36 protein-coding genes and 2 pseudogenes (2 of these 38 only partly in view) are annotated in these 57,671 nt (G+C 45.0%); 20 read left to right on the forward strand and 18 right to left on the reverse strand.

Annotated features, from left to right (window positions below):
- The 3 genes in view from AC0VYA_RS09035 to AC0VYA_RS09045 are tightly spaced (at most 57 nt apart) and all read left to right on the forward strand, a layout consistent with a single transcriptional unit that may run on beyond the window.
- On the forward strand, positions 1-454 hold the 3' portion of the coding sequence (locus tag AC0VYA_RS09035; RefSeq protein ID WP_473480095.1) for an acyl-CoA dehydrogenase family protein. 773 nt of this gene lie to the left of the window's left edge; 454 of the gene's 1,227 nt are visible here — the last part of the coding sequence; its start codon lies beyond the left edge, outside the window; it ends in the stop codon at positions 452-454.
- A gap of 14 nt (positions 455-468) precedes the next feature.
- Entirely contained in the window at positions 469-1,503 is a 1,035-nt protein-coding gene (locus AC0VYA_RS09040) for a phosphotransferase family protein (RefSeq protein ID WP_475490776.1), read from the forward strand.
- A 57-nt stretch (positions 1,504-1,560) separates the two neighbouring features.
- A complete protein-coding gene (locus tag AC0VYA_RS09045) occupies positions 1,561-2,535 on the forward strand; it encodes an NADPH:quinone oxidoreductase family protein (RefSeq protein ID WP_006993826.1) in 975 nt (324 codons plus the stop codon).
- Between the two features lie 203 nt (positions 2,536-2,738).
- Here the strand turns inward: AC0VYA_RS09045 and AC0VYA_RS09050 are convergent, their stop codons facing one another.
- Entirely contained in the window at positions 2,739-3,134 is a 396-nt protein-coding gene (locus AC0VYA_RS09050; protein WP_011574635.1) for a DUF3718 domain-containing protein, read from the reverse strand.
- Between the two features lie 290 nt (positions 3,135-3,424).
- Between AC0VYA_RS09050 and AC0VYA_RS09055 the strand changes: the two genes are divergently transcribed.
- Positions 3,425-3,595, forward strand: a complete 171-nt coding sequence (locus AC0VYA_RS09055; protein ID WP_473480100.1) for a hypothetical protein — start codon at positions 3,425-3,427, stop codon at positions 3,593-3,595.
- 113 nt (positions 3,596-3,708) lie between these two features.
- Here the strand turns inward: AC0VYA_RS09055 and AC0VYA_RS09060 are convergent, their stop codons facing one another.
- A complete protein-coding gene (locus AC0VYA_RS09060) occupies positions 3,709-4,875 on the reverse strand; it encodes an aspartyl/asparaginyl beta-hydroxylase domain-containing protein (RefSeq protein WP_475490777.1) in 1,167 nt (388 codons plus the stop codon).
- Between the two features lie 150 nt (positions 4,876-5,025).
- Here AC0VYA_RS09060 and AC0VYA_RS09065 point away from each other — a divergent pair, with 150 nt between their 5' ends.
- Positions 5,026-5,565, forward strand: a complete 540-nt coding sequence (locus AC0VYA_RS09065; RefSeq protein WP_475490778.1) for a DUF924 family protein — start codon at positions 5,026-5,028, stop codon at positions 5,563-5,565.
- A 117-nt stretch (positions 5,566-5,682) separates the two neighbouring features.
- On the opposite strand, the gene AC0VYA_RS09070 is transcribed toward AC0VYA_RS09065, so the two are convergent.
- Positions 5,683-7,761 (reverse strand): S9 family peptidase, encoded by a 2,079-nt coding sequence (locus tag AC0VYA_RS09070; protein WP_475490779.1) that lies wholly within the window; start codon positions 7,759-7,761, stop codon positions 5,683-5,685.
- A gap of 235 nt (positions 7,762-7,996) precedes the next feature.
- On the opposite strand from AC0VYA_RS09070, the gene AC0VYA_RS09075 reads away from it, so the two are divergent.
- Complete coding sequence (locus tag AC0VYA_RS09075) at positions 7,997-8,299, forward strand: YkgJ family cysteine cluster protein (RefSeq protein ID WP_473480107.1); 303 nt, start codon at positions 7,997-7,999, stop codon at positions 8,297-8,299.
- A 94-nt stretch (positions 8,300-8,393) separates the two neighbouring features.
- Here AC0VYA_RS09075 and AC0VYA_RS09080 read toward each other — a convergent pair whose 3' ends face one another.
- On the reverse strand, positions 8,394-9,701 hold the full coding sequence (locus AC0VYA_RS09080; protein ID WP_475490780.1) for a YHYH protein: 1,308 nt from the start codon (positions 9,699-9,701) through the stop codon (positions 8,394-8,396).
- A gap of 468 nt (positions 9,702-10,169) precedes the next feature.
- On the opposite strand from AC0VYA_RS09080, the gene AC0VYA_RS09085 reads away from it, so the two are divergent.
- Positions 10,170-10,469 (forward strand): hypothetical protein, encoded by a 300-nt coding sequence (locus AC0VYA_RS09085; RefSeq protein WP_475490781.1) that lies wholly within the window; start codon positions 10,170-10,172, stop codon positions 10,467-10,469.
- A 125-nt stretch (positions 10,470-10,594) separates the two neighbouring features.
- Here AC0VYA_RS09085 and AC0VYA_RS09090 read toward each other — a convergent pair whose 3' ends face one another.
- On the reverse strand, positions 10,595-12,865 hold the full coding sequence (locus AC0VYA_RS09090; protein ID WP_475490782.1) for a TonB-dependent receptor: 2,271 nt from the start codon (positions 12,863-12,865) through the stop codon (positions 10,595-10,597).
- A 424-nt stretch (positions 12,866-13,289) separates the two neighbouring features.
- Here AC0VYA_RS09090 and AC0VYA_RS09095 point away from each other — a divergent pair, with 424 nt between their 5' ends.
- From AC0VYA_RS09095 to treF, 3 genes are all read left to right on the forward strand, one after another.
- A complete protein-coding gene (locus AC0VYA_RS09095; RefSeq protein ID WP_475490783.1) occupies positions 13,290-14,315 on the forward strand; it encodes a LacI family DNA-binding transcriptional regulator in 1,026 nt (341 codons plus the stop codon).
- A gap of 101 nt (positions 14,316-14,416) precedes the next feature.
- Positions 14,417-15,664, forward strand: a complete 1,248-nt coding sequence (locus AC0VYA_RS09100; RefSeq protein WP_475490784.1) for an MFS transporter — start codon at positions 14,417-14,419, stop codon at positions 15,662-15,664.
- A 4-nt stretch (positions 15,665-15,668) separates the two neighbouring features.
- On the forward strand, positions 15,669-17,198 hold the full coding sequence (gene treF, locus AC0VYA_RS09105; protein ID WP_475490785.1) for an alpha,alpha-trehalase TreF: 1,530 nt from the start codon (positions 15,669-15,671) through the stop codon (positions 17,196-17,198).
- A 127-nt stretch (positions 17,199-17,325) separates the two neighbouring features.
- Here the strand turns inward: treF and AC0VYA_RS09110 are convergent, their stop codons facing one another.
- A complete protein-coding gene (locus AC0VYA_RS09110) occupies positions 17,326-20,211 on the reverse strand; it encodes a TonB-dependent receptor (protein ID WP_475490786.1) in 2,886 nt (961 codons plus the stop codon).
- A gap of 452 nt (positions 20,212-20,663) precedes the next feature.
- On the opposite strand from AC0VYA_RS09110, the gene AC0VYA_RS09115 reads away from it, so the two are divergent.
- The gene (locus tag AC0VYA_RS09115) at positions 20,664-23,399 is read left to right on the forward strand and encodes a M14 family metallopeptidase (protein ID WP_475490787.1); all 2,736 of its coding nucleotides are present in this window, start codon (positions 20,664-20,666) and stop codon (positions 23,397-23,399) included.
- A gap of 193 nt (positions 23,400-23,592) precedes the next feature.
- On the opposite strand, the gene fghA is transcribed toward AC0VYA_RS09115, so the two are convergent.
- From fghA to AC0VYA_RS09165, 10 genes are all read right to left on the reverse strand, one after another.
- Complete coding sequence (fghA, locus tag AC0VYA_RS09120) at positions 23,593-24,489, reverse strand: S-formylglutathione hydrolase (protein ID WP_475490788.1); 897 nt, start codon at positions 24,487-24,489, stop codon at positions 23,593-23,595.
- Positions 24,489-25,607, reverse strand: coding sequence for an S-(hydroxymethyl)glutathione dehydrogenase/class III alcohol dehydrogenase (locus tag AC0VYA_RS09125; protein WP_011574648.1), 1,119 nt, complete (start codon positions 25,605-25,607; stop codon positions 24,489-24,491). Before AC0VYA_RS09125 ends, fghA begins: the two co-directional genes overlap by 1 nt.
- Before the next feature lie 103 nt (positions 25,608-25,710).
- The gene (locus AC0VYA_RS09130; RefSeq protein WP_475490789.1) at positions 25,711-26,160 is read right to left on the reverse strand and encodes a hypothetical protein; all 450 of its coding nucleotides are present in this window, start codon (positions 26,158-26,160) and stop codon (positions 25,711-25,713) included.
- Between the two features lie 115 nt (positions 26,161-26,275).
- Positions 26,276-27,175 (reverse strand): amidohydrolase family protein, encoded by a 900-nt coding sequence (locus tag AC0VYA_RS09135; RefSeq protein WP_475490790.1) that lies wholly within the window; start codon positions 27,173-27,175, stop codon positions 26,276-26,278.
- Between the two features lie 57 nt (positions 27,176-27,232).
- Entirely contained in the window at positions 27,233-27,985 is a 753-nt protein-coding gene (locus tag AC0VYA_RS09140) for an SDR family NAD(P)-dependent oxidoreductase (RefSeq protein WP_475490791.1), read from the reverse strand.
- 75 nt (positions 27,986-28,060) lie between these two features.
- A complete protein-coding gene (locus AC0VYA_RS09145; protein WP_011574652.1) occupies positions 28,061-28,510 on the reverse strand; it encodes a DUF2721 domain-containing protein in 450 nt (149 codons plus the stop codon).
- 2 nt (positions 28,511-28,512) lie between these two features.
- A complete protein-coding gene (gene rimO / locus AC0VYA_RS09150) occupies positions 28,513-29,934 on the reverse strand; it encodes a 30S ribosomal protein S12 methylthiotransferase RimO (RefSeq protein WP_475490792.1) in 1,422 nt (473 codons plus the stop codon).
- 338 nt (positions 29,935-30,272) lie between these two features.
- A complete protein-coding gene (locus tag AC0VYA_RS09155; protein ID WP_475490793.1) occupies positions 30,273-35,810 on the reverse strand; it encodes an autotransporter outer membrane beta-barrel domain-containing protein in 5,538 nt (1,845 codons plus the stop codon).
- A 420-nt stretch (positions 35,811-36,230) separates the two neighbouring features.
- Positions 36,231-40,256, reverse strand: coding sequence for a hybrid sensor histidine kinase/response regulator transcription factor (locus tag AC0VYA_RS09160; protein ID WP_475490794.1), 4,026 nt, complete (start codon positions 40,254-40,256; stop codon positions 36,231-36,233).
- 418 nt (positions 40,257-40,674) lie between these two features.
- The gene (locus tag AC0VYA_RS09165) at positions 40,675-42,267 is read right to left on the reverse strand and encodes an L-lactate permease (RefSeq protein ID WP_475490795.1); all 1,593 of its coding nucleotides are present in this window, start codon (positions 42,265-42,267) and stop codon (positions 40,675-40,677) included.
- Between the two features lie 463 nt (positions 42,268-42,730).
- Between AC0VYA_RS09165 and AC0VYA_RS09170 the strand changes: the two genes are divergently transcribed.
- From AC0VYA_RS09170 to AC0VYA_RS09190, 5 genes are all read left to right on the forward strand, one after another.
- The gene (locus AC0VYA_RS09170) at positions 42,731-43,018 is read left to right on the forward strand and encodes a DUF6172 family protein (RefSeq protein ID WP_011574657.1); all 288 of its coding nucleotides are present in this window, start codon (positions 42,731-42,733) and stop codon (positions 43,016-43,018) included.
- 294 nt (positions 43,019-43,312) lie between these two features.
- Positions 43,313-45,748, forward strand: a complete 2,436-nt coding sequence (locus tag AC0VYA_RS09175) for an excinuclease ABC subunit UvrA (protein WP_475490796.1) — start codon at positions 43,313-43,315, stop codon at positions 45,746-45,748.
- Positions 45,749-46,316: 568 nt separating this feature from the next.
- Positions 46,317-48,959 carry a TonB-dependent receptor gene (locus AC0VYA_RS09180; RefSeq protein WP_475490797.1) on the forward strand — a complete coding sequence of 881 codons (2,643 nt, stop codon included), beginning with the start codon at positions 46,317-46,319 and terminating at the stop codon, positions 48,957-48,959.
- A 201-nt stretch (positions 48,960-49,160) separates the two neighbouring features.
- Positions 49,161-50,678, forward strand: coding sequence for a sulfatase family protein (locus AC0VYA_RS09185; RefSeq protein ID WP_475490798.1), 1,518 nt, complete (start codon positions 49,161-49,163; stop codon positions 50,676-50,678).
- A 78-nt stretch (positions 50,679-50,756) separates the two neighbouring features.
- Complete coding sequence (locus AC0VYA_RS09190) at positions 50,757-52,337, forward strand: sulfatase family protein (RefSeq protein ID WP_475490799.1); 1,581 nt, start codon at positions 50,757-50,759, stop codon at positions 52,335-52,337.
- Positions 52,338-52,520: 183 nt separating this feature from the next.
- On the opposite strand, the pseudogene AC0VYA_RS09195 reads toward AC0VYA_RS09190, so the two are convergent.
- A pseudogene (locus AC0VYA_RS09195) lies at positions 52,521-53,559 on the reverse strand (integron integrase).
- Positions 53,560-54,248: 689 nt separating this feature from the next.
- On the opposite strand from AC0VYA_RS09195, the gene AC0VYA_RS09200 reads away from it, so the two are divergent.
- The 3 genes from AC0VYA_RS09200 (at position 54,249) to AC0VYA_RS09210 (ending at position 56,198) form a co-directional block, all read left to right on the forward strand.
- Entirely contained in the window at positions 54,249-54,764 is a 516-nt protein-coding gene (locus AC0VYA_RS09200) for a hypothetical protein (RefSeq protein WP_475490800.1), read from the forward strand.
- Positions 54,765-55,373: 609 nt separating this feature from the next.
- Positions 55,374-55,661, forward strand: coding sequence for a hypothetical protein (locus AC0VYA_RS09205; RefSeq protein ID WP_475490801.1), 288 nt, complete (start codon positions 55,374-55,376; stop codon positions 55,659-55,661).
- A 96-nt stretch (positions 55,662-55,757) separates the two neighbouring features.
- Positions 55,758-56,198 (forward strand): hypothetical protein, encoded by a 441-nt coding sequence (locus tag AC0VYA_RS09210; protein WP_475490802.1) that lies wholly within the window; start codon positions 55,758-55,760, stop codon positions 56,196-56,198.
- Between the two features lie 446 nt (positions 56,199-56,644).
- Here AC0VYA_RS09210 and AC0VYA_RS09215 read toward each other — a convergent pair.
- A pseudogene (locus tag AC0VYA_RS09215) lies at positions 56,645-57,037 on the reverse strand (transposase); the annotation flags it as partial.
- Between the two features lie 234 nt (positions 57,038-57,271).
- Here AC0VYA_RS09215 and AC0VYA_RS09220 point away from each other — a divergent pair.
- Positions 57,272-57,671: the beginning of a 3-keto-disaccharide hydrolase gene (locus tag AC0VYA_RS09220; protein WP_475490803.1), read on the forward strand. Its footprint extends 515 nt past the window's final position; only the first 400 of its 915 coding nucleotides appear in the window; its start codon is at positions 57,272-57,274; its stop codon lies beyond the right edge, outside the window.

The following is a 57,671-nucleotide window of genomic DNA, read 5'->3' on the forward strand; positions in this document are numbered from 1 at the left end:
GCAAGGTCGTTTGGGACCGGGCCGAATTCATCATTGCATGCGCTTGATTGGGTGTGCACAGCGTGCGCTTGATTTGGCCTGCGAGCGAGTAGAGTCGAGGGTTGCCTTTGGTCAGCCATTGAGCAAGCAACAATCGGTACGTGAAAGCATTGCTAAAATGCATTGCGAGATTGAACAAGCGAGGTTGCTAACGCTAAAAGCGGCTGACAAGATGGATCGTTATGGCAACAAGGTCGCACGAGATATCATCGCGGCGATTAAAATAGTCGCCCCTTCTATGGCGTGTAATGTGATTGATCAGTCAATACAGATGCACGGTGCAGCGGGTACCAGCCAAGACTTTATCTTGTCAGCTAGCTACGCGTACGCGCGCACAATTCGCTTAGCTGATGGCCCAGATCAAGTGCACATGATGCAGCTAGGACGCAATTTAATTAAAGATCACAACGCATAATTGGAGTGTGACCCATGAGTAAGCAGAGCGCTGTAGAGCAATTAGATGAAGCAAAATTAGCCACCTATTTAGCGCAACATATTGCCGGTTTTAGTGGTTCAGTAAAGGCCACTAAATTTGCAGGTGGGCAGTCAAACCCTACTTTTAAATTGCAAACTGCGAACGCAACCTATGTGTTACGTCGCCAACCGCCGGGTAAGTTGTTGAAATCGGCCCATGCGGTTGACCGTGAATATCGTGTTATTAAAGCATTGGAAAACACTGATGTCCCAGTGGCCAAGGTTTATCATCTTTGTGAAGACGTTGATGTTATTGGCAGTATGTTTTATGTCATGGAGTTTATGGACGGCAACGTCTATTGGGACAGTTCGTTACCTGAAATGGCCGATAAACAAACCCGCAGCACCATGTACCAGAATATGGTCACGGTCATGGCGACCATGCACAGTGTTAATGTGGATGAGGTCGGCCTTGGGGACTATGGAAAGCCGGGTAATTACTTTGAGCGCCAAATAAGTCGCTGGACCAAGCAATACCGTTTATCTGAAACCCACGAAATTCCTGAAATGGATCAACTCATAAGCTGGTTAGAAACAAACATTCCAGCTGATGATGGCAAAGTCTCGTTAGTACACGGTGATTATCGTATGGACAATTTGATGTTCGCCAAAGATTCAACAGACATTATTGCTGTGCTGGATTGGGAGTTATCGACTTTAGGTCATCCCTATGCCGATTTAGCTTACCAGTGTATGCAATTACGCCTACCAGATAACGTAGGTAAAGCGACCGGGCTGGGTGATGTCGACAGAGCCGCACTGGGTATTCCAAGTGAAGAGGAATACGTTGCACAATACTGCAAACTGGTAGGTATTGATGGGATAGAGAACTGGAATTTTTATTTGGCATTCAGCTTTTTCAGACTAGGGGCTATCGCCCAAGGCGTGGCTAAGCGAGCGGTTGATGGCAATGCGTCGAATAAACAAGCGCTGCAAGTAGGCAAGCTTGTGCAACCTTTAGCGCAATACGCCTTAAAAATTCTTAAGTAAATAACAGCTACATACGCCGCCGATTAAGCGGCGTTTTAACAGATAACGGAGTCAAACATGAAAGCCATCGTATGTAATGCTTTTGGTCCAGTAGAGGACTTGGAATACAAAGACGTACCCGACCCAAAAGCGGGTAAAGGCCAAGTCGTCGTCGACATTAAAGCCTGTGGAGTTAACTTTCCTGATGGGTTAATCGTACAAGGGCTATATCAAATGAAGCCTGAAGTGCCGTTTATACCGGGTAACGAAGTAGCAGGCGTGATCAGCGAAATCGGTGAAGGCGTTCCACATCTTAAAGTTGGCCAACGCGTCATCGCTTTGTGTATGTTAGGCGGTTACGCTGAAAAAGTTGCCTGTGCTGCGACACATGTCATGCCGCTGCCTGACGAAATCTCCTTTGATGAAGCGGCAGGTCTAGTAACAGCCCACGCTACAGCTCATCATGGCCTTAAGCAGCGAGCTAATATTCAGCCGGGTGAAACCTTGCTAGTCACAGGTGCTGCTGGTGGCACTGGGCTTGCTGCCGTGCAAATTGGTAAACAAATGGGCGCAAAAGTCATAGCAGTGTGCTCGACTCAAGAAAAGCTCGATATGGCCAAAGCCAATGGTGCTGACATTCTCATCAATTACAGTGAAGTTGATTTAAAGAGCGCAATTAAAGACGTCACCAATGGCAAAGGCGTCGATGTGGTATACGAATGTGTTGGCGGTGATACATTCCACGCCTGCTCACGCTCTATGGCTTGGAACGGACGCCTACTGGTTGTTGGTTTTGCAGGTGGTACTATTCCTGAATTTCCAGTGAATTTATCATTGGTGAAAGGTTATTCCGTTGTGGGCGTGTTTTGGGGTTCGTTTACTCAGCATCAACCTCAAGACTTCGCACAAAATATGAAAGAGTTATTAACCTGGTATGTGCAAGGCAAAGTGAAAGTGGTGGTAGATGAAGCATTACCTTTAGCACAAGCCAAAGATGCATTGAATAAAGTAATGGGCCGAGAAGTAAAAGGCAAAATGTCACTTAACCCTTAGTTTTCTGACTCTTGTCTCAGCTCTCGCTCTGACTGGATTCTGAAAACACTTGTTAAACAAAAAACGGGCCTCAAATGAGGCCCGTTTCGTTTTTGATGCGTGTTGAACAACAAAATTAATCATTGTCTTTTTACTTGCGTCAGTTCCAACACGTTGAGTAAATTGGTCGCCAACACGCTAAACAGTATCGCGTTATACAATAACTAGATGCGGTCGTTTAGAACAGCAACAATAGGTGAGGCGGTTAGGCCATTTTCTGATGCCCAGGCCACAACCGTTTTGCCGTCTTTTTCAGGAGAGCTTAAATCACTTTTAGGCATTTTTTTAACCATTAGGGTGCCGGTTTCAACCGCATCATTTAGCATCGCGGTGCGGATAAGGCTATTGCCTCCACAGCTAATGCCAGAGTAGTAATCTTGTAACTTAAGGCGATAATCAGACTGCACGCGTTTCATTTTTTTGCGTAACTCGCCTTTATCATCGGCTTTTACGATAGTGCATATATTTTGTAATGCTTCGGCTACGTCCGCTTGTGCAGGGGCAGCAAAGATAATAGAGGTAGCAGCGATAGCGATAGAAGTTTTAACAATTTTCAACATGGTCAATTCCTCGGTTCCATTTAATGGATTTTAAATATTGTTTGTTTCGTTGAGTTTATTAAACGCCATATAGTGTGATTAAAAAATCTACAAGGTGATACTAAGGTATAAGGCTCTATACCTTAGGCTAATACAAAACCCGTGCTAGGCGGTTAAAGGGTAGTCACACTTTGTTGCAGTTATAAGCTAGTCCCGAGCACGTGCAGCTGCTTTACTTATGCTCAGACATAGCGTTATTTAGTGTGATAGCTAACCAGTTCAACTCAAAGAAACGAAACAAGGAGATGGTCATGAACGTGATGTACAGGGTGTTACTATCTATTGCCGTCATTCTTGCTGCGTTACTGTGTTATTCCGCAGGGAGTATGACAGGAGTGGTGGCTTTTTTCGTGTTAGGCATTGTGCTAGAAGGGGTATTTTGGCTCGGCATTGGCAAAATTTTCAGACGAAAAGCGAGCTAATCAATGCCGTTTAGCTTTGTGTCCCGCTTGATGTCGAGTTCACGTGATTAGGATGACCTGCCATATTATTCGTTAGGGCATGGATTGGTTGCTGGCAGGGTCACAGGTCAGGGTTATAAATCAGGGTACTCGTCAACAGCCACTAACATATCTGTGATCAAGCGCCGTTCATCTTCAGTCAATTCTGGTCGCCATATATCAAATAGCAACACCACACGCTCGTCGTTGCTATGATTCCATGCTTCGTGCTCTATGCTGTCATCAAAAATAAGGGCCTTACCTTCCTCCCATTCTCGGGTTTGGTTTCCAACCCGTAAACCACCACAATCTTTCGGTACAATAATGGGCAAATGACATATCAACCGAGTGTTCAATAACCCATGGTGGGGTGGTATTTTAACACCTGCTTTTAGTTTGGAAAACAGCGCCACCGGGGTTTGCCCCGCGATGAAAGGTAAGGGAGCAGAATTAAGCGCTTGCGTAGTTATTGGGCACTGGCGAGTGATTGATTCGTCTAACTTACCATAATGCCATAAGTAGGCCGCTGACCAGTTTAAACTATCGACAATATCAAGATGTTTAACAAAATTTGGCTCATTGCTGCCGCTATCTAGATAGGGGGAAAACAGCTCTTTTCCTCCTAACATTACTTCTAGCTCTGCTTTTATTTCGGGTGTTTTTGCTTCCAACTCACCGAGCCAAGGGAACTCATCACGTTCAAAGAATGCTCTTTGAGGTAAACCTGGAAAGTAAAACCGTGTGGGTTGTTGCAGGAATATTTCTTTTTTACCAAAACTAATATCTAGCGCCTCATCGAAGCGACGACTTGTTTTACCCCGTTGATACCCCTTTTTTTGCAGCGCTTCGAGCAAGTAATCAGAATATTGATTATCATGCTTTTCACGAAGTGCTAAACCTCGTTGCAAACCGCGAACAATTTCATCGGGTAAGTTTTGCTGACCTTCTGTTAACTGCAACGCTCCTTCATAGAATGCTAGGGCGCTTCGCTCTTGCTGGTTATACGCCAGTTGGTCCGCCTTGAAAATTAATGCCTTGACGTTTTTCGGCTCTTTTGCCAACACGTTTTCGATCGCTGAAATAGACGCTACAAAATCTTCCAACTGAGAGCAGGCAAAGGCCAACCCAAACCACGCATGAGTGAGATTTGGTGCTTGGTTGCATAAGTGCTGAAAGCTATGTCTAGCTTGTTGTAATTGACCTTGTTGTAAAAGTGCGATGGCAGACTGCAGTTGCAGCGCATTAGAAGATGTGTCGCTCATGAGGTGTTCCTTATTATTATCGTGTTAAGCTACTTTCTTAGCGGCTAAAAAACAAGTTCCTGTTTTTGTTTTTAGCACCATCTACTGCCTCTGAGTGCTTCAAATTTGCCCATGAAGTGTCCACTAATTAATTAACTGGAAAATAAAAAGATGGCTTACGAAGACATTATTGAATTTTGGTTTGATGAACTTACGCCATCCCAGTGGTGGCAAAAAAGTGCTGCTTTTGATGCCGAACTAAAGGAACGATTTTCCGACGTGCATCAGCAAGGGATACAATGCGAGCTGAATCATTGGCGTAGCACAGCGCTAGGGCGCTTGGCGGAAATCATCGTGATAGATCAGTTCTCGCGAAATATTTACCGCGATACGCCTCGGGCATTTATGTATGACCCGCTAGCACTTGCATTAGCACAAGAAGCACTAGCCGTGAAAGCGGATGATGAACTGGGTGAGTCTCAGCGTAATTTTATGTACATGCCGTTTATGCACAGTGAATCCTTAACGATTCACCAGCAAGCACAGCCTTTGTTTGAAAACAAAGCAAGTCAACATACCTGTGATTTTGAATTAAAGCACATGGCGATTATTCAGCGATTTGGTCGTTATCCCCATAGGAACGATATTTTGCAGCGCAATTCGACTGAAGAAGAGCGCAAGTTCTTAACCCAAGCCAATTCACGTTTTTGAACAATTGATACTTCTAAAATCGTGAGCGGCTGTATTACTAATAGAATAAAAAAAGCAGGCACGAACGTGATATTCAAGCCTGCTTGTATTGCATCAGAACCTAAGCTCAATCAGCTATTATTTGCTCTTAGATGTGTCTTTATCTGTGCGATGCTCATCAAACCACCAAAGGATATAGCCGACCTTTGCCATTAAGTTACTTGGCCTAGCGTAAATTCCGTGTGATGCGCCCGGTATACGCACCATTGCTGATTCAACGCCCTGTAATTTCAACGCTTGATAATACTGCTCTGTTTCCGAAATCGGCGTGCGGTGATCTGACTCACCAGTGAGTAACATAGTGGGGGTGGTGACGTTGCCTACGTAACTGATAGGCGAGTGCTCCATGTATAAGTCTTGCGCTTCCCAAGGCTTTTTACCAAACCAATTCTTATAGAAAAACGGGTAAAAATCAGACGTTAATACAAAGCTGTACCAGTTTATTACCGGTTTAGCGACAACGGCTGCGGTAAATCGTTCGGTGTGACCTACTATCCACGCAGTCAAGGTACCGCCACCTGAGCCACCTGTCACAAATAAGTTTTTCTCATCGATTGCGCCTTGAGCAATTACGGCATCTACCGTGGACATCAAATCATCGTAATCCTGGCTTGGGTAGTTTTTATCGATAGTTTGCGCGAAGTCTTTGCCGTAGCTATCACTGCCTCGTGGGTTTGCGTATACCACTACATAACCTTGCGCTGCCATTAGCTGAATTTCAGTGGAAAAATGCGGCCCGTAATTGGCGACCGGCCCCCCGTGTATCTCTAAGATAAGCGGGTAGCGTTTGCCTTCTTTTTTGCCTTGTTCAAATCCCGGCGGGTAAGCAACCCATGCCTGAATAGGTAATTCGTCAAAAGACGACTTAAGGCTTATCGGTTTGATGCTTGCTATGTCTTTGTGGGCGAGGGCATCTTCATTTAATTGCGTGAGTAACGTGGCCTTGTCACCTTTTTTGATAGCAATGTCAGCTGGGCGCTGTGGGTTTGAGTAAGTGAACGCCACGGTGCCATTATTGGCTACATCAAACTCACCGCCCGAGTAAGGGCGCCCAAACGCCAAGCCGCCAACTTTATCAGCAACAATCTTTCGGTCACCTTGTAAGGGCTGGTAAGCCACATAGGTTTCGCCGCTATCGTCATAACTTAGGTACACGCCTTTGCTATCGCTCGCCCATTGTATACTGCCTACCGAGCGGTCGAACTCAGAGGTAAGGGAGCGACTCACGCCGCCATTAGCATCCATGATGTAAAGCTGAGTATTCTCGTAGTTGGTGTACTTTTCATCGTATCCCAAATAAGCAATCAATTTGCCGTCAGGAGAGACCAATGGGCTGTTATCTGGACCAATACGATCGGTTAGCTGCAGCATCCCGCCACTGGCTACATCCACCTTATATACGTTGTCATCGGTGAGCTCTAAATCACTGTCGGGGTGCCGATTTGCCGAGAAAACAATGGCTTTGCTATCGCTGCTCCAACTGATACTGCCCCCGTGGTTAAACTCACCTTGGGTGAGTTGCCGAGGGGTGCCGCCATCCGCTGAGAGTACAAAAATTTGGTTATTTCCTGCCGGGATATAACCCGCACCGTCTGCCCGATAAAATAAATCATCAATAAAAATAGCCGAGTCCGCCCACTTGGCACCCTCCGGTTTGCCTGACAAATTCACGGGAGATTTAGGCGTGCCTTTCACAAACTGACTAAAGGCAAGCATTTTACCGTCGGGTGACCAGCTAAGATTAGACGGAGAGCCCGTTAGATGGGTCATTTGACCCGTTTGCCCGGTATTTAGCCATTTGATGTGGATTTGCGCTGAGCCGCTTGCGGTCGAGATATAAGCTAACTTGCTTTCATCAGGTGACAAGGTAGGGCTGAAATCAGCATGTAAGCCATTGGTCACTGGAGTCAATACGTTATTTTTATCGACCTTCCAAATGTTGCCACGTTTTTTATCGTTTTGAATGTCCATGTAGTTACGCACGAAATAAACGGTTTCACCATCCTTGGTAATATCCAGGCCTGAGGCATATTCTAAGGTGAATACATCTTGCAGTTTGAGGGTATTTTCTGTGGCCTGAGCCGAGGCGTTACTGGCCGTTATGGCCAATGGGCCAACCAGCATCGCCAGCGCGATCGATTTTTTGATTAATTTCACTTAAATGTTCCCTGTTGTTTTTGTTTTATTGGTTTTTATTTTTGAATAAGTTAGCACAGTCATTAGTTATCAAGAATACCCAATGAGACAGACTGCAAATGATGTCGTTCAGTTGCAGCACTCCAAGGCCAGATACAACAATGTTTAGACATGTTGTCGTCATTTTATGGCGCCTGAACTAAAGCAAATAGTGTAAAATTAGCTTTATCAGCAGCGGCATATTTATACTCAACAGATGAAATCAGAACAAAGTACGACAATAGATGTCACCAACATACCGGTCAACGAAGACATAACATGCAGTACGTGCCGAGCGAATTGCTGCCGCCTTGAGGTGATGTTGATAACTGAAACAGGCGTGCCGGAGAAATATATCGCGCAGGACAAGTGGGGCGGGGAAGTCATGCTTCGTTTAGAAGACGGCTGGTGCGCAGCGGTCGACCGAGAAACCATGCTGTGCACCATATATGAGAACCGCCCGCTTATTTGCCGTGAGTTCGAGATGGGTGGCTTTGAATGTCTCGACGAACGTACATGACAAAATATCAAAAGCGCAAAGGCCATGAACTGGCGTTTTAGAGCGCTCACAGGCTTTGACCCTATGGTTATGAGCGCATTTGAATATATAAGGGTTAGTGGTTTGGCCGCTCGGGTAGGGCGGCCTTTAATTTTGCCTCACTCACGTTCAGGGCTTTGGCTACTTTGGCCAAATCAGCTTGGGGGCCGCCTGCATCGTCCATGGCTTGCATCAACTGCGCTTGCGTCACGCCAAGTTTTTCCGCTGCTTTATCAAATCCCGGGGGTGCTATATTACCGTCTCTACCCATATTTTGAGGGCGACCGCCACCGGGGGGCTCGTTACGGGTGATTTTAGTCCCTGCTGGTGGATGGGCGCCAACGCCTGCTCGGGCGGTAGTTGAGAAATTGTTCTTAGCCACCACGCCTTTTAAGCATTTAGGTAAATTTGGAAATGTATTGGTTGAATGGTAATGATAAGTGCTGATACCACTGTCGCCAATCAAGCCTGTGTGGCCATTGCATTGGTCTAAGTCTGTCGGCATAACATTATCGGCATCGACACTGCCATAAATGGGCACGCCATCAAAGGCATAACCGAAAAGCGCAGCTGGATCTTGGGTTAAGTTAGTGCACTTAGCGTCCACATGCTCATGTGCGTACACACTATCAATATCGCTGGACGTGCCGTGATAATGATACCAACCTCCAGGGTCAACATGGCCTGCACAGGTATCTAACGCAGGTAAATGGCCTGTGCGCTGCACACTGGGGGCATCTGAGAAAATCGGCACGCCAGCCACAGCAATACCCACTTTAGATACGACGCCTAAACGAGATGCTGTTTCAGCCATGACGGGCGAGGTCGGTATCAATAAAGTGATTTTAACGTCTTGGTCTTCTGATACCTGAATACATGCGTGATCGACAGTGGGCTTGGCGGTGGCATTATCCACAATATGCACCGTGCCATCGTCATCATAAAAAGTGTAGCCTTGCTCGTTTAGCATGCTGAGAAAGTCTTTATCTAAGCGATATAAGCCTGCCTTTGAGCCGTCCCAGTCCCAAATGCCGCCTTTATCTTCGAGGGTCTTAGGGCAAAATGGGCCTATTTCCACTTCATCTGGCAGGTATTTCACCACCAATTTTGCACATTGGGCGTCATCGCCATTTTCTAATGTGCATGCCACGATTTCTGGCTGCTTGGCCAATGCATTAAGACTGAACAGATTGATATTCACTTGGGATGCATCGGCTGTTGCACTTCGCACCGCAATCGATTTTTGAGTCGATGGTGTTTCATCGCTGCAGGCGGTGATTGCAAGAGGGGCGGCGAGCGCAATAAGCGCTGCGCTAAGTGTATTAATCATTCTAGCGGATAATGAGCATATATTACTGCGTCTTAATGTATGACAGCGGGTCATAGGGCACCTTGTGTAATGTGGTTGTATTAAACTCGATTGATATGAGTAGAGGTTAACCATGTCTGAATAGAGCAAACGTCGCTTAAATCAAACGTCGTTTAGACTAAACACCTATATGCGTGAATCAATCGCATTGATTGCTTGTTTAAGTATTCAGAGGGTCGACATTCGGTACGCGTATAATAACGCATTTGCCAAGCAAGCCTTAGCGTATAACCCCTGAATAATGCCTTGAAGTGTGCAGAACTAGTGCAAATGTGTGACGGGATTTAAATAGGGAGGTATTACACTCTTTATGTTATTACGCGTTCATACGCAGACTGTCGTGATAATAGCGAGAGCTTGAGAACTGAGCCTCTGCTTCTACATACACGTCATACTGCTGAGTTCGTCCGCAAGTGTTTGGGTATTTATCTCAGGCAGTGTTAGCCACAGTATTAAGCCACCTCTTAAAATACGGTGTCTTGTATGTCGATGGGCATCGAAAACTCTCGTCGTTTTCGCGCATTTTCGATGTGGCTGCACCCTACAGATAAATATCAGCTATTAAAGCCCTGCGAATTAAATATTGTGCTGTTTAAACCAAACAATGACGTGGTTGGCATCACAAGTGGTGAATGCATGGCGAAATTGAATGCCTCAAGTCGGGTACTGTTAACCCGTGGGGCGTGGAAGGGCGAGCCTATTATTCGCGCTGCGTTAAGTAATTGGGCCACGACAGATGAGGATGTAGCGCAAGTTATTAGCGCTTTGGATGCAGTAACTTAAAACTGGCGCTTTATAATCCAGTACTTTATAAACCAGCATTTACACAGACAAAGCAGTGACAAAAGCGCGCTATGTATATAACGCAGGGAATAAGCATAACGCGCTTTTGGGTTCATAAGCTGTAATTAAAATGCGTAACTGACGCTGAAGGTTGCCGTTCTGGGTAAAATGTAACGACCAATTGGCGCGCTAGGATTACGTGGGTCACCTTCTGTTAATGCATCTTCATCAGTGATATTTTGCACCGCTAACTCGAAGGTTAATCCAGAGTCACCTTGCACTATCAGACCGACGTCGTATTTTTCATATCCGTCTAAAACGACCGTGTTTTCGTTATTGGCAAATCTATCATCGACCATAGAAATGGTGCCATATAAGGTGGCAAAGAAGTCATCAAACTCAAAGTCATAGCTTGGCGTCAAGCGTACCTGCCAACCTGGTTGACGCTGTGCTTCATTACCTTTGTTAGTGGGGCTTTCAGTAATTTCAGTTTCTTGAATAGTCGAATTCAACGAGATAGAAAAACCGTTGTCTGCAAAGTAATTGGCGTCTATTTCAACACCATAAGCTTCGTTAGTCAGTGTTTGGACTGGAGCACCTGGTACTGCTTGAAAGCGGTCACCCTGTACTTCGTTGTAAAAGCCTGTGGCATAAACGGTGTAGTTCGCTTCAGCTAATTTATAACCTAGTTCTATTTGGGTCACGTCTGTGATCAAGTCTTCACCTGATGAAAAGCTATTAAAATTTTCTCGTAGGTCATCAAAGTAAGGCATTTTGCTGCCTTCGCTATACCGCAGAAAAACACCTTGTTCACGTTGGAACTGCCAATTCACCCCAGCGGTAAATGCCACGTCAGATTCATCATATTGAACCGCTTTGGTAATCATGCCGTCTAGGCCTTCATCTACAGTGTAATCAATGGTGTGGTTTTCATCACGCACCCCAACATCAGCGGTAAGGGTATCCGTTAATTTATATTCAAAAGCGGCGTAAATCGCTTTGGTTGTGCCATCCCCAGTGGCATTTAAATCGTAGTTCCAGTCGCAACTGTCTTGGTTATCGTTACAATCGATACCCGTCAGATTCTCACCACCGGGGCGAATAACATGATATGACTGATTGCCGATGCTCCACCAATCATCTGATGAAAAGTTGGCAACATATAATCCTAGAGACGCTTTATATTTATCCGTTTGTTTCGTAACAGCCACATCATTGGTAAAAGATTCGATATCTTTACGGACTACCCAGCGACCAATTTGCTGGACTAACGTATCGCCGTCATATACGTCACCTGTTACGGCGCCGGTGGCTGATACACCATTATCAGCCACGCTCGATAACAGTGTTGGGTTGCCATTAGGGACTAAGCCGAGGGTATCGGCATCACCAGATAAATGCGCGAAGCGATCAACAAATGTCCATCCTTCACCAAACTCTAGGTTTACACTTCCCCCTGTTACCGTGCCTTTGAAACCACGTCCTTCACTAAAATCGACTGATTCAGATGTGCCTTCTGGTCCATATTGAATCGTGGCTTTACGATTAAGTGTGCCAAGTTGGGTGTAGCTGTTATCAACGCCATCCACTAACGGGGTAGGTAAGTACCATGCACCGTGATCGTCAGTGGTGCGGGTGAAAAAGTTGATTTTACCGTTATCCAACACTTTAGTGATGTTGAGAGTGAACTGGTTGCCTTTTTCAGAGTTAAAGCCAGCATCACGAATGCCCGGGCTTTGCTGAACATAACCACCAAACATGAAGTAAAGATCTTCCGCTAATTTTCCAGAAACAACCGCATCAACACGTTGTAAGTCATAGTCTGAGGTGGAATATTTAATTGAGCCTTCAGTTTCATCAGACCCTTCTTTCAGCAAAAAGTTAGTGGTCAAACCGGGTTGGCCGCTGGATACTACAGAGGCTGGCCCACCGCGCAATGCATCAACGATGTCAATGGTTTCATCAATGCGAAACAGCGACGAATTTTCAAGGAAAGATAGTGTTGAAGGAGGAAAAATAGGCACGCCCTGAACTTGTAAGGTTAAAAACGGTGCATCGCCGCCGCCCGGAAATCCGCGAACGAATACATTAGCACCAGACACCCCACCTGAGCTCTCAGCCCAAACGCCAGGGATGGCTTTAAACAGGTCAGCTGTGCTTTTAGGGGCAAGTTTTTTAATGTCAGCCGCGCTGATAAGGGTTGTGGCGTAACTTGCTTCTACTTTGCGCACTGCAGTACCGCTGGCACTGCCCGTGACCACGATTTGCTCAATATAGATATTCTCATTTTTGTTACTTTGGTCATCTTCTTGTTGTGCCAATACCGTGCTTGGCAACACCAGTGCCATCGAAATGCTCAGAGCTAGAGAATTCAGTTTGTGTGTTGTTAAATTCATGTGCTTGACTGTCCTGTTGTTAGTGTGGTGTTAACGATATGTACAAATGCAAACGATTGCAATTGGTATTTTGCAATCGTTTGCATTTAATGTGGAATGTGTTGATTTCACAGGGAATTTGTTTGAGGCTTCTTGCTGGGGGAGGGTGTAGTATTGTTTAAAAACGATTACACTAGACTTAGCAGGCTTTACTGATAATACCAATTCGCATAAATAAGTGCCGCCTCAGAATGCGTCCAGCGGTTTTTGACAAGGCGTCGCTATGCAGTAATGGTTGTTCCCTTTCAAATAGTGAGAACGCAGAGTAAAAGCCGCTGAGGCATTTCTTTTAAACGCTCGCTGAGTGCTCACTTTTCAACGGGCAATGGTATAAGTAGCTAATTCAATAATCGCGTGCAATGAATCAATAAATTTGGGTAATAGATTGAAAAGTAACAAAAAATTGACCTTGAACGACTTGGCTGGTCTGGCTGGGGTGTCAGCATCTACAGTATCTCGCGCGTTGAGTGACAACCCTTTGATTAAAAAAGACACGCGGGTACGCATTCAAGCGTTAGCGGCGTCACGCAATTTTAGTATCAATACCGCCGCAAGTCGTTTACGCACCCAAAAAACCAAAGTAGTGGCGGTTATTCTTAACCTAATCGATCACACTGAGCAGAGTATCAGCGACCCGTTTTTATTGAAAATCGTGGGCGATCTAAACCAAGCCTTAAATACCAGAGGCTATGACTTATTGTTATCTAATTCGTTTATGGCCACAGACAATTGGGCCAACTATTTTATTAACAGTCAGCGTGCAGATGGTCTTATCGTTGTAGGCCAAGGCAAGAGTGATGAAAAAGTAAAGGAAGTGGCTGAATCTGGTGTACCTATGGTGGTATGGGGCGATCCAAAAACCGAGTCTAATTATCCCGCTGTCGGCAGTAATAATCATTTAGGCGGCGAGATCGCCACACAACATTTGATTACTGGTGGATGCAAAAATATCTTATTCTTGGGCGACCCTGAGCATATGGAGATGACTGGACGTTACCGGGGGTATCAAGATGCGCTTAAAGCGCACTCGATCACATTCGATGGGGCATTCACCGTCGCATGTGACATTACTAGCAGTGCAGCATATGCCAAAATCAGTGAACTTATTTTATCCAAAGGGCTGTTTTTCGACGGCATCGTCGCTTGTAGCGATATGGTTGCCTTAGGCGCAATGCGCGCATTGAAAGAACGTTACATTGGCATTCCTAGCGACGTTGCTATCGTTGGGTTTGATGACATTATGATGGCTGAATTGTCGTACCCTTCATTAACAACGATTAAACAAAATACCCAGCGTGCTGCACAAGTGATGGTCGACAAGCTAATTGCGCAGTTTGAAGGTAGAAAAGTCGACTCTTCTTTGATAGACATCGCACTAGTGGCGCGTCAATCAACGAAACATAACCTATAAATACTAATTCAACCTTTAATGTATTATTGAATGCAAACGATTGCATTGTGTTAACTTACAATTTACACTTCTACTCATTCTCTCAAAAGTAGACCTATCCTATGAATCGAATGCTGACCATTATTGCTATCTCACTGTGCTATTTCGTGTTTGCTGTTCTGCTCAACAGTGTGGGCACGGTGATCTTACAGTCGATCACCAGTTTTGATGTCAGCAAAACTGACGCTAGTACATTAGAAGGTTTTAAGGACTTGTCTATTGCCTTTGTATCGTTTTTTGTTGCGTCATTTATTCCCCGCATAGGATATCAAGTTGCACTTTGTTTGGGTTTAGTACTGGTCGCTGTGGTGTGTTTACTGACCCCGCTTTTTGCCGAGTTCTTTTTTATTAAGATACTGTTTGCCGTTATCGGTACCGCGTTCGCTTTGGTCAAAATATCTGTGTATTCATTGATAGGGCAGCTCAGTGACAATACAGAGAGTCACTCATCACTGATGAACACGGTAGAAGGTATTTTTATGGTCGGCGTGCTCTCTGGCTATTGGGTTTTCAGTGGGTTCATTAACGCTGATGATCCTGCTTCCCTTGAGTGGTTGAACGTGTATTACCTATTAGGTGGCTTGATTAGCTTAGCCGCCATATTTGTGTATTTCGCACCGATTGAGCGTGAACCTTTTAAGGCAAATCAAGACAGTGCATTAAGCGAGTTTGTTGACATGCTTAAGCTAACGTACCAACCATTGGTGCTCATTTTCGTTATTTCAGTATTCCTTTACGTATTGGTAGAGCAGGGAATTGGCTCGTGGCTACCCACGTTTAATCGCGAAGTGTTGGGCTTACCCGTAGACATCAGTATTCAATTGACCAGTATCTTTGCAGCCATGATTGCGCTTGGTCGTTTGTTGGCTGGTTTTTTGTTGCGATTTGTCCCTTGGTACGTATTTATTAATGCCTGTTTGGTCATGATGTTTCTAACCATACTGCTGACCTTACCCATGACACAAGTTGCTGAAAACCAAGTGGTCGCGGGCATTTTTGACGCACCGCTTGCAGCTTATTTACTGCCTGCAATTGGCTTATTTATGGCGCCGATTTATCCGCTTATTAACTCAGTGGTACTCAGTGCTTTACCCAATAAACAGCACGCAAAAATGACAGGGTTGATCGTTATTTTCTCGGCGTTAGGGGGAACGTTTGGCTCGATCCTTACGGGAGTCGTTTTCGACAAGTTTGGCGGACAACACGCCTTTTACATGTCACTTATTCCTATTATGATGATCATGCTGAGTTTGTATATTTTTAGAAAACTTTCCGTGAACAATCGTTCTGTGTCAGTTGAAGGAGCGTAGGACCATGAGTGACTCGATTTCATTTGACCACCCAAGCATTGTATTTTTTGAAAGTGAATTATTTAGACGCATTCAACTTGAAGCGCTTTTTAACGACAGCAAAACGATTTGCGACGCTACGCCACGTTCGAGTTGGAAAGAGGTTGTGGAACAATATGAGCGTCATAAATCTCTGGCGAATTTCTCTCTCGATGCATTTGTAGAGAGCCATTTTATCCTACCAGCAGATATTGAATTAAATGATTCGACAGCCAAGGTAACCCTAAAAGAATACATACAACAGCTATGGCCTAAGTTGATACGCCAGCCTGATCGTAAAGATACGATGAGCACATTATTAGCGCTGGATCACTCGTACATAGTACCAGGTGGCCGTTTTCGTGAAATATATTACTGGGATAGCTATTTTACCGCGCTAGGGTTAAACCAATCAGGTTATACCCACCTTATTAAAGATATGGTGTTGAACTTTATTGAATTGCAAGAACGGTTAGGCTGCATCCCTAATGGCAATCGTAGCTATTACTTTTCTCGCTCTCAACCGCCTGTGTTAGGAATGATGGTGGAGCTGTGTGTTAATCATGATAATGCACCAGACACTGAATTTGTTTTACGATGTATTGAAGGCATGGAGCAAGAGTATCGGTTCTGGATGCACAACGAAGACAAGCTCATTAATGGCGGCGCAGCTGCAGAGCGAGTGGTACGTATGCCGTGTGGCGCAATACTGAATCGATATTGGGATAACCTTGCCACTCCACGCACTGAGTCATATCTAGAAGACATTGAGTTAGCACGGGACTTGCCACAGGAGCAAAGAGCTGAATTCTATCGAAATATTCGTGCGGCGTGTGAATCTGGTTGGGATTTTAGCTCACGCTGGTTGGCGGACAGTCATGAACTTGCTTCAATAGAAACCACGGAAATTGTTCCCGTGGATTTAAATTGCTTGTTGTACCGTTTAGAACGTAACTTGGCCAAATACCATGGGCTGCTTAACCATCATGATCAAGCGGCACACTTCAATGTTCGAGCAGATGCACGCAAAGAAGCCATCGACCGTTATTTTTGGTCAGACCAAGAACAGTTTTACTTCGATTACCAGTTCATTAAACAACAGCCACTCAACGTACGCTCGCTAGCAGCAACATTGCCCTTATTTGTCGATATTACAAGTGCTCAGCAGGCAAGAAGCGTTAAGAGCACATTAATGTCGACATTTTTGCAAGAGGGGGGATTATTAACCACTTTGAATGCGACGAGTCAGCAATGGGATTCCCCCAATGGTTGGGCGCCATTGCACTGGTTTGCTGTTATCGGTTTACGCAATTATGGCTACAAGGAAGATGCGAGGAACGTTATGCAGCGCTGGTTAAAAACCGTAGACGCTCATTTTATCAAAAGCGGAAACATCATGGAAAAATACAATGTGCACTCACTTGATAGCTTAGCGGATGGCGGGGAGTACGAAGTACAGCAAGGGTTTGGTTGGACGAATGGCGTGACATTGGCGTTTTATGATTTGTTAATATAATCATGACTTGGCTTTATCGCTCAATGTAGATTGTATTTTCTGTTATAAAACCTTGGCTAAAACAAAAGCGACACGCCCTTAGACTGAGTGATCCAAGGGCGTGTCGAGGCATGTTGGGGTAAAAGGATTAGAAAGTCGCTTTCACACCGAGTTGAAAACGTCTTCCTGAGTATTGAATCTGAGTGACTCGTTCTCGCACATCGGCATATTCGACTATTTTTTCATTGGTCAGGTTGATGGCTTCAGCGCTGACAGTGAAGGTTTCGTTTATGTCGTATGAGGTGCTGAAATCAAATTGACCATAGTCTTGCACGTGTTGAGGCAAACCGTTACTTCCTATCACTGGGCCTGAGCGGTATTTCAGGTAATTGTCACGCCAGTTATATGCTAAGCGCGCTTGAAAGCCTTCCTGCTCATAAAAGCCGATAACGTTGTAAGCATTCTTTGAAAAGCCTTCTAAACCACTGCCCGCAGATAACACGTTTTCGCGTGCTATCTCGTCTTTCGCCGCTTCATCGTCTTTGCTGTCGGTGTAGGTGTAGTTAGCTTGAATACCGAAGCCACTTAGCCAACCGGGTAAATAATCAAAGTAGTGCAACGCAGCCACTTCAATACCGCTGACTTTGCCGCCGCTACGATTGGTTTGCTCTTCTGAGTATTCATAAAAGGTCCCCCAATTCTGATTCACGGCGACGTAACCCGTATCTTTTTGCACTGTCTTTTGCGATATGAACGTGCCTATGTCTTTGTAAAACAGGCCTGCTGAGTAGGCATCGCCGTTGTCGGCGTAATACTCTAACGACAAGTCATACTGAGTTGCTTCGTAGGGTTCTAAATACGGATTACCACTTTTCGTATTGTACTGATCAGCTCGAATACGCAAAGGGTAGGTGCTGTTTACGCCAGTATCTTCAAGGGCAGGGCGCGTGATAACTTTGGCCGCGGCACCTTTTATAAAAACGCCATTACCGAAATCAACGTTTAAATTGGCACTTGGCAGAAAGTGCGAATAGTCTTTTTCAACCGTTAACGCTTCAGGATCCGTATAAACAATTTCTACTATGACGCCTTCGTTTTGCTCGTAAACATCACTGATTGAGTCACGAAAGCGGCGATGACCCTCAGATGACGTTTTGGTTTTTACATAGCGTAAACCGACGTTGCCGCTGATCAAAATGTCTCGTACTTCACCCTCCAAATTGAGTTGGCTGTATAGAGCAAAGGTTTCTTCTGTGTTCGCAACAGACTCGGCGGGGGCTAAGTATTCTTGAGTCCAATTAGGCTCCTGACGAATATCTGCAATGGCTTCTTTGTAAGCGTTGAAATCATTTACTAGCACAAAATTACGCGGGAAGGTGCCGCTTTCATCTGCTAAGAAGTTAACGTTATTTGTACGAAATAAGCTGTCTTCTAAATCAATGTGTTGGCCACACGTGTTGTAGGGTAAAAGAGTGTTATCGAACAGGTATTGTTCTTCAGGTGTGGTTATTTCGGGCTGCACCCATAAATCCGTATTATAGCAGCCATGATTGATTTTAAAGACTTGCTGGGACTTTTCACGATCCGAATAGGCCACGCCCATATCAACTGATCTGATTGGCCCAGAATCTAGGGTATAACTCGCATCGAACTTGGCTTCAAAAATTTCATCTTCAAGCTCTTTGTGTTGAATGTCATTCCAGTGCGTGCGGATGGCCGCTGGGTTACCGTATTCAACAGACGTGTCGATGGACATAATATCGCCGTAGTTATCAACATTCAGGTAGTCATTAATGGTTAGGCCTTTGATCTGTCCATCAACGTAGTTGGGGTCAAAGATATCTAACGAATCGTCGTAATTAGGATTTACGGCATGCGCTACAAGTGTGTTGGCTTTGGGTGTTGCGGTGGATTTTGAATACGACAAATCGCTCACCAATTTCCAGCTGCTACGATAGAATTCACTATTTAATCCAAGGGCCAAGGTGTCGGAGTCTTGCCCACGCTCTTGCATAAGCACATCAATTGGTTTTTGATTTCGCTTGCCCTCAAGCAAGGTGTAATTTTCAGATACGACTACGTCACTCCAACCAGAACCCTGCAGCGGCACTTGAATACCGTTGCTACCAGCTTGCCGGCTCAAGTCCGTGTATAGAGCATCGAAGGTATGTGTGGTGTCTTCGTCGGGTTGCCATTGAAAGGTGACGTTTGCACTTGTGCGCTCACGCTCTTCAATATCCAGAGTAAAGGTGCCTCTACCAGGATACCAAATAGTGCCTTGGGTGATATCTTGGCCATTAATGTCTTTAGTGGGACCGGTGATCCAGGCTTGGTTGTCCGCTTGAAATGAGCCCCAATGGGTGGTACCTGCAGCATCGACTCTATTGGTGGTTTTTTGACGAGAAAATCCAAACAAAATGCCAAATTGATCATCAGCAAAGGTATTGCTAATAATGGCTGACACTCTATTACCGTACTCGTCAGCCAAGTCGTTGTAGCTAATATTTGCTGATGTGGCAGCATTAAAGCCCGTGCTATCTAAAGGTCGGGCCGTCGATATATTTACGTAGGCGCCTAAGCTTCCTTCGGCTATGTTGGCGCGCGATGCTTTAATCACGTCCGCGCCCGATATCAATTCTGAAGGTAACGCTTGAAAATCAAACTCTCGGCCTCTGTCTGTCGTGGCAATCGTTCGATTATTAATTTTCACGGCATTGAATTGTGGTCCCATGCCACGAACCGAAATTTTTGAACCCTCACCATTATTTCGCGAAATCATCACACCAGAAATCCGCTGTAAAGACTCGGCTACATTTTGATCTGGAAACTTACCAATATCTTCGGCCACTATACTGTCTTGTATCGAAGGGGCCGATTTCTTTAGGTCCATCGCTTCACTCAGACTACTTCTTATTCCTCTAACTTGAATGACTTCTGTTTCGTCAGTTTGTTGCGCATAGGTGTTGGCACTAATCAGTGCTGCAGAGACAGCGATGCCTAAAGGTAATAAACGAAAGTGTTTAACGATTGTCATGTTCCGATCCTTATGAGTTCACACTACATTTTTCTGTTGCAAGCGGTACTTGATGCAACAAGCACTAATGACAATGAATGCTTGTTGCAAATACTGCTCGGTTGTTAATGGTGTGTAATTTAGCAGGTTTATACATATTAACAAGTTAAACATAATATGTTTGAGTCAAATTCATTGCGTATACGATAAGGCGCGGTTTGGCACGATAAAGCTGGGTGGATGTTTGCTTTATGTTCTGGGCGCTGAGGATGGCGAGGACACAGGCTAAAAATGACTAATAGAAGAACCATGACAAGGTTCAAGTACAGCGCTAGCACGGAATATTTGTTTACGATTTTGTAGGCTAATTACTGGGATCGTTGGGTACTTTGGGTATGATATGTCTGAATAATAAAAGTCGGCTATAAAAAGCCGACTAAAGCACATTTACATCCAGAACATCAGGGAACAATATGATTCTTAAACACGCTTTTAAACCACTGCTTTTCGGTGCGTTGACGTGCATGAGTGCATTCGCACTTGCCGCGCCGCAGCCTAATTCAACACCTCTTACTGCTACGCCAAAATCTCTCACTGAAGCCGCCAACTGGCCAGCGGTTCAGTATGACAATGCAATCCCTACGATGCAAAGTGTGTTGGGTTACTCTGTAGGCCAGCGCATAACGTCGCATTCAGACATGCTGCGCTTTTTTGAAGCCCTGCAACAAGCAGCCCCTGAGCAGATAAAACTTTTCGAATACGGGGAAACATGGGAAGGGCGAAAGCTTATTTATGCAGCCATCGGTACTAAGCAGAACATCGCTAACTTGGCGCAATTCTCGACAGATATGCAGGCATTATCAGACCCGCGAGTTACCAATAAAAGTAAAGCCAAAAATCTAATGACCGCGTTACCCTCCTCAGTGTGGTTAGAGTACAGCGTGCATGGCAATGAAATAAGCAGTACCGATGCAGCAATGATGACGGCTTATCATTTGCTGGCGGGAAAAGGGGATGCAACGGTTGATAACATCATGCAAAACAGCATTGTATTTATCGACCCATTGCAAAACCCTGATGGTCGAAGTCGCTTTATCGCCAACTATTATTCTACTGTGGGCATGATGCACAGCAGCGACAGATTATCTGCTGAGCACAATGAACCTTGGCCCCGTGGTCGGGCAAACCATTATCTATTTGATATGAACCGCGATTGGCTTGCCATTACCCAACCTGAAACCAAAGGCCGTATTGCAAGTATGAACAAATATCGTCCATTGGTGGTCATTGATTTACACGAAATGGGTGGCGATGAAAGTTACTACTTTGCCCCATCAGCGCAACCAGTTAACCCACATATGACCAAAGCACAAATCGACAATATCAACTTGGTGGGGCGCAATAATGCTAAGCATTTTGATGCCAATGGCTTTGATTATTTTACCCGAGAAATCTTTGATGCCTTTTATCCTGGCTATGGCGATAGTTGGCCGACTTTTTATGGCGCTGCTGCATCGACCTACGAAGTAGCATCATCTAGGGGCGAAATTTTTCGCCGCATGGACGGTAATGACTTAAGTTACGAAGACACAGTATTACGACATTTTGTAGCGTCTATTTCCACTGCTGAAACCGTTGCTAACCATCGCAGCAAGTTACTGAATGATTACTACCAGTATCAGGTAGATGCGATCGATGCAGGTAAGTCTGATAAGAAAGAGCGTGTTTTCATTTTGCCCAACAAACGAGACCGCGCTGGCAACTTCAAACTGGCTAAATTAATGACCGAGCACGGCGTAGATGTTTACCAAACTACTGAAAAAGTGAAACTGTGTGGTGAAACCTATGCGCCAGGCAGCTATTACATCGACACGGCTCAACCCCGAGGGCGTTTTGTAAAAACTACGTTTACTCAGCAAGTCGACATGAGTAACGCGTTTATTAAAGAGCAAGAGCGTCGCCGAGAACGCAAGCTAGGTGATCAAATTTACGATGTAACAGGCTGGTCATTACCCCTAATGTATAACCTAGAGGTAAACACCTGCGGCAAAGGGGTATCAGGTGATCACCGCTTAGTGAAAATGACTGACACCCTTGAAGGAAAAGTAACAAACCCACATGCCACCGTGGCTTACATTGTACCTTGGGGTGATATGGCCGCAGGACGCTTTTTAACTGCTGCGTTACAGCAAAATGTCACCCTCAAAACCGCTGACCGTGCATTTACCTTAGACGATAAAAAACGCTATCCAGCGGGCAGCTTAATTATCGAAGTGGCCGCTAATGACAATGCTATTGCTGCAACGGTGCAAGATTTAGCCGCCCAAAGTGGTGCCATAGTCGATGGTGTGAATACTAGCTGGGTAACAGACGGCCCCAGTTTTGGTAGCAATGATACCCACCTTTTAAGCGCGCCAAAAATCGCCATGGCCTGGGATGACCCCACTTCATCGCTCAGCGCGGGTAACACCCGTTTCGTGATAGAGCAGCAATTTGGTTATCCGGTGAATGCCATTCGTACCTCGACATTGGCAAGCGCAGATTTACGTCATTATCAGGTTCTGATTTTACCGGCAGGGCGTTATCACAATGGCTTAGGTCAGGCTGGTGCACAGAATATAAAACAATGGGTTGAAGCGGGCGGGGTGCTAATTACCCTTGGCAGTGCAACGCGCTTTGCGGCTGAAGCCGACATTGGTTTACTGGATATCAAACGCGAGTTAGCCATAAAAGAGGAGGGCAGCGCGGACGAGTCTGATGATGAATCATCAACCGTAGCGGGTAAAGCCTATGTCAACCGCGAAGATTTGGTCAAAGACAGTGAAAACAATGAAGAGAGCCCTGATTTCGTTGCTGGGATCTTAGCCAATGTGGAAGTCGACCAAGAGCACTGGCTCACCGCAGGCGTTGCCCCCGAAGTGGTGGGGCTTGTTTATGGAAATGATATCTTCGCGCCGATTCGATTAGCTTCAGGGAAAAACCTTGCATGGTTTAAGAGTGAAAAAGACGTATTGGCCAGTGGTTATCTATGGCAAGAAAATAAAAAGCAATTGGCGTATAAGCCATTTCTTATTCATCAACCTAGCGGGAATGGAATGGTGATCGCGTTTACTCAAGAGCCAACCACTCGGGCGTATCTTGACGGGTTAAATGTGATGTTGATGAATGCTATTTTCAGCGCATCAGCTCACGCTTATGTGGCTAAATAGCTAAGCTGTTATTTAAGGTTTATTGGGGCTTTCAATTCAGGCCAATAAGCAGAACGCTATAATTATGGCGCTAATAGGAACGCCAAGTGGGGAAAACCACTTGGCGTTTTTTTGTTTAATACGGTGTTATTTTTTATAAACGTAATTTTGCATTAGCTTAGCCGCATAGACGTTCGTGCTGAGCAGTAACGGCCTACGACTCGGCTAAATGCTTAGCGTGAAAGCGCAAGTGATCTTCAATAAAGCTGCTGATGAAAAAGTAGCTATGATCATAACCGTTGTGGTATCGAAACTCAGCTGGGTAGTTTATCTCTTGTGCTATCGCCTCAAGCGGTTTGGCTAACTTTTGGCTTTGGTAAAAGTCATCCGCTAGGCCTTGATCAATCAACATGGGTAATTGTAAAAATTGGCCTTGCTGGCGCATTAGCTCACAGCTGTCGTATTGTTGCCATTCGCTTTTATCGTCACCTAAATAATGACTGAAGGCTTTTTGTCCCCACGGGCATTCCATCGGATTCACAATCGGTGAAAAGGCCGACACGGAACTAAAGCGTTTCACATTTGACAAGGCAATCATAAGCGCACCGTGGCCGCCCATTGAATGCCCTGCAATCGCTGCTTTAGGTTGTACTTTGAAGTGCTGCTGAATGAGGACGGGCAGTTCGTCGACGATGTAGTCGTACATGCGGTAATGCTCAGCCCAAGGGGCTTGGGTTGCATTCACATAAAATCCTGCCCCTAAACCTAAGTCATAGGCTTTGTCGTCAGCATCAGGTACATCATCACCTCGCGGGCTGGTGTCAGGTATGACAAGCATGATGCCCAGCTCACTGGCAACGCGCTGTGCACCGGCTTTGGTGACAAAGTTTTCATCTGTACAGGTGAGTCCGCTTAACCAATAGACTACAGGCAGCGGTTTGCTTAGTTCAGCGGCTGGAGGCAAATACACGCTAAGGTGCATTTCACAGTTCAGTACAGCGGATTGGTGGCTAAACCGCTTCTGCCAACCGCCAAAGCAACGGTTTGCTGACACTTCGATTATGCTCGAAGTGTCGCTTGAGGCAGCGCTCATTTGCTGTTGACCGCTCATTAATAATGCACCACTGAGCGGATGGATTTCCCTTCGTGCATTAAATCAAACGCCGTATTGATGTCTTCTAATGGCATAGTGTGGGTAATGAAGGTATCAAGCTCGAATTCGCCATCCATGTAGCGTTGTACATAATCAGGTAATTGGCTGCGACCTTTCACGCCACCAAATGCGGAACCGCGCCATACTCGACCGGTAACAAGTTGGAACGGTCGAGTAGAGATTTCTTGGCCCGCACCGGCCACACCAATGATCACCGATTCGCCCCAGCCTTTATGACAACATTCAAGTGCTGAGCGCATCACATTCACATTGCCGATGCACTCAAACGAGTAATCTACGCCGCCATCAGTCATATCCACAATGACTTCTTGAATGGATTTGTCAAAATCTTTTGGGTTCACCACATCGGTCGCGCCAAGTTGCTTAGCAATTTTAAATTTATCTTCGTTCACATCAATTGCGATGATACGACCCGCGTTGGCCATTTTCGCGCCAATTAGCACAGATAAACCGATGCCGCCTAAACCGAATACCGCTACCGTGTCGCCTTCTTGCACTTTGGCGGTGTTAGTGACCGCGCCCATACCCGTGGTGACGCCGCAACCAAGTAAACATACTTTTTCAAGAGGGGCTTCTTTTGGGATTTTCGCTAAGGCAATTTCAGGCACGACTGTGTGCTCCGCGAAGGTAGATGTGCCCATGTAATGATAAATAGGTTTGCCATTTTTTGAAAAACGTGTGGTGCCATCTGGCATTAAGCCTTTACCCTGTGTGGCACGTATTGCTTGGCATAGGTTAGTTTTTCCTGACAAGCAAAATTTACACTCGCCGCATTCTGGCGTGTATAACGGAATAACATGATCGCCCACTTCGACAGACGTCACGCCTTCGCCAATGGCTTCAACAATCCCGGCGCCCTCATGGCCTAAAATAGCAGGAAAGATGCCTTCCGGATCTTCGCCCGACAGGGTGTAGGCATCGGTATGACATACGCCAGTGGCGATGACTTTAATAAGTACTTCGCCTTTTTGTGGCGGCATCAAATCAACTTCTTCAATGGATAATGGTTCGCCGGCTGCCCAAGCAACCGCCGCACGAGTTTTAATGCTTTGCATAGTGTTGATCCTTTTTGCTGAAAACAGGTATTTTGAGAAATCATAACCAACCCCGATCAAATAGATGGGCGTTAGTTATATAAACGATTTTACTTGCACGCTCTTACTTGCACATTCCCATCAGGCGAATGCGTCTGGGCTCCCAAATAATATCGTCGATGGTATAACCATTGGGACACAGATCGCGTTTATCTAGGGTTTGCTTTAAATGCAGCACAGCTTTGTCTTCAAGCGCCAATTTGGTTTCATTATTTGGTTGCGGGTTTAAATTCGAGCCGATAGGGCGGTTGCTTTGCCCGCCAAGTCTTGCGTCTCTGCTGCCATCACGACCGCCACGTCTGCCGCCGCGTTCGCCTCTATTATCTGTGTCTTCTTCGGGTAAATTAAACCACGATAAACCAAAGGCAAATTGAGTCTCGCCGTCATCGCTTATTTGAGTACTGAAATGATCTGTGGTTTGTATGGGTTTCGGTTCATTGCCGGCACAGCCAAATAGGCTTGCCGTGAGCAAAATTAAGGGCCATTGATACAGGTTTTTGCGCTGTTTTTTCACTTAAACTTACTCACTTTCTATCGTTTGAGTGGTTAGTCTAAACGCTTAACAGGCAGCAGTGCAATACAAGAGATGGGCGGGGCTCATCACTGGCGTAAAGTGCCTTGGTGCATGGTTAAAATTGATACCAACTCGCACTGTTTTTATACAGCAGTAGGCTTTTTAATCTGTCATCTGGCTCTGCTTGGGCAAATTCATGCACTTCGACTGACGTTAAAAGTGCGCCATAAGTTTGCCACAAGTCTGCATAAGATTGGCTGAAGGTAGTTAGCGGAAAATTACTGGCAAGCATCACTCGGCGCTCACCCAGTATTTGCAAGCAGGCCATCATCACTGTTTGCATGTCTGCTTCAGTGTACGCACGATTCTGCATTTCCCAGCCAGAGAGCTTTATTGCCACATTTGGGTATTGCCCGAGTGCACGAAGGTTGTGTTGCCATCGGTCAAAGGCTTGCTGCCAGTTGTGGGTATTAGATCGAAGAGGCGGCCAACCTGCATGATTGATGATCACGCGTAAGGTTGGCGTATTATTAAGCACCTTGCATAGCACTTGTGTGGCTTGAGTATCCGACAATGAAAACTGCGCATCGAAACTCAAACCATGCTCAGCCAACAGGGCCAAGTTTTTTCGAAACACCGAGCTGCTTAGCAAGGCGTGAGCATCGTCATCAAGAATGTGCCTAACACCGACAAGTGACGGACGGCGTCGCAAATTAGCCAACACCTCGGGAAATTGCTCAGACGTTAGATCACCACCTGCCACACTCTTAAAGGCCAGGGTGCAGTGTTGTGCTAGCCAATCAAGTTCTCGCCACGGTTGGGCGTTGTCAAAACCCGCCTCAATGTGCACAAAACCAGCTAGATCCAACCCAGAATCTAGCTGCAGTTCAGCTTGATTAACGTCACGATGAATAGTGTGTTTATCTGGCCAGTGGGGGGGATTTTCGGGTTTTAACCAGCCGTATTGACCATCACTTAGGTTAAAAAGGTGCAGATGTGGGTCGATAATGTCCATATTGCTATTTGCTTTTTCCGTTTCTGCCTGCCGTTTATGTGTAACGCTGTAAAACGACTACTGGGCGGTATAACCGCCATCGATGACTTGCAAACTACCGGTGATAAAACCCGCCTGTTCACTTGCTAAAAAGTAACAAAGCTGCGCCACTTCGTTTGGCTGGCCTAGACGCCCGAGAGGTTGCAACGCGGCTTCTTCTGCGTGTACTTCGTCACCATCGCGCCCTGACTTTTCAAGGTAACTATCAATTGCTTTATGATACAGAGGGGTTTCTATTGTCCCTGGGCATACTGCATTCGCGCGAATATTGTATTTGGCATAATCCAGCGCGGTCGTTTTTGCCATTGATGCCAAAGCAGATTTGGTCAAGTTATATGCAAAAGAATTTTGCTTGGCAATTAGCGCTTGATCAGAGGCCATTAAAATAATGGAACCGCCACCATGCTTAACCATGCTTGGCAGTACGCCTTGAATGGCGGCGTAAGCCCCTTTGACATTAATCGCAAACATCTGGTCAAGCACGTCTTCACTGGTTTGCTCGATATTGGCGGACAGATGCACGCCAGCGTTAGACACCAAGCAGTCAATTTTTGAATGTTCACTGCGGATACTGGCAATAATACCTTTCACTTGTGTCACGTTTGATACATCGCATTGATGCCAATGAACAGCGACATCAGGCTGAGGTGGGGCCTGTAAATCTAAATTAAATACTCGGTAGCCTTTTTGGGCAAATAGCTGACAAATGGCAGCGCCTATCCCTAAGCTACCACCGGTGACAATACAAATGGGCTGTGTTGTGCTTGACATCCTATTACCTCTCACGCTTCATTATCTGTTTGCAAACCGCTCTTTATTTTACCCAACTATTTTACTCAACATCGGTTATTCGTCGTCGAATTCTTTGCCCATTTGCAATGTACGGGTAGCCAATTGCACTTCTTTTAAAAACGATACCAAGGCAACGATCAGGAGCAAAAGCGCGATAACGAATAAAATCACTACGGCTTTAGTCAAGTCCATCAGCAAAAACTCGCCGATAAACAAGCAACATACCACTGAACAGACAAAAAGCGCCGAAGCGGTACACATTCCGATAGAGCGGTTAATAATTTTAATCCGGCGCCACAGGTATTTAAGCTCGACTTGGGAAATTTTGAGTTTGTCAGGGTTTTTAAGAATGGCCACGCGGCGCTCAATTATGCGCGCTCTATCGACAATGCGTCCCAAGCGACCTGACATCACGTTTAAAAAGCCAGCGATGCCCGTCAGCATAAAGACTGGCGCAACGACGATTTGAATCACTTGAGCTAAATCAGAAATCGATGACTCCACGTTTAAGCACTCAAGTCACTGTTTACAGTACGCGAGGCCCATAGGTCGTACTCATCAGCGTGTTCAACTGTGGCGGTAATTATGTCGCCAGGTTTAAGCTCAACGTCACCATTTAAATAAACAAGGCCGTCGATTTCAGGGGCGTCAGCAAAACTGCGACCAATAGCGCCTTCTTCGTCTACTTCATCGATGAGCACTTGAATGGTTGAACCAATTCTACGCTGTAATTTCGCGCTGCTGATTTGTTGCTGTTTCTGCATAAAGCGCTCGAAACGCTCTTGTTTGACTTCTTCACTGACCGGGTCCGGCAAGTCGTTCGCTTTCGCGCCTTCAACATCTGAGTATTTAAAGCAGCCCACGCGCTCAAGCTGAGCGTCGTCTAAAAAGTCGAGCAGCATTTGGAAGTCTTCTTCGGTTTCACCTGGAAAGCCCACAATAAAGGTAGAGCGGATAACTAACTCTGGACACAGTTCGCGCCATTTCTTAATACGCTCCATCGTGCGCTCGGCGGCGGCGGGGCGCTTCATCAATTTAAGAATACGCGGGCTGGCATGCTGAAAGGGAATATCTAGGTAAGGCAACACTTTACCCGAGGCCATTAACGGCATGACTTTATCAACAGATGGATAGGGGTAAACGTAATGCAATCGTACCCACATGCCCATCTCACCGAGCTTTTCGCACAGCTCTGTCATGCCTGTTTTTACCGGCATACCATTCCAGAAGCCCATTTTATTTTTAACGTCTACGCCATAAGCGCTGGTGTCTTGTGAAATAACCAACAGCTCTTTGACCCCAGCGTTTTTTAAGCGCTGGGCTTCATCTAAAATCTCACCAATAGGGCGGCTAACCAAATCGCCGCGCATGGAAGGAATAATACAGAAGGTGCATCTGTGGTTACAGCCTTCAGATATTTTCAAATAAGCATAATGGCGCGGCGTCAGCTTAACGCCAATATCCGGCACTAAATTCATATACGGGTTATAACTTGGCTGAGGCAAATGCTCATGAACCTGATTTACCACTTCTTCATACGCATGAGGGCCGGTAATGGCCAATACGTTGGGATGCACCTCGCGTATTTCATCTTCTTTGATGCCTAAGCAACCGGTGACGATAACTTTGCCATTTTCAGCCAGTGCTTCGCCTATGGTATCCAGCGATTCTTGTACGGCGGTATCAATAAAACCACAGGTATTTACAATGACTAAATCCGCATCGTTATAGGTATTGACCACGTCATACCCTTCTGTGCGTAACTGAGTCAAGATACGCTCTGAATCCACTAGGTTTTTCGGGCAGCCGAGGCTGACAAAACCAATCCGCGAGCCGGTGGATAAAGTACTTGGCTTATCAGCTTCGATAGTTTTTATCGGTGTTTCTAAGGTCGTGGTTTGTTTTGGATTAAAGGTTTCAACAGTCATCAAATGCTCAAATAGTGTAATGGATCAATAAAGTCGTAGATCGAGGCGAACGCCAATTTGACGCGATTATAACGGAAATGGTTTGCGATGCACATGACAGTTGATTGTCTTTGATGGCTGAGATGCAAAGATAGCAATGTGTTTACTTTTATCAGCAAGGTGCTGAGTTCGAAGTGAATGCCTACGCTTGAGACGCGGGTATCCTTAACCTTATCGGTTGAACGTTCCCCCTAACAGTAATACAAAACATGACCGGACCACATTCGGCAAGACATCACATGCGTCACCGGCGAGGTGATGTGATACCTTGCCGATGACTCACGGTTGCACAGCGGGTTTTATTGTAGCAAATCCTCTTTTCGCTTGGGTGCGGGGCCGTCTTTACGCAGTATGAAAAACGCCGCGCTAAAGAAAAGGAACATCCACACCGGTGGCTCTGGTACATCGCTGGTATTATCACGTTGTAAATGAGCATATTGCATATCGTAGGTGAGTTCGTCAGCGATATACTCTAACGCTAGGGACCAACCATCAGAGCCTGCAATCCAGCGACCAAACCAGTTGTCGCTAAATGTCAGCATAGTTGTTGTTAAGTCGGTTATTACGTTGCCATCACCGTCTAAAATATCACCGGAGACATTTAAGAAGTTGAAATCAAAATTCATCACAGTGTCAAAATCGATGAAAGAATAGACAGTGAACGAGTGGTATAAATCTAACCAAGTTAGATTGCCTGTAATATCGATAGCGTCGTAACTTATGCCGCGCTCGGTACCCATAATTTCGAACACCCAGCTGGTATCCAGCGCACTCACGTTGCCATCAAAGGTCATTAAACCTGGGCTATTGCCTGGGCTGATATTTGTGCCTGATAACAAAACATCACCCGCAAACGTTCCTGCTCCCATTATTCCACCCGTGAGTGTTAGCAACTCGCTATGGGCAACAGCAATGAGCCCGTTGTTGATGACTGACCCATCTAAGGTGGCGCTGTCAGCAAAGGAAATAAGACTCCCTCTGGCATTATTGATAAGACCGTTATTTTCGAACTCAGCACCTTCTAGATTCGCAATAACTCCGCTATTAAACAGTATATCGTTTATCACAATACGCCCGCGATTCACCAGTTGGCCTATATTTTCAAATGTACTTTCAAAATAGTTACCGCTAGCGGTGCCCGCTACCGTATCGACCTGTTGGCTATTAATGCCGACTTCAATCAGCCCTGAGGCGTTATTTTCCATATATCCACGGTTGGTAAACACCGCATTATCAACCGTTGCCTGCTCGCCACCATCATCACTGAACAACGCTGACAGCAGGATATCGCCATTATTGATGAGTGACCCTTCGTTGATTATGGTGCCAGATTTAACGTCAAGCGTACCCGTATTGACCATTGTGCCTGAGGATAATAAAACGCCGTTGTTATCTGTCACAATCGAGCCATGGTTATCGATGTTAGCGCCTGAAGCGTTAATAAGGGCGCCGTCATTGTTAATGATGCTACCTGTTTGATTAGTGATGCTGCCTCTATTGTTTATCACCCCATAATTATTGATGGTGTCATTGTTAACCAGTGTTGCATCGATTGAAGTCACGTGACTCAATTCGACATTAAGGCCACTGAGTGTCTCGTTTAGCGCCATGATTTGTGCCGTCGATTGATGCACGCCTTGATACAAAGATACCAACGCGTAAGATGCTGAATTTTGGTTTACATTAACGTCATTCAAGGTAAAGCTTTTACCGTGACGGCCGTATCCGCCGCTGGTTTCTAGGAAGGCTTTGTCAATCCACAGCGCATATAGCGCATCTAAACCGATAATATCGCCACTGCCAAAATTGCCTCTGTCGCCGTAGGCGAAGTAATTAGATTTAAACAAACGTGCTTCATCTTGGGGATTTAACTGACCCGGATAAATGTTTTGCATCGCTTCCAAATCCAATACAGAGTTAAGGCCTAACCCTTCTGCATTGAGCATCATTAACATGGTCCATTCGAAGCGATTCTGATTATCACCGTGTTCGCCCTGGGCACCATTGATATTCTGCTCTAGGCCGGAATCTGCGTACAAACTGTAATGTTGTATACCAGTATTGTTATCCCCTAAAACGTAATTTATTGCATTAACGCTGTCGTTTACATCGTTTCGATCACCGTAATAAATTTTATAACACTCAAGCATGTTGTTATGGCACGCATCTTTAGTTTCCTGGCGCAACTGACCTCTACTGGTGACCCAGTCGCGGATAGACTCGCGGTTGTCTTCCAATGTGCCTGCTTGTGGTCCGTAACCGTAGGCTTGATCAGACACCAAGTATTTCTCATAGAGGTGAATAGCAAACGCATTCGTGCTGGCATCGCTTACTTCTCCTTTAAAGCCATTGAGCGATTGGCGAGCACTTTCATTTTCGAATTTAGTCAGTAGCTTTGTTAACTGAATATCTTCTACTTCTAGCGCGCGGGACGTGTTGTTGAATAGCTGTGCATTGGCAATGACGCTGGCATTATCGTTGATCGTTGATGCCGCTTGATTTTCGATGCCGTTATTTAAAAAGCCGTGATTGTTCAGCGTGCTGTTGTTTTCAACATGGCCGTAGTTGTCAATTTGTGCGCCTTGCTCGTTGCTCAACTGGGCAGCACTATGCATCGTACCTACATTTGAAAGCAGTCCATGGTTGGTGATCTTCGGTTGTAATAGTGACTGGGCATTTCCTTGTTCATGATATATCTCGCCATAATTTGTCATGGTATCGTGATTGATAATGTGTCCGGTGTTATCTAAGTGGTCCATTACCACCAGCGTAGAAATATTGGCTAGTTTCACAGAACCTGTGCCGTTTTCTATCAGGCCTTTATTGATGATCCCGGTGCTATTTTGGCTTACCAACCGCCCAGTATTACTGAGGTAACCGTTATTGTTCAGTGCGCCCTCATTGTAAAAATGTGCGCCAACGTTATTGACCATTACAGCATTGTTATTAAAAGTGCCTTCGTTAACGAGTAAGGCGTCTTTGTTGTTTTCCCAAACGCCAAACCCGGCCGCTTTTAGAGTATCTACTTCACTTTGTACTGCCTGATAGGCTTGGTCTAGCGTACCGCCGTCTTTACGATAGTTATTTAAGGTGTGTGAGGTCGTTGCATAGGTCGCTTCGTTCGACCACGGATCGTCATGCCAATATAACTTGGCGTTACGATTGGCGTTAGCCGCTTTTTCCATTTGTTGATTGGTGTCTAGATAGCCTCCGTCCGCATTGTACTGCTGCTCAATGGATGTGCGAGAGGATTGCCATGCGACCATTGAATTGGCAATGTTGTCAGGGGAAACACTTGATGTCGTGCCGTTATTAATGGTGCTTCGAGCGCTGTTGAACACATACCCTGCATTCTCGACTAAACCTTGATTATTGATAACCGTCGTCGCTAAATTCGTCGTATTGTGGGTGCGAAGCTCTGCGCCGTGCTCAATGGATAGGGTACCAGTGTTGTTTAAAGACCCTTGGTTAGTGGATGATTTAACGACCAGCTCGCCCCCTTTATACACACCCACAGTACCATCGTTGGAGTATTGCTCAGATATTTGGTGATTGTTGATGAGCTCGAAGCTGCCGTACACATCAAAGTTAGCCCCCACTTTATTGGCGATTTTTCCTGTTGACCAGCTCGCTTCCGCGGTATTTTCTATTCGTCCATAATTGTTGATTTCACCCTGATTCTGCATATTGCCGTCAAACTTAAGCCAGCCGTTAGCACCAACAGAAATTTGCGCATCGCTTGTGTTTCGAAACACGTATTGTTGATTTTCAATACCGGCGTTGCTGTATATTTCCCCGTAAACGTTAAGTTGCCCTTGGTTAACAAGCCCTAACTCTGTGCGGTCTTCGGTTTCTTCAAAAATGTTGCGTACGCGATAGTTATTGTCCATGCCCATTTCAACACTTGCTTCAGCTTCAATGGTCATAGTGCGATTTGAATTGACGGTTAATTTACCGTCTTGCATGATTTGACCCGCTTGATACTGGTCAACGGTGTATTCTTGGTACAGTCTATTTTTGAGCGAGCTGTCTTGTATTTGGTTGTAGTAGCGCTCGCCTGCATCATATTTAATCAATTCATCTGCGGTTAGGTACTGATCGATGCGGTCGTCATCATAATAATATGCGTCGCTCGCGCCGCTATTGAAATCACCTTGACCTCTGCCTTGAAAGACTATTTCGCCAAAGCCATTGAACGAGAGGTTCTCACCTTGCAAGGTTTTTACGCCTGTTTCAACACCGTTGGCGTCTATGCTTGACCAGTGGTTAAGCGCGAAGGAATTATTGTATACGTCCACTTCAAATAACGATGCTTCTTCTTGGAATGACAACAAGGGGCCAATCGCTAGGGCGGTAAAATCATCAATATCGATTGAGGCAGATAGCAGCTCGCCTGATACTTGTGCTCCGATATCCAAATATGTGCGATTTTTAACCGTGGCGTTTAATGAAAACGCGGTACTGGCATTAACGGTTTTGTCTTGAGGTTGCTCACCATCACGCAGTATGTTTGAGTCAGCGAGTAGCGCGAAATCTGGCAGGCTGTCCCATGCACCATAGTAAGACGTTTGTTTACCGATGCGCCCGGCGACAAATATTTCATTATCGAACTGCATGTTGACCATCAGCTCTGGCGTCACGCTGATATCTTGAATTAAATCAACGGTGGGCCCAGCGTTGATGTCACCTATTGTGAGTTGAGCCGTTAATGGACCTTCTTCAAACGCAAGCGTGCCGCCACTGGTCAAGCCAAAGGCATAGCCGATGACTTCGTCTATATCCAAGCTGACATCAAGTAAATCGCCCCCAAGACTGGCGGAAAAGCTGCCGTTGTTAATACTGCCTTGTGCGTTTTCAGTAAAAGGGTTTGATAGATCAATAGAGATAGGACCGGTATCAATTTCCAGTAAATTTTTAACGGTGCTGGCTTTACCCTCACTGAGTCGTTTGTCCGCTTGCTCTTTGACTTTATTCGCCACATCTTCGGTAGTAATTTGATGATAAAAGGCATCCACGACGTTGGCATCACCCGAGATAAAGTCGACAATATCCTGAGCGGATACTTCATTTATATCAAGATTGAGGTACGCAAACTCGCCCTTGAAGGAGTCAATTCTTAGTAAGTCGATATCAAAATTAGTGGTGGTGCCGGGTATGACGTATTTCTCATCGATAAAGCAGTCTACTATGCACGCCTCAGCAAATAGGCTTAAATTGGTTTGAATATTTAACCCCGTTTTAAGCTCAAATCGCGGCGCATCTACTGAGAAGCTAGAGTTTTCTTCATGTAACCCAGAACGTGTATCGAGGGAAAATCTATCGGTCCCTAAGCCCTCAAATTGATAGCTGACAGTAGGGGTGTAATGAGCAGTGGCATCGAAGGTGCCAGGCTCAAGGTTAAGGTTCAAATAAGGTAACATATAGGCTTCAAGCTGCACGCCCGCTGCTGCGCCAAAATACGCACAGGCTCCTAGAAAACAACCGCCTTCAACTCTGCCTACACCTAAGCGGGCTCTGGGCGGTCTGCCAAACACAGAGTCCCACTCTTTGCTTGTTAACTCCCAGTCCACTTTGAAGCTGCTCGGGCCATCAGGCGCCCAAACGCTTTGGTCTGACACGCCAAAATTAAAGCTGCCCATTGACACATTTGAACGGGTATTCTCGTCGGTTTGCACACCAGCAAAGGACTGCTGACTTGCCAGTGCAATGGTGATAGCTAAAGCGACTTGGCTTAGTCTATTGGGGTGATGTAACGGCTGCATTGCCTGCGCGCTGGTAGGCTGGATTGCACTGATATCATTCGTTAGAGATCTTATGTGGACTGCTCGTGTATTCATAGTGGTAGTTCCTTGCTGCTATGGGCGCTCTAAATGGCGTTTTACTCAAAGTGTCAATTAATCAATTTTACTGGGTCATGTGCATTTGGTTATGGCGTTGCAAATTCGCTTTTGCTGCTTTTCGCGAGTTGAAATAATGTGCACAACCCATTCGATTAGGCTCAATGAATCAATCTTTTTCTAGTTCGATTTACTAAGGATTATCATAGGGTTAGAAAGCAAAATAGGTTTGAAGTATTGAGCCAATTAGTTGTACAAAATGGCCAATTGATAGACAGGGGGCTTGGTTAACCCCAATTCCATCGAATTTTCGCTTAGGGGCTAGTGATTTAATGCAGCGGATATCAGGCATTGCGCAATGCCGAAATAACAATTGAGAATTCTGTGTCCCCTTGATGGGCTTGTGGGATACCCCGCAGATTATGACTGACTGATGGTAGAGGGAGCTTTTCCGTAGAACTTTTTAAAAGTACGAGAGAAGTAAGACAAACTTTCGTATCCCGTACCGTAGGCAATTTCACTGACACTGAGTTTATTTTCATTCAATAGTTTGAGTGCGCTTTGCATGCGTACTTCTGTCATAAATTGAACAATCGTTTGCTGACACTCAGACTGGCATTTTCGGCTCAAAGAGCGTCGACTCATGGCTAACGACTCAGCGAGTTGATCGACGGTAAATTCTGGATCGGTTAAATGTTGAATGATGTTCGAACGCAGTTTATCGATAAAATTAGGACTGTCATTAGCCGGTAAATCGGCACTAGCAAATTCAGCTTCCAGCTTTTCACGAATTAATTTTCTGCCTCTTAATTGGGCGTCAACGCGAGCTACTAGCTCAGAGGTGTCAAACGGTTTAGTCAAGTAATCGTCCGCTCCACGTTGCAATCCTTCAACGGTATCGCGCTTGGCAGATTTTGCACTGAGAAGAATAACGGGGATGCTACGGGTGTGTTGGTTGCCCCTCAGGTGATGCATAAGCGTTAAGCCATCCATTTTAGGCATCATCACATCACAGATGATTACGTCAGGCAGGATTGATATCGCTTTAGCTAAGCCATCTTCACCATTTTCTGCCTGCGTAATACGATAATAGCCGGATAGGCGAAGCGCGATGAATTGCCGCAGTTCGGCATTATCATCTATCACTAATACTGTGGTGATATCGTGCTGCTCTGTATCGCTCCAGGTTTCATCTTTGATGAGTTTATCGGGTAAAACGTGAGTAACATTGGCTTCAGGTGGACAAGGTTCAGACGGGTAAGAAATCGACTCGGCTAATTGGGCTGATGAAAAATGTTGCTGACCGCGTTGCAGCCATAAGGTAAAACGGCAACCTTGACCCTTTTCGCTTTGTAACTCGACTGTGCCATGATGCAGCTCAATCAGCTCTTTAATTAGCGCTAACCCTATTCCTGTGCCGGGCTGAGTTATATGCTCTGATGACTCTCCTTGAAAATAACGTTCGAACACGTTGTTCTGTTGGGCGGGCTCGATGCCCGGGCCATTATCGCGCACCTCAATACCTACGTGTGTTTCGGTATTAATCAGCGTGATGTCTATTTCACTATCACGACCACTGTATTTCAGTGCGTTTGATAACAAATTTGTCATGCATTTATCGAGTTGGTCTAAGTCGAAATACAGACTAATAGGATCGGCAATATTGTGTAGTGAGATAGTTTGCTGCTGTTGCTTCGCTAATCCCTCGAATCTTGTCGTAACGCGATGCACGAGGTCAACGACATTGTATTGGGCTACGCGTAGGGGAAATTGGCCGATGTTCAAGCGGTTGATGTCCAAAATGTTGCCTACCAATTGCAGCATGTTTTTTGCGTTTCTAAGCGCGGTTTTAACGGGTAATGCCAAGCTGCTCTCAAGGGCGGGGTGGTCATTGAGCACATCTTGTAACGGCGCAATAGTCAGTGTGAGAGGTGTGCGAAATTCATGTGAAACATTGTTGAAAAAACGCTCTTTAAGCACTTGTTGTTGTTCAAGTTCTTGCACTTTATGACTGATTTCTAACGTTCTATCTGCAACAGTTTGTTCTAACAGGGCATTGTGCTCTCGTAGTTTCCCTGTGCGCCAGCGCTGAGTAAGCCAACCACTGAGGGCCAGTAATGTGAGGAGTATAAGCAGATACGCAAACCACGCGAGGGTGCTGAGATACCACACAGGTTTTACGGCAAAGGGAAGCTCGGTTTTGTACTCTCTTGCCCAGGCATCTTGTGCTTCAAGTTGAAATATAAAGTCGCCGCCGGGTAGCAGGGTAAAGTCTTTTTGGTGTTCATGGCTCCAATCGCTCCATGCATCGTGGCTGCTGCCTAACAGGCGGTGCCGGTAACGTGTAGGGCGTAAAATATGGCTATCACTAAGCGCAAAGTGCATGCGCACAGAGTTATTAGTTTGATCTAACTCAGGCATGTCATTTTCGCTGGCGATATTGCCATAAATAACAGCATTGTTATCGACATTACTGACTTGGTGAACATGAAGATTTGCACGCTGGGGTACAGTCTCAAAATGTTTGATGTTGGCTTTGTAGAGCTGCCCAGATTTTTGCGCAAACCACAGGGTGTTTTCATCTGTGGTTAAGAAATCGTTAAACCCAACGCTTGAAAACGGCTTGAACATGGCATCGAATACTTGCCATTGTCCGCTCTGGTCTTTTTTAATGTAGCCCGTGTGTTGGCCTATACGAAACCAGATCCTGTCATTTGCATCCTCATAGAGCCGAAATATGTCCTGTTGTTCTGTGGTGAATATTGCGGGGTAGTCATTAACGTATTGAAGGGCGGGAGTGCGGTTTGCTTGGTAGTCCATCATGCCGTTGCTGGTGCCCATAACCACCCCAGAAGATAACGTAAATGGCATAACGTTACCCGGCCCTAAGCCATCGGCCGCGTTAAATTTTTGTACACTCAAAGTATGTTGTGGATTCAACGAGAGCGAGGAGAACTGTGCGTTCTCGATTCGGTAAAGCTCTTGACTGGCGGTGCCTGCCCAAACAACGCCTTCATCTTCAATTGCGACAAACTCCAGTTCGTCTGCTGTGCCTTCGATAAAGGTACTATTCCAATTCCCTTGCGCGTGCTCGATATGAAACAACCCGTCATACGTGGAAACAAAAAGGGTTTGAGTAACAGGATCGACCTTAATAGAACGGGCCCAGCTGGAACGTAATATATTAGTCAATTCGCCTTGAGGATCGCCCAGCGCTCGCGCATAAACGCCGCCTTCACCGGCAAAGAGTAAGAAATCATGGTATTCGATGGCATCAAAATTGATATTTTTCGACTCAATGATTGGCTCAAACGCAGGGGGACTCGTTACAGATTGTGACGCGTTTAGCTGAAACAGACCGTCTCCTGCGGCAACTACATGCCCATTGATGTGACTGAACTTATCTATGATGGTGGAGTTATCACCAATAGGAAACTCACTGACTCGCTGAGGCGGCAGCATTTTGACCAGACCAGGAATACCGGATAACCAGATATTACCCTGGTGATCTTCAAGCGCTGAATACAGCGTGCTCATGTGGATGTGGTGTTCGCTTTGATAGCGCCTGACGAGTTCAAACGATTCATTTATGATTAAGAGGCCGTTGTACAAAGAGACGAGGTAGTAAAGACCGTCTCTGGCCTGAATAGCATTATAAAGATGGGTCTTTGGGGGCAACGCATGAGGTGCCAATACGCGCTGCAAAGCGTTGTTTCGCTCAACGAAAATACCGTGCTGTGCAGTAATGATTGTCATCTCATTTTGACGGTTGGTGAATATTTTACGTACGTAAGCGTCTTTAGGAAGAGCTAAAGGGGTTGAGGCGACTAAAAACGTGGTTGTGCTATCTGTACTGGTAATGCTGAGCTTGTGTATTGTGCTGCTGTCTTTCGTTTTATATACAAACCCCTTACCGACGGAAAATATGCGATGCTTACCGCCTATTGCGCCAGGGACGGTATGCATCTGTGTTCCATCCCAAAAGTAAACTTGCTTGTTACTGACATAGGCAACGCCTTCTTCACTGGCCGCCACGGACCAGATTTCACCAAACTGACGGGTTTCAGTAGGCCAGTCAGCTATCAAAGACCGAAAAATCAATTGCCCAGAATCATCGGGTTGATAAACCCCCAAATCATCGATTGTGCCCGCGTAAATATGGTTATTTTTCCAATGGGCTAACGCGCGCACACGTGTACTGTTCGGTGTGACATATTTACGCCACCGTTCACCATCAAATTGAGTGATGCCGGTACCTGAACCTACGTAAATAAACCCATTTTCACTTTGACTTAACCACCAGTTCTGATCACTACCATTGTGCTCTTGTAAGCCAAACACTTTGCTGATGGGTAAACCCACCTCACTATATTGTTGACCATGGACGCCATGCATAAGAAACATGCAACCACAGGTAAGGAAAACAACACGTTTGACCCAATTCATGAATATATAAAATCTTAAGTATCAAGTGGTTATGTGAAACGTAGACTATTGCATGCACACTTTTTAAGCAAATTCTCAGAGGTATTCAGCGCCTAGATTTTATGCTTCTTTGGTGATTTTACGGTCGCTAGAGGGCAGTGTGTCGGCTGAAACATGTAGTAAGGGTATGTGATCAATTTGTTAACAGTGGATCCTATCGCCTAACGCAGAATATAAAGAATATTTAGCCTATTTGAATCTCATCGTTAACGCCGACATTGTGCACGCGACGCAGGCCCTAAAAATAGCGACTAGATTAGCACTTGCGCTGGCTAACAATGACACGAAATAACAGAACAGTAGCCCAAAGCTCGCTTACGCGAGCCACCTTTACGTGGGGCGCGTGCGCGCATGAAAAACAAACCAAAACCAAACGCCACTAAGCGAAAACCATCCCCATGCTCCCAGCAATTAAACCGTAGAGTAGTAATACCAGCATGCTGCGTTTGAGAATGTAGCCCTCACTATTTTGTAGCGCGAGAATAGACGTCACTGCCACTATGTTGTTGATACAAACCATGTTCCCCATGGCGGCGCCTACCGATTGTAAAGCCAAAATCGTTGTGACATTCAACTGCAAATCGCTGGCAATGGTCTGCTGAATACCGGCAAATGTGAGGTTTGATATGGTGGCTGAACCCGAAAAGAAAGAGCCCAATGCACCAAGAAATGGGGCGAAGAACCCCCAGTACTGTCCACTAATGCCTGCTAAATGTTGACCAATTAAACTCACCGCAGAATATTCTTCAGTGAGCATCATCATGTTGACAAAGACTAAGGCGCCAAAAAGCGCAATCACTGGTTTTTTCATACTGTTTTTAGTGTGACTCACCACGTTTGCGAATGAGCCACTCTTAAACAACCACAGCGTTAAACAACCCATTAATACGAATGGTAAAATGGAGGGCACATACAAGGTGTTATGCTGCCAGTTTATGGGCGTTTGCAGTATGCGTTCGAGTTTAATAACCAGTGATGCACTGATACTGATGTCGCCTAAGGGCCCAGCGCTGCTGACCCATGCGGGTGATGTGAGTTGCAGTAAGCTCTTGATGCCCAGCTCAGGGATACGTGTCACGACCAATAGCAATATTGTTCCCCATAGCGCAAAACTGGCTTTTATCAGCGTGGGCATTGATACCTGTACCGATGCTTGCGCCGAAGGTTGGCGGTTATTTTGGCGTTGTTGTAGGCCAATATTATACTTGGCCAATAACAAGGTAAGTATTAGGCCGATAAAGCCGCCCACCAGAGAGGGAAACTCCACCGATATGTGGCTCAATATCAAATACGGTAGGGTGCAAGAGAAGGTCGATAACACAATAAATAGCCAGTTTTGCTTAAGCTGGTTTTTTTTCTCGACCACTAACGCCAGTGCCGCCGTGACGATAAAGGGGGCTGCAACCGTATTGATAGCCGCCGACTTCCAAGCAACATCTTGCAGTAACACAGGGGGGAGTTCGGTTAAGGCTAAGCCAAACCAAATAGGGGTCCCCACGGCGCCAAACGTAACTGGTATGGTATTGAAAATAAGACAGGCAATGGCGACCCTAAGGGCAGGGAAGCCCAATCCGACGAGTATTGGCGCGGCGATGGCCGCAGGAGTGCCAAACCCGCTTGCGCCTTCAATCAAAAAGGCAAAAGCCCAACCTACGACCATAAGCTGGGCGATTGCATTACTGCTGATGTGATTTAGCCAACTACGGATGATGCCTAACGCACCGGTAACCTCCATGCACCGAAACAGAAAAATTGCCCCGGCGATAATCATGATAGGGGTAAGCGCCAACAACAAACCGCTGATGACCGAGGCATTCACTAGCCGTAGCTCAAAATCAAATACAAACACAACTAACAGGTAGGCAATTAATGCACTCAAAGGCAATGCTTTGCTGGCCGCTACACTGTGTTTTTTCGTCATCAAGTAGATGAGAACTGCAACGGGTAAATACGCACTTATGAGTAACAGCATAGATGGCCTTTGAAACGAGTGATTCCCTTAACGGGTATTGTTATGGCGCTTTTGGCTTGATGTCAAAGACTATTGTGGCGGTGAATGAAAGCCGTCTTATGTACATCGTTAGCAGTGTTGAATTGGGTAAGTAAAGGCCCTGAAGTAAAATTTTCTTAGCTGGGTTGTTAGCAATCATACACTTAAAAGGGGATCACGGTTTTATTCGCGCCATTGCGCAATGACGTTATCAAATACGAAACAGGATTAATTATGAATAGGTACATCTATTGAACATCAGTTCTTGTATAATCTTTATTATGAAAACATCCATTGGTGACACTTTTCTTATTTAAACAGGCTTGTTTAATTGGATAAAGATTAACCTACCTTTGCTAGCGTACTGGCCTCTACAAGCCCAAACGCAACACCATACCTTTCTATTGAATGCCATATATGAATTTGGCTAATACGAGTAATTACCATGAAAAAAACCTTCGTTCTGTCTCATCCGAAAATCAAACTGCCAAGATTAGTTGAAGCAATTAAGTTTGAAGTAAAGAAATACCTTAGACGAGAGAGAAAAAAGTCACTTCCAGAGGGCGCTGATTACTGGGATTTTGACTGCCGTTTTGGCGTGGATGAGGCCAATGCACAAGTCATCCATCTTGGTTCGATTAACCAACATATTGATGAAGCCGAAAAAAACGAACTTGCCTCTTTTTACTTGGAAATTCTTGCCAAGCCCGGTGTTAAAAAATTAACTGAGTAAATGCCTATCTAGGGGGCATTCCCTTTGGTGTAAATCCCTAAGGCAATGCTCTACTGGCTTATCTGCAAACACAATACCATTTCTCTTGATTTCTTAAGGGCTTTATCCTGAGTTTTACAGTGTTTTTATAAAGCATTGTTGTGAACTTTTTTCAGCGAGTCATGTACTAAAACCACAAGTATTTTCTGATTCAAAGGAGAGTTAATCATCCCTCAAGACAAAGCCAGCCATATACTCAGCCGACCAGAGCACTGTATTGGGGTGCGTGGTGCGCGCGTACACAACCTAAAGAATGTGAGTCTTGATATACCACGTAACGCCTTGGTGGTGTTTACCGGCATTTCAGGCTCAGGTAAATCCTCGCTGGCATTTGGTACATTGTTTGCTGAATCTCAACGACGTTACCTAGACTCCGTTTCACCGTATGCACGAAGACTAATTGATCAGGTAGAAGAGCCTGATGTTGACGCTATTGATGGCTTGCCGCCCGCTGTTGCCCTGCAGCAGCAAAGAGGCACGCCTTCAGTGCGTTCTTCCGTTGGCAGTGTTACCACCATCTCAAATGGCCTACGGATGCTTTATTCCCGCGCGGGTGATTACCCCGTCGGTCAATCTATTTTATACGCTGACTCATTTTCGCCAAATACCGCCCAAGGCGCTTGCCCCAAATGCCATGGCATCGGGCGTGTTTTCGATGTGACCGAAGCACTATTGGTGCCTGACGACAGTAAAACCATACGAGACAAAGCGATTGCCGCGTGGCCTCCTGCATGGCAAGGGGCCAATTTAAGCCGAATTCTGGTCTCTCTTGGCTACGACATCGATACCCCATGGCGGGACTTGCCTAAAAAAGCCAGGCAGTGGATTTTATTCACCGATGAAACCCCCACAGTGCCAGTTTATCCTGAGTACAATTTAGCCCAGACTCAAGCCGCCATTGAAAATGGCGAAGCGCCCAGCTATATGGGCACGTTCACCAGCGCCCAGCGCTTTGTTTTACAGTCTTTTGCCACGACGCAAAGTCCGCGTACGAAAAAGCGCGTATCGCAGTTTATGCAGATTTCACAGTGCCCCGAGTGTGAAGGTAAGAAGCTTAAGCGGGCGTCATTATCGGTCACCTTTACGGGTTTGGATATTGGACAGTTATCGCAATTAACCTTAACGGACTTGGCCGAAAGATTACGGTCAACAGCGAGTACCAAACCCAGCGATGAATTACAGGACAGAGAAAAGATCATCGTGGCTCAGCGCTTGGCCAGTGATATTTTAGCGAGAGTTGAGGCTCTAACGCATCTTGGTCTTGGCTATTTATCACTGGAGCGAAGCACTACTACACTTTCGCCGGGGGAATTGCAGCGTTTGCGCCTGGCAACACAAATCCGCTCCCAGCTATTTGGTGTGGTTTATGTACTAGATGAGCCATCCGCTGGACTGCATCCAGCCGATAAAAAGGCGCTATTGGCGGCTCTTGATGAATTGATTACGGCGGGTAATTCCGTGTTTATGGTCGAGCATGATGTGAGTGTTATTCGCCATGCTAATTGGATAGTCGATGTAGGGCCGGATGCAGGGACGCATGGCGGCGACATTATTTATAACGGCCCAGTTGAAGGACTCGAAGGTAATTCACGCTCGCATACGGCTACGCATTTGTTCGAACAGTCAGTGGGTGAGGAGCATACACCACGCGAGGCAAAGGCGTGGTTAAAGCTTGCTTCAATCGAGCGAAATAATTTGCAAGGCATCGACGTGGCGTTTCCTTTAGGCGTGATGACAACAGTGACGGGGGTGTCTGGCTCGGGCAAATCAAGTTTAGTCAGTCAAGCATTGGTTGAGCTGGTGAATGAGGCCTTAGGCGTAAAGAAAACTGTTGATGTGCCAACTGATGAAGCCGATTTGCTAGAACAAGAAACCCAGACGAGCACAGGTGGGTATATTGTTGACGGCCTAGCGCATGTGAAACGCTTAATAACGGTGGATCAAAAGCCCATAGGCAGAACCCCGCGCTCCAATTTAGCGACTTACACTGGGTTATTCGATCACGTCCGTACCTTGTTTGCCAACACCGATGAGTCGAAAAAAAGACGTTACGACGCAGGTCGCTTTTCGTTCAATGTCACCAAAGGCCGCTGCAGTAATTGCGACGGGGTGGGGTTTGTGAGTGTTGAGTTGCTCTTCTTACCTAGTGTTTATTCACCTTGCCCGGTCTGCCAAGGTCGACGCTACAACGACAAAACCTTAGAAATTACGTATCGCGACAAAAACATTGCTGATGTGCTGGATTTGACGGTCGAGGCAGCCCACACATTTTTTGCGGGTCAGCCGCCCGTGCTTCGAGCATTAGATGCGTTACTCAAAGTAGGGCTGGGGTACTTACGCCTTGGCCAACCTGCCACGGAGCTATCAGGCGGTGAAGCTCAGCGTATCAAACTAGCCACTGAGCTACAGCGAGTACAAAAAGGTGACACGCTGTACGTCTTAGATGAGCCCACCACAGGCTTACATCCAAAAGATGTTGCTATGTTGATGTCGCAATTAAACGGACTGGTGGATGCCGGCAACACGGTGATCATGGTTGAGCACGATATGCGTGTCGCCAGTAGCAGTGATTGGGTCATTGATATTGGCCCAGAAGCCGGTGATAAGGGCGGGGCTGTGGTTGCCCAAGGCGAACCGAAACATGTCGCAATCAACAAGCAAAGTCGAACCGCGCCCTTTATGTTTGTCTAACGTTTCGGGCTTGTAGTACTGGTTAAACAAGTTGCTATCACAGGCTACGCGTTGCACCAGTACTGCTTTTTCCAGTGCCAAACACGGATGTTTACCTGCCTGTTCTTCTACCTATTGTTCCTCTTGTTCACCTATCTGAGTCCTTGTCTTCTATATCCGCCATATACAAAAGCTTCTCATGCCCCTGCTACGACTATGGGCTTTTTCTGCAGATAACCTGTCCTTTTTTCATCTACTACAACGTTTCCCTGTATCGTGTCATTTTAGGGTAAACCGTTATCATTAATAGTGGTTTTATTCTCTGTGGTACAGAGTTTATAAAGTTTCAATAATATTTTAATCTTCTACAGCTACGCAGTCAGGGAGTTTCTTGCATTGTTTGTTTTATTATATCAAGGAAACTGTTTTCATTTGAGGTGTTGTTATCTTGTTAATCACATGCTAATTTATTTACAAGTTTGAAGTGGGCAATTGCTGAAGTTGGTGTGAATGTAGAGACCTGGCAAAGATAAGCTCATAGAACAGACCGAATAACGAATACATAAGAATTGAATTCATGGAGAACGAAATGAGAGCCACAACAAAACACACCCTTCTAGCATCATCCATCGCTATGATTATCAGCACTGGTCAATTATGGGCCCAAGAAAGTCCGGCTGACACAGGTGCCAATGAAGATATCGAGCAAATTTCAGTGGTAGGCATACGTTCGAGTATTGCCAGCTCAGTGGCGCGCAAACAAGAATCCGGTCAGGTAGCAGACGTTATTTCAGCGGAAGATATTGGCAAATTTCCGGATTTAAATGTCGCTGAATCGTTGCAACGTATTCCAGGGATTCAAATATCCCGCTCTCGGGGTGAAGCATCCGGTGTGTCTATTCGTGGCTTAGACGAAGTCGCAACCTTATTAAACGGGCGAAACTATTTTGGCGGTGCCTCCGGTGTCAGTATTAACCGCTTTGCCAGCTTTGAAGATATTCCCGCAGAATTGGTTGGCTCCGTGGTGGTATATAAATCAGTTTCAGCTGACATATTAGAGGGCGGCATTGGGGGAGTGGTCGATATTGAGCGCACCGATGCTTTAAGTTTAAGCGGTCCTACAATAGCCGGTAGTGTGAAAGAGCACTATGGTGATTTATCCAAAGAATGGTCACCACGAGGTTCTTTAGTGGCTGGGAATATCTGGGATTACGGCAACAATGGCGGTGAAATAGGGGTTATCTTTGGTGTTTCTTATTTAGAGCGAGAATATCGTGAAGACCTAGTGCGTAACTCTAGTGCCACGTCCATCGTAGGTGATTTTGCAGGTGGCACTGCGCCTGATGGTGCCAAAACCAGTGCTTCTCTTAACTCATCCCCAGCATGGGGGGATAGAGAGCGTACGGTTTACTCCTTAGGCATTGATGTCTCTCTAAACAGCGATACCAAATTCTATTTTGACTCTGGTTACACCGATTATTCCACAACGCAGTTGCGCCAAGAGTTTGTGTGGGGATTTGATGGTGCAAATACGGTTGACGCTGATTTTTCTAATATAGATGAAAACAACGTTTACCCTAAGTCGGTTACCTTGAGCGACATGAACTTTGATGTTCTGAGCATGATTGATGACAGGTACACCACGACATACGATTTAGCGCTGGGCTTTGAAACAGTTGCTGGGCCGTGGAGTATCGAAGGGGAGGTGAGTTACGTTGATACCGACAACGACACCAACTTCCACAATACCCGTATTCGTGACAGCTGGGACGCCTTGCCTGTTACGATAAATAACAGCGGGATACCAAATCAGCCACCCTCGGTGGACTTTGGTACTTTTGACGTAACAGATGAGGGTAATTTCGATATCGTTCAATGGCGTCATGAAAGCCGCCAGTTACAAGCAGATGAATCTGCGGCCAAGCTGGATATTGATTACGCATTTGACGAAGGAATGGTACGTTCCATCGAAGCGGGTTTGCGCTTCGCCAGTTTAGGCACCACTAAAAATATTCAAAACAATCATATATTTGATGCCTCGGGCGCGACCTATGGCAGTGACGACCCGCTTAATTTAGTCGAGCCCAGTGCGTGGGACGATTTTATGGACGAGTATGACGGTGGCAATTTCCCCAATGATTATGTTGGCGTTAATCCTAATTACTTGTTGTCTCGCAACGATGAAATTCGTGAATTTTATGGCTTCACAGGGCAATCAGAAACTGAAAACCCCAGAGATTCATTTGAATATGAAGAAGATGTAACCGCCCTATATATAAAAGCCAACCTTGAAACCGAAGTGGGAGGGTATTTCATAAGTGGCGATATCGGCGGGCGTTACGTGCAAACCGATACGACAGCGGATTATTTTTTTGATACCGGAAATGCGGACGAAAGTGGAGCGCCTATTTACCAAGGCACAAAAAGTGAAAAGAATTACAGTGAATTCTTGCCCTCGTTCAATTTGAAAGTTGAATTGAACGATGAGCTGCTGCTTCGCTTAGCGGGTTCGAAAACATTTTCGCGCCCTCATTTTGGTGATTTGGCCCCGTCGTTAAACCTCAACTTTGAGCAAGGTCGCGGCACCGGTGGTAACCCAGATTTAGACCCATTCACCGCAACCAATTTAGATTTAAGCCTTGAGTACTACTTTGCCAGTGGCGGTATGGCGTCATCTGCTATTTTCTACAAAGACATTGACGGCTTCTTACAAACCTCTGAAAGCCAAGAAACCATTGGTGGCAATGACTTTGTTATCTTGCGTAAAAGCAATGGCGGTTCTGGCACAGTGCGTGGTTTAGAGCTTGCTTACCAACAGTTCTTTGATTTTTTACCTGCACCATTTGATGGTTTAGGCGTACAGGCGAATTACACCTACGTGGACTCAGATGTGCCCTCGCCGAATCCATTACTGCCTAATATTTCACTAGAGGGCCTATCAGACAACAGTTACAACTTGGTCGCCATTTACGAAGATGATTTAGTTTCAGGCCGTTTGTCATATAACTACCGTTCAGACTTTTTAGTGACCACAGAAGTCGCCCAAGAAGGATTTGGGCAACTCGATTTATCGCTGGCCTACAACGTTTCTGAGAGCTTCCGATTCACTTTGGATGCTTTAAACCTGCTCAGACGCGACCATTTCGAATATCGTGCAGGGGATAAGTATGATCCATATCATTGGATCGCCACTGAAAGACAAGTGTTGGTCGGTGTGTCGTATACCTTCTAATCCACCTAGCTGTATGGCAAACCGCTGGGCTGACCTTAGAAGTCGTTTTTAAGCGATGGATGCCTCAGCAACCCATGAGTCAGCAATAGCTAAGTGTGTTGGATGTATCCTTCGCGTAAGAAAAAGAACAGGGGCTTAGCGGTATGCTTGCTCTGTTGTTTTATTCTCCTTTGCTCGGCGTTAACACAGCGGGTAGTGGATGTGTTACGCAAATCAGTAGGGTTGTTTATCGTGAAATGCATTAAAGCGCAGATTCTGTGCATCATTACCTTGGTGCTTTGTACAGCAAACGCTGCTGCACAAAGCGAGCAAAGTAAGAATAACCTAGTTAACAGGCCAAATGTGGTAATGATTGTGGCAGATGATCACGGGTTAGATGCCATAGGGGCATACGGCAATAACGTGATCCAAACCCCAAATATCGATGCGCTGGCAAGAGAGGGCGCTCGGTTTGTGAATGCGTTTGCCACTGTGTCAAGTTGTAGCCCTAGTCGCTCAGTTATGTTAACCGGTCAACATAATCATACTAATGGGATGTATGGCTTGCAGCATAAGCAGCACCATTTCAGTAGTTTTGATGACGTGCAATCATTGCCGGTCATGCTCAGTGAAAACGGCTATCGAACAGCCAGAATAGGTAAATATCACTTAGGGCCAAACAGCGTATTTAAATTTGATGACGTGTTATCAGAAGGCGCAGCCAATGATATGACCTCAATCGCACGCAGCCCAGTTGAAATGGCTCAAAAAAGCGAAGCATTTATCCGTCGCGACAGCGCACCGTTCTTTTTGTATTTTGCCAGTGACGACCCACATCGAGGTTACCCGTTTGAGACCTATCCCGAGCCAAATCGATTTGGTAACCGTGAACAGAGTTACCCAGGCATCGAAGAGGTCGTGTATCAGCCTGATGACGTGTTGGTGCCGCCGTACTTACCCGACACACCCGCTGCACGAAAAGAAATAGCCCAATACTATCAGGCTATCTCTCGCCTTGACCAAGGTGTAGGCAAGCTGGTTGAAATACTCAAAGCACAGGGTAAATACGACAACACGTTAATTTTGTATTTGTCGGATAATGGCATTGCCTTTCCTGGTGCGAAAACCAACTTGTACGATGCAGGTATTCATCTGCCGTTAATTGTCAAAGCGCCAGCGCAGAAAAATAGCGCTGTTTCCTGTGCAAAAAACATTCAAAACTGTACCCGTCACCATCAGTTGGTCTCTTGGCTTGATTTAACCCCGACTATTTTAGAATACGCAAACGTTAAACCAATGCCGACCACTGTTCAGGGCAAATCATTCAAAGCAATTTTAGAAAACGAACAGCCTAAAGGCTGGGACCATGTATATGCCTCTCACACCATGCACGAAGTGATGATGTATTACCCCATGCGCATGGTGAGAACCAAGCAATATAAGTTGATTTGGAATATTGCCCATGAGCTAAGTTACCCCTTTGCTGCGGACTTGCAGCAGTCCTTAATCTGGCAAGATGTGCGTCGCCGCGGAAACACTCAATATGCGGGTCGCCAGATCGAGGACTTTTTACATCGCCCTGAGTTTGAGTTGTTTGATATGCAAAACGACCCTCAAGAGCAGCATAATCTCGCTGATTTACCCCAGTTCAGTCGTGTAAAACATGAACTCATATACCAGCTTAAAATATTTCAACAAGAGACTCAGGATCCTTGGATCGCTAAATGGCACTACCAGTAAAGTCGTTGGTTAATTGCTGTAAAAGTTTAAGAGATCAAGAGCTCAAGGATTCATTCACTATTTAGGAGCAAATTCAAAATGATGTTTAACAGAACAACAATGTCACACTATTTACCCTTGATCATGGGCGTTACTGCCTTATCAGCTGTGGCCTCAGCGTGCGCAGCAGAACAACCTTTACTGAAACAGCAGGCATCGCAAAAGCCCAATGTAGTTATTTTTTACGTAGATGATTTAGGTTATGGGGATATTTCTCCAAATGGTGCGATAGGGGTAGACACGCCTAATCTAGATGCGCTAGCGAGCAAAGGCGTTAATTTTACTGACGCCCACAGCACTGCATCAACGTGCACGCCTTCGCGCTATTCCCTGCTCACCGGTGAACACGGATTTCGGCAAAACGCCGCTATTTTACCTGGCGATGCCCCCGCACTAATTCGACCGGGCAAAGCGACTTTGCCAAGCATGTTGCAAAAAGCCGGTTACACCACGGGGGTGATAGGAAAATGGCATCTAGGTTTAGGCGAAGGCTCAGTTGATTGGAACCAAGACGTTAAACCAGGGCCATTAGAAATTGGGTTTGATTACAGCTTTTTGTTGCCAGCAACCGGCGACAGGGTACCCACTGTGTATTTAGAAGGTCATGAAGTGGTCAACTTAGAAAGCAGTGACCCTATTGAAGTCAGTTACGATCACAAAGTAGGAGATAGGCCTACCGGCGTTGACAACCCAGAGTTGCTGCGCATGAAAGCAGACCTACAGCACAGCCAAACGATCGTGAATGGGATAAGCCGCATCGGCAGCATGAGTGGTGGAGAAAAGGCCTTGTGGGTAGATGAAGAGTTTCCCGACGTGTTTTCGCAAAAAGCGGTCGAATTTATTGAAAGAAGTAAGAAAGACCCGTTCTTCTTGTTCTTCTCGTTTCAAGATATACACGTGCCACGGTTACCTAACGAACGTTTCAAAGGTAAAAGTACCATGGGGCCAAGAGGTGATGCAATTGCACAAATGGATTGGGTTGTCGGCAGAGTTATGCAAGCGCTAACCACTCAAGGTGTAGCCGATAACACCTTAGTGATATTTACCAGTGATAACGGACCGGTATTAGACGATGGCTACGATGATATGGCCGCCGAAATGCTAGGCGAACATTTGCCCGCTGGGCCTTTTCGCGGCGGTAAATACAGTGTCTTTGAAGGAGGGACGCGCGTCCCTATGATTGTATATTGGCCGGGTAACACCGCTCATACACGTAGCAGCGCGCTTATCTCTCAAGTCGATATTTATGCTTCACTGGCAGGTTTAGTAAAGCAGCCTTTGGCAAAAAAAGAAGCCATTGACAGCCTTGATGTAATGCATGCATTTTTAGGCAAAACCAACAATGCGCGCACCTACTTATTAGAAGAAGCCGTCGGGACGTTAGGTTTGCGTAAGCATAATTGGAAATACATCAAAGCAATCAGTAAAGAAAAAGGGTTACCAAATTGGCTCGGTAATAAAGACATAGAAATGGGCTTTGCGTTAACGCCACAGCTATTTGACCTGACGGATGATGTTGGTGAGCAAACGAACCGTGCCGAGGATTATCCAGCGCTAGTGAACGCCATGGAGCAAAAGATCCAACAACTTATCGAAAAAGGCTTCAGATATAGCAAATAACAACTAACAAGTAGGGAACGGTCGTTATAGGCACTTTTTAATACATTGCATAAAGTGCTAAGTCATCTTTTGCTTAAGCCTTTATATAGGATTTTACATCGGCCTTCCTATAACTCGTTACGTTTTCAGGCACGTAAAAAGGATCGGTTGTCGGTTCTTTTTGCGGGCCTTTTTAAAAGTGCATCATAGTCTTGATAAAGGGCTAACCACAGAGTTACCGCCGCGCTGTAAAATGTGGGTGTATATTTGCGTAGTGCGTAAATCACTGTGACCTAGCTGGTCTTGCACAGTGCGAATATCAGCGCCGGATTGTAAAAGATGGGTCGCACAAATTTGTCTGGAATTAAATTTGAACATCAGAAGGATGGCCCGTAGGGAGAAATGCAAGGACGCATTTTTTAAAAGAGTGGCGTAACGTATGGGGGGTAACGGTTTTAGGGATGTTGGCTTTTTTAGCGGCATGTCGTATTGCTTTTTGCACCGTAGACCCATCAATATGATGACGTCTTAATGATTGGTCTTCAGGATCTGTCGATAATTGACGAGAAGCAAATATATATTGCCATTGTAACGAGCGGCTGGCGTTCTTAAACTTAAGCCTTAGACGATGAGGTAGATAAACGCCACTGTATTCTGGGTTTAGCTGATCTGCATCCGGATATTGTCTTACGACAGTGATCTGTTGTTGCAAAGTAGGTACAAGCTCATCGGCTAATGTAACAACCCGATGTTTACCGCCTTTACCATTCCAAACCCGTATGGATTTGAAATCAAAATCTATATCTTGGACTCTCAATCTCACACATTCCATCAAACGCAAGCCACTTGCATATAAAATTGATACCGCTAACTTCTGTTGAGCATTTACAACTGCGAGTAAATTCCTCACTTCATCAGTAGTGAGAACGATTGGCAGTTTTTGTTGGCGAGTACTTTTAATAAAACTAAGTTTAAAATTTAGCGGTTGACGAATTATATCGCGATATAGAAATACCAAGGCATTTAACGCTGATTTTTGGGTTGATGCAGCCACATCTAACTCTAAAACTAAATGTGAAAGGAAGGCTTCTACCTCTTTATCGTGCATTAAATTAGGGTGTTTTTTCTGATGAAAATGAATATAGCTACTGATCCACTTAAGATAAGCTTCAATAGAGCGTTTTGAATAACGTAATTGGTACATTTCATCCTTTATCATATTCAAGAACATTGATTTAGGCATAAGATAACTCTCCTTAAATAACTGTATATTTGCACAGTTGTAGTGAATAATCCGTATAACAGCAAGATTTAGGAATTTTTCCGTGTTTCCACAGGTAAAAAACATAAATCTGGAAAAAATTTAACCTGTACAATGAGTTAGTGGCTGTGGTAGAAATGAATTATGTAGAAAGCCGGAAAGGTTCCGTGTTTAATACGCGGATGCAATCACGGAACCTTTCCGGCTATTAATATTGTTAGGTGCTAATGGAGTAGTAAAATTAAATCGCTAAATCCTATATTAATAACTCTTTTATTTTTAACCGCTGTAGGAATTGTTGTTGGCGGTAAAGTAGGTATTAATCTTAATGTACAAAAAATTGAGAATATAGATAGTAATCCTATCTATATAGAGTTGTCGGATAAAGTTAAATCCGGAGATTTGGAAGTAAACGAAAAATTAGGCTTAATTCTTGTGCAAGGTATGAAGGATGCTCATGTAGATGCGGGGAATTATCTTGTGAGTATTTTTGATGTTTTCATTTATATAGGTATATTTTTAATTACTCTTGCCTCAACTTTAGCCTTTGTTACATGGCGTTTATATATCAAAGGTTTTAGTAATCGCACCTAACAATCCAAGTCAGCGGGTATTTTACTCGCTGAACAACGCTCATAAAATCCCCTGCTTGGGGCGTTAGAGGTTTTATCGTGGCAGATTTACGTCATATTCTCGAAGATATAGATTTATCTGCTGTTGTTGTTCTTAATGATAAAATAAACGAATGTAATTTTTTCTATAACCTTTTGAGTAATGAATGTAATAGAGACAAATTTCGTTGGTTATTAGGGGCATTTCTTAATTCATGTTATGGGTATTTAGAAGACAAAGCCGCTTACTTTCATTATGCTAATTGTGATCCTGACTCAGGTGAACCCATAGAGGATTGGCAGTCACTAGAAACGTTACAAAAATACGTTAAAGTTTTTAAAACTCGTGGAAAATCAGGTTTTGTGAAGACATCTGGTTTATCAGAGTTAACTAAAATGCTATATCAATTCCGTAATACAAGTACTCATGACGGAGGGGTTGGCATAATGGAAACAGGTAATAACTTACCTCATGATTTTCAAATAGGCGTTCATAAGAGTAAAGGTGTTCCCGCATTAAATTTTTGTAAAGATATACTGCTGTTTTTTACTGTATTAGAAAAAGAGTTGGATTAGGTTAATGTGCAATAAACCTCTAACAAGTCACTCAAAAGGACAAAAAACAGTTGGTTTTTGCTCCTGCGTCGCCAATTGTAACCAGCTATTTTGTTGCCTCTGATTAGGGCGTTATACACCCTCAGGGAGATTGTTATTTTAGGACGTGCAATTCGAAGCCAAATGAACTTAAAGCCGTATTTCTATAAAAAATCGGCGAAGGTTGGTACGTATGGTTCGATCATAGGTTTTTTTCTTACCTATCTAGTCTTTTTTAAATATTTAGATTTTGTTGGGATTGATATAAACGAACCATTGAAAAATAGTGACTCTGTATCAAATCTGCAATTGTTAGCGCTCGCCATTTTTTTACTAGTATTCTTTCTCTATACATCTTGCTCACTTTTAGCTGCACTTTACTTTAGGCGCTCGTATCTTAAAAAACATATTAGTCGTCACGAGTATTTGAATATCGTATTTAAAAGTACTTATCCAGATCATTGGCAAAAAGGTAAACAAACGGGTGTATAACAAAAACATCATGGTGGGAATTTTACTCGCTGGCCTTCGGCCAAAAACACTCGTAAAATCCCCATATATTAAGCGTTATGTATCTTTTGGGAATTTTGTGTGACTGAACAAGAAATTAAAGAACAATTCAAAAAAATTAATCGCAATTCAATTCTTCTCAGAGTTATTGGTGGAATATTGTTGCTGCCTTTAACTATTATATTTTTCTCTGGCACAGACAGCGTTATCGGAATTAGCCGCTCTAACGCAAACTTACTATTCATGGTCGCTATGATAGCAAATGTTGTTTATTTAACTAAGTTCTGGAAATGTCCTGCGTGTGGTAAAAAATTAGGTGCTGGGTTAAGCGTAAAAAAATGTGAAAGTTGTAATGTTCAACTTAAGTAACGCAATACATAACAAAAACATCATGGTGGGAATTTTACTCGCTGAAAAAGCGCTCCTAAAATCCCCATATGTTAAGCGTTGGGTACCAAACCTGAAATGAAAGATGTTTTAATCGCAGTAAAAGGAATCGGCCTCTGCGGATTAGCTTTTTTGTTAATTAGCTATTGGTCTGTTCTAGATGAATTTAACGCTACTTTTAATGGTGAGTTGGTTTCAGCACAGGTTGGTGACTTTATACATACAAATGAGCAAATAGGGGCGAAAAGTCGAGGTCCTATCGTATACGTATATCATTCAAGTAATTTTAGTATGCAGGTTAAATCCCTTACTTCTCTGCAAAAAGGTAAGCATATAAATTGTTTCAAGTACTCTAGTATTTGTTTTAACTCTGAATCCGGTAACTCTCTCGATTTTAAGAGGGATAGTAGGAAAAGTGGGCTAGTACTTGGGCCTATTATGCTTTTATTAGCGTTAGTTATTTGGCTTTTTCGTTACAAGCTCGCGGCACTAAATGAGGCTACAGAAAATGGTACCTAACAAACCAAGTCAGCGGGAATTTTACTCGCTGAAAAACACTCATAAAATACCCTGCTTGGGGCGTTAGGTTGCTATGAAGAAATTTTTTATTCTTTTGGTCCCAGTAGTTTTTTTGTTGACCTATTGCCAAAAGAATATTGGAGGCGTCACAGCCTCTGAACTCGATAAAGACCTAAGTAACTTACTTCAGTCTGGAGACCCACTAGAAAAAATAAAAAGCTCACTCGATAAGCTCTACATTGGGTATCACTATGATAGTGACTTCGGACGATTTGAGGCGTCGCTTAAAGACAATAATTATAATTGCGTACGTTACTTTCTTTATGATTGTGCAGTATTAATATACGTCTATACAGACCATGAACAAAGATATACGGGGCATGAAGTTGAAGTTATCTACTCTGGGTTATAGCTCGCAACCTAACAAGAGACTATGGCGTCAATAGCTAATTTGTAGCCTTTGGCGCTTCCCACATGACCCCGTCTCTGAGCATTGAATTTAAGATAACAACCATCTTTCTAATGCACGCAATAATAGCCACTTTCTTAGGCTTCCCTGCTGCGATTAATCGTTGATATGTTTTCTTAAATACGGGGTTACTTTGTATCGCTGACATCATCGCCATGTACAAAACGGTTCTGACTTGATGTCTGCCACCTTGGATTTTCCGCAACCCTTTATAGCGCCCACTTTCTCGATTCATGGGAGCCACACCGACTAACGCAGAGGCTTGTTTGTTGGTCATGTAACCTAACTCTGGCAGGTTACTGATGATGGAAGCGGAGGCTATTTTTCCTATTCCTTTCATGCTCTGTAGGATGCAATTCTTCGCTTGATGAATTACATAGACACCCATCTTTAGAATCTTATAAAAAGACTCTTGCTCAGAGGGGTGAATGCCGCAAAAAAGTGTGAAAACGCGGGGTACACTGTCTGGCTTGTTTTTCGGTGAGGTTGTCAGCCACTATGTTGTGGAATAACACAAACCGGTTACCTGTTTTGATTATCGAATTTGGCGTCTAATTCCTTACACTGGTGGGATGAATAAATCATAATAAAAATTGAAACTAAAATGGCGAACAATAAAACCCTCTTACATTTTTCAATAGCCGTGTGTTTAGCTTTATCAGGTTGTAACCGTGAACAAACATCTGAATCATCAAACTCTACCAGCGAAGCTAAAGGGGAGGTGAATAACGCGGTGAATAACCGTACTTTGGACGTAAAAGCCTCTGCAGTAGACGAGGATGAACGTGAGTGGGTGTCGCTTTTTAACGGTAAAGACTTGCAAGGCTGGCACACCTTTGTGAGTTACCAACCTGAAGACAGCAATTATCAAGATCCTGACAACTTGCCTGTTCGCGGTATCAACAATGATCCTAAAAATGTGTTTAGCGTGCAAGAGGGGCTGCTACGTATTTCAGGAGAAGAGTGGGGCGGTATCAGCACTATCAAAGAATACGAGAATTTTC

The sequence above is a fragment of the Paraglaciecola sp. QJM3NY_14 genome (assembly GCF_056173245.1).

Bases quoted from the DNA above. Each gene is read 5' to 3' on its own strand.
- fghA (WP_475490788.1), bottom strand. From the start codon at position 24,489: ATGAGCGGTCAACAGCAAATGAGCGCTGCCTCAAGCGACACTTCGAGC.
- AC0VYA_RS09135 (WP_475490790.1), bottom strand. From the start codon at position 27,175: ATGGACATTATCGACCCACATCTGCACCTTTTTAACCTAAGTGATGGT.
- AC0VYA_RS09075 (WP_473480107.1), top strand. From the start codon at position 7,997: ATGAAATCAGAACAAAGTACGACAATAGATGTCACCAACATACCGGTC.
- AC0VYA_RS09180 (WP_475490797.1), top strand. From the start codon at position 46,317: ATGAGAGCCACAACAAAACACACCCTTCTAGCATCATCCATCGCTATG.
- AC0VYA_RS09110 (WP_475490786.1), bottom strand. From the start codon at position 20,211: ATGACAATCGTTAAACACTTTCGTTTATTACCTTTAGGCATCGCTGTC.
- AC0VYA_RS09125 (WP_011574648.1), bottom strand. From the start codon at position 25,607: ATGCAAAGCATTAAAACTCGTGCGGCGGTTGCTTGGGCAGCCGGCGAA.
- AC0VYA_RS09080 (WP_475490780.1), bottom strand. From the start codon at position 9,701: ATGACCCGCTGTCATACATTAAGACGCAGTAATATATGCTCATTATCC.
- AC0VYA_RS09060 (WP_475490777.1), bottom strand. From the start codon at position 4,875: ATGAGCGACACATCTTCTAATGCGCTGCAACTGCAGTCTGCCATCGCA.
- AC0VYA_RS09165 (WP_475490795.1), bottom strand. From the start codon at position 42,267: ATGCTGTTACTCATAAGTGCGTATTTACCCGTTGCAGTTCTCATCTAC.
- AC0VYA_RS09140 (WP_475490791.1), bottom strand. From the start codon at position 27,985: ATGTCAAGCACAACACAGCCCATTTGTATTGTCACCGGTGGTAGCTTA.
- AC0VYA_RS09050 (WP_011574635.1), bottom strand. From the start codon at position 3,134: ATGTTGAAAATTGTTAAAACTTCTATCGCTATCGCTGCTACCTCTATT.
- AC0VYA_RS09170 (WP_011574657.1), top strand. From the start codon at position 42,731: ATGAAAAAAACCTTCGTTCTGTCTCATCCGAAAATCAAACTGCCAAGA.
- AC0VYA_RS09055 (WP_473480100.1), top strand. From the start codon at position 3,425: ATGAACGTGATGTACAGGGTGTTACTATCTATTGCCGTCATTCTTGCT.
- AC0VYA_RS09190 (WP_475490799.1), top strand. From the start codon at position 50,757: ATGATGTTTAACAGAACAACAATGTCACACTATTTACCCTTGATCATG.
- AC0VYA_RS09210 (WP_475490802.1), top strand. From the start codon at position 55,758: ATGAAAGATGTTTTAATCGCAGTAAAAGGAATCGGCCTCTGCGGATTA.
- AC0VYA_RS09065 (WP_475490778.1), top strand. From the start codon at position 5,026: ATGGCTTACGAAGACATTATTGAATTTTGGTTTGATGAACTTACGCCA.
- AC0VYA_RS09155 (WP_475490793.1), bottom strand. From the start codon at position 35,810: ATGAATACACGAGCAGTCCACATAAGATCTCTAACGAATGATATCAGT.
- rimO (WP_475490792.1), bottom strand. From the start codon at position 29,934: ATGACTGTTGAAACCTTTAATCCAAAACAAACCACGACCTTAGAAACA.
- AC0VYA_RS09100 (WP_475490784.1), top strand. From the start codon at position 14,417: ATGAATCGAATGCTGACCATTATTGCTATCTCACTGTGCTATTTCGTG.
- treF (WP_475490785.1), top strand. From the start codon at position 15,669: ATGAGTGACTCGATTTCATTTGACCACCCAAGCATTGTATTTTTTGAA.
- AC0VYA_RS09045 (WP_006993826.1), top strand. From the start codon at position 1,561: ATGAAAGCCATCGTATGTAATGCTTTTGGTCCAGTAGAGGACTTGGAA.
- AC0VYA_RS09090 (WP_475490782.1), bottom strand. From the start codon at position 12,865: ATGAATTTAACAACACACAAACTGAATTCTCTAGCTCTGAGCATTTCG.
- AC0VYA_RS09085 (WP_475490781.1), top strand. From the start codon at position 10,170: ATGTCGATGGGCATCGAAAACTCTCGTCGTTTTCGCGCATTTTCGATG.
- AC0VYA_RS09115 (WP_475490787.1), top strand. From the start codon at position 20,664: ATGATTCTTAAACACGCTTTTAAACCACTGCTTTTCGGTGCGTTGACG.
- AC0VYA_RS09040 (WP_475490776.1), top strand. From the start codon at position 469: ATGAGTAAGCAGAGCGCTGTAGAGCAATTAGATGAAGCAAAATTAGCC.
- AC0VYA_RS09160 (WP_475490794.1), bottom strand. From the start codon at position 40,256: ATGAATTGGGTCAAACGTGTTGTTTTCCTTACCTGTGGTTGCATGTTT.